Source organism: Bacillus sp. 1A (assembly GCF_052682215.1).
In genome coordinates this window covers 1,680,001-1,737,671 of record NZ_JBQYLZ010000001.1, presented here as the reverse complement: position 1 = coordinate 1,737,671, position 57,671 = coordinate 1,680,001, and the positions used below count along the sequence as shown (strand labels likewise).

Genomic DNA, 57,671 nt, shown 5'->3' with positions numbered 1-57,671 from the left:
CCCTCACTAAAGTTTACCATAAAATAACAAAACCGATTCCCACATTGAGAATCGGTTTTATATCTATAATCCTAACTTCATCTTCGCTCCATCAGGAATTTTATCCAGTGTTACTTGCACTTTATCATATAAGAACTTACCTCTCGTAAGCACATGCCAGTATGAATCTTTTGGTAATTCATCTACTTCGTCAATTGTAACTTCTTTTTCCTTACCATTTTCATCATAAGCTTTCACTTTATACTCACGACCTTTATTTCCACCTAACTCTTTACCATCGTTATCAATTATTGCATAATGGTCCTCTATATCAAGAAAGGGATTCATTTGATCTAGCTTAGCGCTCCCATTTAATAAATATGCCGCTCCTGCCACAATAACAAGTAATGACCCAAAAATAAATCTTTTCATCTATATTCCACCTTTCATTATGTTTTTCAATAAGACTTTTCTAAGTATAGAGAGCATTTCTTAATAAAAACTCGTACTGTTTCTTAACATTTTCTTAAACTAAAAGTGAAATGTTAATTAGCAAGATCAAAACAGAAAAAAGTAACTATTTACACTATAATTGACATTTTTACACCTTTAGTGTAAATTTACACTATAATAAAAAAGGAGCTGCATTATGGATAAACAAGAATTTATTGAACTCGTTAATTCAAAATTAAAACTCATCCGTGTTGAAAATGATTTATCACAAGATAAAATGTCAGAAATTATTGGTTTATCGAAGAAAACATTAGTGGAAATTGAAAAAGGAAGACGTACGCTAACATGGGCTGGCGCAGTTTGTGTCGTAACACTCTTTGAACAGAGCGATACAGTCCAAATGACATTTGGAGATGATGTGAATGAAATTATAAAAACGATCGCTTTTACACATTACAATACGAACTTCCCGAAGACTTTAGGAGGCAAAGTATGGTGGCGACAAATAAAAGAATTAAACGGTTATCAAATCCAACAAAATGTTTTATCTCAACACTATAGAATTTTAGATAAAGAAGACCGTAGAATATGTCATTCATTCGAATTGGATGAAATTGAACAAAGATTTACGGAAATGTCAAAAACGTCTCAATAAAAATAAATGTCGGAGTGTAATTCAAATGAACAAACATACAAGTATCACTATTTTAAATACGTTAATGATTAGCATGTTAATATTAAATTTATTTATTTTCACATCAAGAATGAGCTTTTTACCTTGGTATATTGAAGATGGCTGGGGATATTTAGGATTATTACTTACATCCTTTATTTTCTTAATTTGCTTCTTTCAATCTTCGAAGCTTCATAAAAACCGAAAGTTAACTACTCTACAAAAATTCATTCCACTTGCTTCTGCCGTACTTTCAATCTTTATGCTTATCATTCCATCAAGTGATTTTATGACTATATTAGCCAATCTGATCAATACAATTATATTGACCATTTATATAATTGTTTTTCAAACAAATCCTGATTTAGCTAATGAGAAACTATTACATTAAAAAGAAGGAGAGTTATTCTAAAAAATAACTCTCCTTCTTTTTAATTATAACCTGTTATACTACTCTCAATAATCATAAACCTTTATTCTATCTACTTACTCATCACTGTACTTCTTCTTTGCTTATACAAATAAACACCACTCACAACAAAAAAAACAATCCCGCCAAAATACACACCATACTCTATCGCAACTGCTACAATCCTTTCAATATGTTGTCCAAATAAAGAACCGAGTACAAAGTAAATGAATGTCCAAACAAACCCTGTCGTATAGGAATACAAAGCATATATCCTAAATGACATGTTATTCATTCCAACTAAATACGGTACGATATGTCTTACAACTGGTATGAAGTAACTTGTGACTAATGCATAGTGACCATATTTCTCTACCATTTGTTGAGATTTCAAAAGATATTTCGCCTTTTTCTTTTTCATTAGCTTATCAAGTACCTTCGTACCAAATATTTTTCCAAATATATACCCTAAAGATAGCCCTGATACAACGCCTAAATACGTTAATAAAAATGCAGGAATGACACTTAATATCCCTAGTGAAGATACAAAGCCACCACTCATTACGATCATTTCGTCTGGAATTGGCATACCGATAATACCTAACCATAAACAGAAAAATAATGCCCAATAACCGTATTGTTCAATATAAGATAATAATTCATGTAATTCCATTATGCATATGCTCTCCTTAGCTCTTTTTTACAGCTAAAGACGTACGCTGGTGGGAAATTGAGCCACACTTTTTCTAGTGTAATTTCAGGGAAGAAAAGCTGTATAAATCCTTTTTTCACAAGTGAATATTGAAATGTTATGAATTCGCCATTCTCATGTATCGCTTCCATTACATTGTTTAAAATGCCCTTTGAAACTTCTTCTGGCAAAGAAGTAAAAGGCAATCCTGATAAGACGTAATCAACACATTCTATATGGAACTCTTCCATATACTTCTTTATATTTTCGGCTGAACCATGTACAACAATGACGTTTTGCTCATCTTTAAACTTTCTCTTTAACTCTTTGCAAAACACTTCATTAATTTCAATAAGAAGAAATATTGTTTCTTTCTTCTTTCTCTTCATAATTTCTTTCGTAAAGACTCCTGTACCAGGCCCTAACTCTACGATGCATTTTGCTTTATTAAAATCAATTACATCTACCATTTTCTTTGCTAATATTTTTGAACTTGGCGCAATTGCACCAGTATGTTTCGGATGTTTTATAAATTCATGTAAGAATGTTATGAGTTGCATGTAAACCTCTCCCCATTCGTTCAATAGTTTTAACTTGTTTCTAAGTATAACTATCGTTTCTTAATAAAAATTGAGGAGATTTCTTAAGATTTTATGAAGAATGAAAAAACAGCTACCGCTTATATAGCGATAGCTGCTCATTTATTACTTCGCACTCACAATCTTATAATAAGAACGAACTGTTAGGAAGTAATATCCAATATAAATGACGCCGTATACTCCAATACTAATTAGGAGCGGGATCATAATTTCAAATGGTAATATATTTGCTAAACCTTTTAGTGCAAATAAGCTGTGCAGGATTCCGATTACTAACGGAATAGCGAAGATAAAGCTCACTTGTTTTGCGATAGCTTTCTTCATCTCTTGCTTCGTTACACCGACTTTATGAAGGACAACGTAACGATCACGGTCAGCACTTGCTTCTGTAAGCTGCTTGAAGTAAATGATTGAGCCTGTCGCTAATAGGAAGACTAATCCTAAAAATAGTCCAATGAACATCATTAAGCCTGTCGTTTCCAGCCCCATTTGGAATCCTGTATAGAAATCATTAAATGGTTTTAAAATTTCTGATTCACCAGCTGGCATAACGCTTGCTAATTTCGCTGTTAACTCTTTACTATTTCGCTCACCTTTTACATCAATATTTTTTACAATGCGCGTTTCGTTTACTTGTTTCGCTTGCTCATATGTTTGATCCGGAACGATTACAAATAGTTCATTTAAGTTTGTAACACTTCTACTATTTACACCTTTAATCTTTAACTCTTTTGATTCATTTCCGGCAGGGAATACAGCTGTATTTCCTGTGTAAAGAGGACCAAAATCAAGATTTTCAATATATAAGCTATCATATACAAAAGCTTCATTCGCACTTAAATTTACAGGTTCTACATCTAAATGTTTCGCAAGTGCATTAAAGTTTGATTGAGAAATAAGCTCGTACTGCTTCGTAACATTATAGTGCGTGTTCAGAACTTGATCCGCTCTTTCACCTTTAAATGTTCCTTTCACAGGAATCATTTCAACTTCTGCTTCATATGTCACTGGATGGTTATTCTTTTCTCCAGCAAGTATTTCATTTACTTTTTTATCTAATGCTTCATCTTTTTTCTCATAAGAATAACTATACGGTGCAGCCACTTTTGATTGCGTGAATGTATTGTAATACATCGTAACTGACGTACCAACCGCCGTTAATGTTACTGCACTTAAAATAGCAATTGTCGCAAGTGATTTCGCATTTCCTTTAATGCGATATAGTAACTGCGATGTCGTTACCATATTCATACCGTTATAAAACGCTGACTTGTTATTTCTTGCACGTTTCAATACAAATACTGTGAAGAACATGAACAATAAATAAGTTCCTGCTACTGTCGCTAATAAAATGTATAATGCAACGACCATAAAGTCTGCATACATAACTGCTTTCATGTACATTAACGCTAAGAAATAACCTGAACCGATTAAGAACACTGAAATTAATGCCATAATGACAGAGCCTTTTGGCATTGCTTCTCCTTCACGTTCTGCGCGGAAAAGTTCAATTAACTTAAAGCGATAAATTAAACGATATCCTTGAAGTGATGTATATAAAATAATCACAAAGAAAATAATTGCTGTATCAATAATGGCAGCCATCGGTACTTCAAAATGAACATTTAAGTTTAATCCCATCATACTTACTAATAACTCAAGGAATAATTTTGAAAGGACGCTACCAACCGCAATCCCGATAATTAAAGACATTAATCCCATTAACATATTTTCATAAAAGAGCATTTTACCGATTTGTCTTTTACGAATACCTAATAAGGAATAGAGTCCAACTTCTTTTTTACGTTTTCGTGTAAAGAAACCGTTTGAATATATAATGAACACTGCTACGAATATAATTAGCATGACACTGGAAACTTGGAACGCTCCACTAATTTTTTTAGAAGCTTCCGCTGCTTTTTCCATTTGTGAATTATATTGCAGTGCTTTAAATGTAAAATAAATAACAATACTAAAAATCATAGATGCAAAATATACAAAGTAGTCTTTAAAGTTCCGCTGTATGTTGCGGAGGGCAATGCTAGATAAGGTCATCAGCCATACCTCCAGAAATAGAAGACATTACGTCAACGACTTGTTGGAAGAACTGTTTGCGCGTTAATTCACCGCGGTGCAATTCTTTATATAACTCACCATCTTTAATGAAAATAACTCGTTTACAGTAACTCGCCGCAAACGCATCATGCGTTACCATTAAAATTGTAGAGTTATCATATTCATTTAACGACTTCATACTTTCAAGTAAATCTGTTGCTGATTTAGAATCAAGCGCTCCAGTTGGCTCATCCCCGAAAATCATACTTGGATTTGTAACAATCGCACGCGATGCTGCGCAGCGCTGTTTCTGTCCGCCAGATACTTGATATGGGAACTGACTTAAAATATGATCGATACCGAACTTTTTCGAGATTTCAAGAACACGACGATCAATTTCATTTGCCTTTACTTTTGATAACGCAAGAGGTAACGCAATATTCTCTTTTACCGTTAACGTATCTAATAAATTATAATCTTGGAAAATGAAACCTAAATGATCGCGGCGGAATAACGCTAACTTATCATCATTCATTTTCACGATATCTTTTCCATCAATTAAAATCTCACCGTTCGTCGCATTATCAATTGTAGAAAGAACGTTTAGTAAAGTCGTCTTACCCGAACCAGAAGGTCCCATAATTCCAACGAACTCACCTTCTTTTACTTGTAAGTTAATACCTTTTAACGCTGCAAATTTATTACCACCCGTGTCATACACTTTTTCAATATTTTTTGCTTCTAACACTGTTTTCATCTCGACATCCCTCATTTCTTCTATTCTCTATTTTCAACTATATACATTCTCTACTCTTGCCACTATCGATGTTTCTTACACAAACATGACAGTTATGTAAGGGCGGTAAGCAAAGAAATCAAAATTTAACCTAATGAATCAAAGTACTTTGTTACTATAACATTGGGATATCATGCCATCCATTCATTCTCCTTACAGGAACATTACAATTTTGTAAGGTGAAAAATGCACCCTACAAAGTTGTGCATGAAATGTCGGATGTGGCTATTTCTTTCCTGCTATTCTACTTACAGAGGAGGTCATTTAATGGATTCACTAAAAAATATGAATGCTGCAATGCAATATATTGAAGACAACCTGACAGATGAAATTAATTTTAAAGAAGTTGCACGGCTAGCACTCTGCTCTGAGTATCACTTTAAAAGAATGTTTTCATTTCTAGCTGGCATATCGCTGTCAGATTATATTCGCTGTAGACGCCTTACTCTCGCTGCTTTTGAACTAAAAGATAGCGATGCAAAAGTCATTGATGTCGCTATAAAATATGGGTACAACTCTCCAGATTCTTTTACACGTGCTTTTCAAAACTTGCACGGCATAACACCTTCAGAGGCCCGAAATAGTAGTCATTCTTTGAAAGCTTATTCACCAATGACCTTCCAACTATCCATTCAAGGAGGAAATGAAATGAACTATCGAATTGAAGCAAAAGACTCATTTCGAATTATAGGTATTACAAAACGAGTACCAATCGTTTTCAATGGTGTAAATGAAGAAATTGCTTCTATGTGGAAAAGTTTAAACCCACAGTCCATTCAAACATTAAAGATGCTTTCAAATGTGGAACCACATGGAATCATTAGTGCTTCTACTAACTTTTCTGAAGGAAGAATGGAGGAAAAAGGAGAACTCGATCACTACATTGGAGTAGCCTCAATGAAAGATTGTCCAGAGCAATTCGCACAACTTGAAGTCGCATCTTCAACGTGGGCCGTATTTGAAGCTGTCGGTCCATTTCCTGAAACATTACAAAATGTATGGGGACGCATTTATTCCGAGTGGTTCCCTTCCTCAAACTATGAACTAGCGGAAGGACCAGAAATATTGTGGAATGAACAGAAAGATATATCCTCCCCAAACTTTAAAAGTGAAATTTGGATACCTGTTTTGAAGAAATAAAAAATAAAGCTGCTTTTCCTTAAAAGGAAAAGCAGCTTTTATTTACATTTTTAGTTCTTTTTATAAGCGACGTGGGAATATCCCATCATTAGTCTCTCTGTACCAATAATTATAAATTGTCCCCATAACCTTTTTACTTTTCACACTTTTGACCTATACTGTTTATTAGCCTACATTTCAACATAATGAAAAGACTTGAAACACATGATACACTATAGCTACAATTGTTTTTTTAGGAGGAATATACATATGTATAAAATTTTAATCGTTGAAGACGATCCAAATATTTCATCATTACTACAATCTCACATTCAAAAATACGGCTATGAAGCTGTTGTTGCAGAGAATTTCGATGATATTATGGAATCGTTTAATGCAGTGAAACCACATCTTGTTTTACTTGATGTAAACTTACCGAAATTCGATGGATTCTACTGGTGCCGTCAAATTCGTCATGAATCTACTTGTCCAATTATTTTCATTTCAGCGCGTGCTGGCGAGATGGAACAAATTATGGCGATTGAAAGCGGTGCGGATGATTATATTACGAAACCGTTCCACTACGACGTTGTAATGGCAAAAATTAAAGGTCAATTACGCCGTATTTACGGTGATTATGCACCAAATATTTCAGAACGTATCGTTGAAGTGGAGGGTTTAAAACTATTCCCTGAACGCCCAGAAATTCATTTTGGAACTGAGCAAGTTCTTTTAACGAAGAAAGAGGCTATTTTAGCAGAAATGTTATTATCTAAATTCCCTCGTACAGCGAGCCGTGAAGATTTACTAGCTGCCCTATGGGACGACGAAAGCTTCGTTGAAGAAAATACATTAAACGTAAACATTACGCGTCTTCGTAAAAAGTTCAATGAGCTTGGTATTGAAAATGCTATTGAAACAGTACGTGGACTTGGGTATCGTTTTAACACAACTTGGAGTGAATAAGCATGAAGCTATTTTTACGTGATCATTTTGCATTTTTTCTACTATACGTATTAAACTTCGGTATCATCTTCGTTCTTTATGATGCAGTAGATGGATTTCAAAATAATAAATTTTACTTCGTCGTTTTAAGTTTATATTTATTCATTTGTTTCCTCGCTTATCGTTACGTTCGCAATCGTAGAATGTACCATAGATTAAGTGAGCAACCAGAGAAAATGGAAGATGCGTTTATTGAAAGAGCAACTGCTCCGATGCCCCACGGCGTAAATGAACTCGTGCGTACGCAGTATCGTCTCTTCCAAAAAGAACTACAATCGTATGAAGTAAAACAACAAGAACATCAATTATTCATTAACCACTGGGTGCATCAAATGAAGACACCTGTTTCTGTTATGCAGCTTATGGTGCTCGAAATGGAAGATGAACATTTGATTCCGAAATTCAAAAAAGAATTAGAACGATTAAATCAAGGGCTCGATATGGCTTTATATATGGCAAGGTTAAATAACTTCCATGAAGATTTCCATGTTGAGACGATTTCATTAAAAGATGCGGTAACAAAAAATATTAATGGATTAAAAGAACTCTTCATTCGAAACGGGGTCTTCCCTGTTTTAGAAGTTCATTCCGATTTAAAGGTCGCTTCTGATGCGAAATGGCTAAAATTCATTATTTATCAGTTAATGACAAATGCCGTTCGTTACTCTGGTGAGCGTGGAAAGAAAGTTTTCTTATCTGCTTACCGAAACGGAAAAGATATTATTTTAGAAGTTCGCGATGAAGGTGTTGGTATTCCGCAAGAAGATATTCGAAGAGTATTTGAACCGTTTTACACTGGGAAAAATGGTCGCGCATTCGGAGAATCTACTGGTATGGGACTTTATATTGTAAGTAAAATTTGTGATTATTTAGGTCACTCTGTCAAACTAGATTCTGAAGTTGGTAAAGGAACGACGATTAAAATCATCTTCCACAACGCTGCAAATAATCAAGCAGAACATACGGAGAAGGTGACCGAAGCATGATCGTAACATATGCAAGCAAAATGTATGAGAACTCACTCTCATACATTTTTTGCAATAAAACTACTTCTATATCTTCTATCTGGAGGTATAGTCTATGACATTTTGGCAATTTGCATTTAAAAATGTAACGCGCAACTCAAGAGCTTACTTCGCTTATTTCGTAAGCAGTTCGTTTTCAATTGCTGTGTTCTTTTCATTTGCAGTCTACTTATTTCATCCAAAACTACAAAACTTTGGCATAGTCTCTGAAATTTCAGGATTAATGATATTTTCAGAAGTAGTAATTGTATTTTTCTCTTTCTTCTTTTTACTATATTCCATTGGCACCTTTTTAAAAGTTAGAAAAAAACAATTCGGCGTTTTGACCGTTTTAGGAATATCTAGAAAACAATTACATCGTCTCGTTTTTATGGAAAATATGTTAATCGGTATTTTATCTATCTTTTTCGGTATGCAGTTTGGACTTGTCTTCTCGCAATTTTTCTTATTAGTGACAGCAAAAATTACGCACGTACCAGGCATATATTTATACTTGCCTATTAACGCGTTTATTTTAACGACCATCGTTTTCCTTAGTCTTTTTATCATTGTATCAGCATTGACACCAATGCTAATTCGCACAAAAAAAGCGGTACACCTTTTAAAAATAAATGTTGGAAAACAAAAAGAAAGAAAACCATCCATACTTATTTCTTTATTTGGAGCGATTTGTTTATTTGGAGGCTATGCTTTAGCTGGGAATCCTAAATATTTCGCATCAGTAAGCCCACAAATAGGTATTATATATATGGTTTCAAGTATTTTCGTTATCCCAACGCTTGTGACAATCGGAACATATTTCTTCTTTTCACAAATTAGTTTCTTACTTATTTACATTTTAAAAACGAGAAGAAAATTTTATATGAAACGGATTAATATGCTTTGGATTTCGGATTTAGCAAGCCGTATTCGAGCGAATATTAATATGCTTTTTATTGTAGCAATGCTATCTACTATCGCTTTCACAATGATTACGTTCCTATATGGGTTCGGGAAATTTATTAAACTAGAGGTTAATAGAACTTCTCCTTTCCCAATTTCTTATTTTTCTTATGATGCGAATCCTTTTGTTACGGAGCATTTAAATTGGCTTGAGCAACAATTACAAAAAGAGCATTTCCCTTATGAAAAAATAAAAGCTGATATATATGAAACACCACTAGAAGAAGATAAAGGTATAGCTATTTATAATGACGTATACGCAATTAAGCAAAGTGACTATAACAAACTTGCGGATTCTTTACGAATGAAACAACTATTTATGAATGATAACGAGGCATATGTTTTAACGGGGACGTCTTATATCACTATATTCAACGAATTTGAGCAAAGTTATAAAAGAGATTACATTACAATCTCTAGTACAAATACGAAATTACGAGTAAAAGGCTATGAGCATGTCAATGCAATTCCATCTGGCTTTGCATATCAAACGATAGTTTTGCCTGATATTATCGTGAGTAACTTCCCCAACACGGTAAAGCATATATCGGCGTACAATTACAAAATGCAAAACTGGGAACAGACGTATAAAATTGCTGATACTTTTATAGAAAAGGTCCAAAAAGATCGAAATAAATCCCAGTATGAAGGACCTCTTATTCGATCCTTTGAATCAGCAGGATCGTTATACAGAATAACATCTGGTAGTGCTGCATTCTTCCTAATCGGAACATTTTTAGGAGTTATTTTCTTCATCGGGGCCGGTAGCGTTCTTTACTTTAGAATGTATACCGATTTGACGAACGAACAAGAAAAGTATATAACCATTTCTAAAATCGGTGTAACAGATACAGAGATGAAACGATCTGCAACCATTCAGCTTAGTATTTTATTTTTCGTTCCGTACATTATGGCATCCATTCATACAATGTTCGCAACGAAAATGCTACAAGATGTAATTGGTTTATCTTTGTTCAAAGAAGTTTCAGCCGTTCTTATTATTTTTGGATTCGTTGAAATCGTATTTTTCTTCTTCATTCGTTCACTTTATATGCAAAAATTATCACAGTACACGAGTGGACAAATCATTTAAAACAAACTTAATGAAAAGAGTATTTCTTATACTCTTTTCATCTTCATCCTACTAGGAGGCTAGGCAAATGACATTTTGGCAGTTTGCATTTAAAAACGTCACACGGAACGCCAGAGCTTATTTCGCCTATTTTGTAAGCAGTGCGTTCTCCATCGCAATTTTTTTCTCATTTGCAGTTTATTTATTTCATCCGAAATTGCATATGACAGACGTTAATTATGCTTTGAGCATATTAATGACAATTTCAGAAGTTGTTATTGTATTCTTTTCGTTTTTCTTTTTACTATATTCAATCGGTACTTTCTTAAAAGTACGAAAAAAACAATTTGGGATTTTAACAGTACTTGGTATATCTCAAAAACAATTAAAAAGACTTGTATTTCTAGAAAACATGCTAATTGGTGTTCTTTCCATCTTTTTCGGCATTCAACTTGGACTTGTCTTTTCACAGTTCTTTCTACTAGTTACCGCCAAAATTACACATGTACCTGGTTTATATTTATATTGGCCAACGAGTGCTATTATTTTAACTATGATCATCTTTCTTGGACTCTTCATTCTCGTATCATCTTTTACACCGATGCTCATTCGTACGAGAAAAGCTGTACGTCTTTTAAAAGAAGGAACAAAACAAAAAGAAAGAAAAGCATCTGTGCTCATCTCCCTATTTGGTGCGATATGTTTAATATCTGGATACGTACTAGCAGCAAATCCGCTATATTTCATATCGCTTGGCGACGTAATTGGAATTTTGTACGCCGTCACCAGTATATTTGTCATTCCTTCACTCGTTGCAGCTGGAACATATTTTTTCTTTTCACAAATTAGTTTTTTACTCATTCGTATATTAAAAACGAGAAGAACATTTTATATGAAGCGAATTAATATGCTTTGGATTTCTGATTTAGCAGCGCGCATTCGGACAAACATTAACATGCTCTTTATTGTAGCGATGCTATCAACACTCGCTTTCACTATGATTACGTTCTTATACGGTTTTGGGAAATTTACAAAGTTTGATGCAGTAAGGGAAAACCCTTTTCCTTTTACATATTTATCACATACTGAAAATACGTTAGCGGATGAACATTTAAATTGGTTAAAACAAAAGTTTAACGAAGAACAATTTACTTATAAACAATTTAAAACGGATATATATGAAGTATCTTCGGCGGAAGAAACACCGCAGCTCTATTATGCAATTAAACAAAGTGACTATAATATACTTGCTAAAGCATTAAACTGGGAAAATCTCCACGTGAAGAATAATGAATCTTATATCCTTATTAAAGATTTAGATAATCAAGTTTTTGAAACACTTCATAATCAAAAAACGAAAAATTCGCTTACGCTGAACCAAAATTCTTTACAGTTACGCATAAAAGAATATAAAAGTTATAATCCATTCCCAAATAGCTTAATATCACAATTACTCGTATTATCTGATGAAAATGTAGAGGCATTATCATCAGCTTCAAAACAGATGAGTGTATATAGCTTTAAAGTTAACGATTGGGAAAAAGCTAATAACATCGGTTCAGCATTTGTAGAAAAGATTGATAACGACGAAATAAAAATTCAAGCAGAGCACCCACCTTTCCATGCAAGTGAAGCAAGTGATTCTCTATACACAACTAAACTAAATGTCGCTTCCTTCTTCTTAATTGGTACTTTCTTAGGTGTTATTTTCTTTATCGGTGCTGGCAGTGTTCTTTACTTCCGGATGTATACAGATTTAACAAGTGAGCAAGAAAAGTATGTGACGATTACAAAAATCGGTTTAACAGAAGCCGAGATGAAACGATCTGCTACAATTCAACTTGCGATTCTGTTCTTTGTTCCATACATTATGGCATCGATCCATACGATGTTTGCGACAAAGATGCTACAAGAAGTTTTACATCTCTCGTTCTTCGCTGAGATTACAGTCGTACTGATGATTTTTGGAACAGTTGAAGTGATATTTTTCCTTTTAATTCGTTCCTTCTATATGCAAAAATTATCACAACATATTAAGTTTTAACGGATAGAAAGGTGATTACTATGGAAGAAGTTTTACACATAAAAAACGTATCAAAAGTGTATGAAGGAAAAGTCCCTCATACTGCTTTAAAAAATATAAATTTACATGTAGATAAAGGTGAATTTGTCGCTATCATGGGACCATCTGGTAGTGGTAAATCTACATTTTTAAACGTTATCTCTACAATTGATTCACCCACTTCTGGTGATGTCGTAATTAACGGAAAAAAACCGCACACATTTCGTAGAGAGAAATTAGCTATTTTCCGCCGCCAAGAGTTAGGGTTTGTTTTTCAAAACTTTAACCTGCTAGATACACTAACAATCGGTGAAAATATCGTACTCCCTTTAACGTTAGATAATGTTCCATTAAAAGAAATGGACGAAAAGCTTGATAACATTTCAAAAAAGCTTGGCATTGATCATATTTTAGACAAACGTATTTTTGAAGTTTCTGGCGGACAAGCACAGCGTACTGCTGTAGCACGTGCTGTTATTCATCACCCGTCACTTCTACTTGCCGATGAACCGACAGGAAATTTAGATTCGAAAGCAGCAATCGATGTAATGGAGTTATTTACGAAATTAAATAAAGAAGAAGATGCAACAATTTTAATGGTTACTCACGATCCATTTGCAGCAAGTTATTGTAACCGTGTTATTTTTATTAAAGATGGAGAGCTTTACAACGAACTGCACCGCGGATTGTACCGTGAGAAGTTTTATCAAGAAATATTAGATGTTTTAGCATTACTAGGAGGAAGACGTGGATGACATTTTGGCAGTTCGCATTTAAAAATGTCTCGCGTAATTCGAAAGCATATTTCGCTTATTTTGTAAGTAGTGCGTTTTCTATCATGGTTTTCTTTTCCTTTACCGTATACGCGTATCATCCACGCTTACAAATTATGAATAAATTGCATGAACAAGATCCGCTCATGAACTTAGCCGGAATGGCACAGTTTGTTATCGTTTTGTTCTCGTTCTTCTTTCTCTTATATTCTATTGGGACATTTTTAAATGTACGTAAACAGCAATTTGGCGTTTTAACTGTTCTCGGTATATCTCAAAAACAATTAAAACGACTTTTGTTTACTGAAAATATGATAATTGGAATACTCGCTATTTTTGCCGGTATTCAAGGCGGTCTTGTTTTTTCTAACTTTTTCTTACTCGTTACTTCTAAATTAACAAACGCAAAAGGCCTCTATTTATATTGGCCTACAGAAGCAATTATCGTTACAACAATAACTTTTATTATTTTATTTCTCATCGTATCTACGTTTACACCGATGTTCATTCGTACTCGTAAGACAACTCGATTAATTAAAAATAATAAAAAGGAAAAAAACGAAAAAAAGCCGTCTATACTTATTTCATTATTTGCTGTAATTTGTTTAGGGCTATGCTATTATATCGCCGGTTATCCGCAAGGCTACGTAACTGAAAAAAATGCACAAAATGGATCTGTATTCTTAATTATGCTATCTATTTTACCGCTCGTAGTAGTCGGGACATATTTATTCTTTTCACAAACATTTCTTCTTTTCATCTATATTTTAAAGAAACGAAGAAAGTTTTATTTGAAACAAATAAATATGTTATGGATTTCAGATTTAGTTTCTCGTACCCGCAGTAATATTAATGTACTCTTTATCGTTTCTATGCTATCTGCCCTTGCATTTACAATTATTATCGGGTTATTTGCTGCTAATAATAATACGAAAGCATCCATACTAGAACGATATCCAATACCCTTTACCTATACATCAGAAGGTGTTAATTCATTTGAACAAAAGCATATTACTACGATTGAAACTGAACTTACAAATGCTAATTTTCAATATAACAAATATAAGTTTACCGTTTTAAAAGATACAGCTTCAAAAGAGTCAATTTCCATTATGAAAATGAGTGATTATAACGCAATTGCAAAGCAATTAAACCGACCAGAAATCACTCTTGATTCTACACAAGTTTATAGTATTTCTCGCTATTCACCAGCACTACTAAATCTCGTGTCTAACCCATTTGCGAAGCAGGATACGATTACACTTGGTTCTAATAAAAAAGAATTTCAAATTAAAGGTTTTATTAATAAAGGGATCGCGCCACTCTTTACATTACCTCATTTAATTGTGATGCAAGATGAAGTAATTGAAAATATGATTCCTCATATTGAAACAATTACAGTTTATAACTACTTCGTAGAAAATTGGGAAAATGCAATTATCCCAACAAAAAACATATTAAAAAGCTTAGATCACGATTCAGAAACCTTGTATGAAGCACATAAGGGTGAAGAAAATTTCAGCCTGCCATTTCATATTGATACAGCTACTGATGAACTCATTCACAGTAAGGAAAATGCAGTCGCTCGATTCTTTATTTGGGCATTTCTCGGTTTTATTTTCTTTATCGGTGCGGCTAGTGTTTTATACTTCCGTATGTATAACGACTTAACGAATGAAAAACAAAAGTACATTACAATTACAAAGCTTGGATTAACTGAATTAGAAATGTTTCGTTCTGCAACGATTCAATTAGGAATTTTATTTTTCGTTCCGTATATCGTTGCTGGTGTTCACACGCTATTTGCGGTTAAGTTTTTACAAAGCATGTTCGCTTTTTCTTTACTAAAAGAGTTATTGATTGTACTCACCTTTTTCGGGATTATCGAGATTATTTTCTTCTTCTTAATCCGTTCTCTATACATTAATAAATTATCACAGCATATAAAAATATGAATAAAATAGCCTTGTGCATTATGCACAAGGCTATTTTCAATAGTTTTTAATTAGCAGCAATATCCACCATAGCCGCCGCCATAACCGCCGTAACCACCATAACCACAACCGCCTCCGCCTCCGCCGAAGCAGCTAGCACCGATGATAATTAATAAAATAAACAAAACGATTAGAAGCGCAAAACCGCCTCCGCAACCATGGTTTCTGCGGTTACAATCATCATGTCTGTGTTCACACTTTTCGCTCATTACTCTATTCCTCCTTTAGTATCATTCATAACAAGTTCTTCTTGCTCTAAATGAGGGGATTCCATTTATAGTATGTTTTCAGGGCGAATAGGAAGCTTGACCTTATTAAAAACGGGCTTGTTTTAGGAATTGGACTTTATTAAAAAGTGAATTAGCCTTATCCAGATGTAAGCATAAAGCATTTGACATACTCTTAATTTCTTACTAACATTTAATTAAATGACCAATCAATTTTTTGATTATACATTCAAATTATATAAATTAGGAGTTGGATAGCGTGACTGATTCTTTTATTGCAGAGGCTAGACGTGAACAAATTATTCTTGCATGTATTGATACATTAGAGGAGGTTGGATATAACAACTTAAGCTTAACGAAGGTAGCAAAAAAGGCTAAAATTAGTACGGGACTTATTTCTTATCATTTTAACGATAAGCTTTACCTTATGAATCGCACATTACAATTTTTAATTGCCAAACAACATGAATTTATTAGTAATCGTGTGCTATTAGCTCAATCTGAAATAAACAAACTAGAGGCTTTTATTGAAGCACATTTGGCTTATCAAGAAACTCATTACAAAAATAATATTGCCTTAATTGAGATTGTCTTTAATGCAAGAAATGAAGAAAACATTCCTTATTACAGAATCGAAGAAGAAGAAGAAGATGCTCTTAGAACAATGTTATTAGATATTTTGAAGAACGGTCAACAAAATGAGATGTTTTCTAACTCTTTCCAAACTGACACATTAGCTTCATTTATTTTAGGAGCAATCGAAGAAAGAATGCTGAAGGCGAATTCATCTATATCTATAGAAAATTACTCAGATGAGCTCATAAAAATGGTGAAGAAACTCATTTTTTAAACATGCCCTGATCTTGAAAAAATATATATTAAGAAAGGATGAACTACACATGAAAAAGACATCTGCCATTGGATTAGGTTTTTTAGAAAAGTTACTTGCTATAGTAAGTCCAATCCTTTTAGGCATTATTGGATATTTTTCACCTAAATTAATAGAGATTATAAAAAGGATTCCTCTCTTTTCTGATTCGAAAATTATAGAACTTTCAAATTCTATTAACCCCTTCTGGCTTCCAATTATCCTCATGCTAATTGGTGTTATTGCAGGAATTTTATTTTCTTTAATTATTTATAGTGAAGCTTTAAAAATGAACATTACTTCGGAAAGCATTCATGTAAATAAGGATGATCAAAAGAAACAAATTACCAGATCAAATGTAAACGCCGTTTTTGTAGATAAGCGTCAAGTGGTTATCATTGATCAAGAAGACCGAGAATGGTTACGTGAAACATCTGACATTAACCCAAGCAAAATTAAAGATACTTTCGTAATGCACGGCTTCCCCTGGGTGGAACAAGATCCTTATAAACATGAGTATAGCTTATGGAAATTAGAGGATGAGCGATTTAATAAAAGCATAAATACTATTTTGTATGAAAGACGAAATGCCCTTCGAGAAGGAAACTCGAAAAAAAAGAAGCATTTACGCAAAGATTTGAATGAGCTGGGGGTCTTTGTCAAAGACGAAGGAGAAGATCAGTATGTCCGTTCTATTAAATAATAGGACAATAGAAAAAAAGATATAAAAAGCACCTCGCCCTGTATACTTTTAAGTAACTACGCTCAAAAAAATAGCAAAACCCACAGAGAAATTGAATTTCTCCTGTGGGTTTTATTAATTTAAATGGGCTTTTCTCCCTAAAGAAACATATTCAACACAAGCGCAAAGCCAAATGCAATAAATGATAACAATGTCTCAAGTACCGTCCACGTTTTAAACGTTTCCTTCACCGTTAATCCTAAATACTCTTTTACAAGCCAGAATCCTGCATCATTTACGTGAGAAAACATTAATGATCCCGCACCTGTTGCAATAACGAGCAATTCTAAATTCACTCCAGACATGTGCTGAATAACTGGTGAAACAATTCCTGCTGCTGTCGTTAATGCTACTGTCGCTGAACCTGTTGCAATTCGAATTAATCCAGCTACCATAAAAGCTAATATAATTGGTGATAACGATATATGTTCTGCCATTTGTGCAATCGCCGTTCCAACGCCGCTTTCAATTAATATTTGTTTAAATCCACCGCCTGCACCGATAATTAAAATAATGGAACCGACCGGTAGTAAACTTTCGTCCGTTAATTTTTTAATGACCTTTTTATTAATTCCTTGTCTTATTCCAAGTAAATAAAATGCTGCAAAACATGAAATAAGTAAAGCAATTACTGGACTTCCTATAAATACAAAAAATTCAGTCATCTTTTTCGGTAATGAAATATATGGTGCCACTACTGATAAAATCATCAATACAACTGGTAATAAAATAATAAAAAATGAAACTTTACGACTCGGTAAATCAGTTGATACTGTCGTAACTCGAACAAGCTCTGGTTCATTTTCAGGTATAACCCTTTTATGCACCCACTTTGCAAATATCGGTCCTGCAATAATGGCTGTTGGTAACGCAATAATTAATGAATATAAAAGTACCTTTCCTAAGTTCGCGTTATAAATACCGATTGCTGTCATCGCCCCTGGATGTGGTGGCACGAGCCCATGTACAATCGATAATCCAGCAATAACAGGTAACGCAATTAATAATATATTTTGCTTCGTCGTTTTTCGAATGGAAATAACAAGTGGTAATAAAATGACGATCCCCACTTCAAAAAATACTGGAATCCCTATAACAAATCCTGCAAATAACATAGCCCAAGGTAGTTTCTTTACACCGAAAAATCGAATAAAGAAGTCTGCCACTTGCATGCCGGCCCCTGAATCGGACATCATTTTTCCTAAAATTGTTCCGAGAGCTAAAATACCAACTAGATGCCCTAGTACACTACCGACACCAGTTTCATAGGCAGTCACTATTTTCGTCAAATTCAATCCAGACATGATAGCTAAAAATAAACTCGCAACTGTTAAACTAATAAATGCATGCCATTTCCACCATGATACCCCTAAAATAACAATCACGATCGCAAGTAACGTGACGATTAATAAGTATATATCCATTCTTCATTCCCCTTACTTTATAAAAAAAGAGGGCGAATACCCTCCTTTTATACGTCATAATTCACTACATAATGCTGCATTTCTGTGTTGTAGTAGCCTTCGCTATATTCAATTACTTCGCCAACTTCATCGTAAGAATAGCGCATACGTTTTAATAACGCTGTCCCCTCTTTTTCACCTAACGCTTCTGCAACAAAACTAGGCGCAAGTCCAACAGCGAATTCATCTCTGAAGTTTTCTAAATGTATACCTCGGTCTTCAACTAAATCGTAAAGCGATTGCAAGTCAAAGTCCGATAAATCTGTACTTGCCATGTGTGCTGAGAAATAGTGCGTATAATGAATGTACGGTGCATCATTTAACGTATATAAACGTTCGATACGAAAACTTTCCTTACCGAATAATCGAAATGGCACTGTTCCTTCTTCATTACGAACGATTTCTGCTTTTAGCAGTTTCTTTTGTACTTTATATCCTTCTTCCACTAACACTTCTGTAAATTTCTTACCCTTTGACAACTTTGTCGCAGAAGTATTACGGATGACTTTCGTTCCTTTACCGCTTTTCTTTTCCAAATATCCTTCTTGAGCAAGTTCTTTAATTGCATTACGCACTGTAATTTTACTCACTTTGAACTCTTCTTCTAACTGCGGTTCGGAAGGAATATTCGTATGAATCGCATATACACCATGCAATATTCGATCACGAATAATGTTTTTTATTTGTAAATATAATGGTCCTTTTTTTCTCGTTACGTTCACCGTTACACCCACTACCTTTCTACATCACCTACTGATGCCGTCATTGCCCGAAGTATATCCTTCTCTGATGACATTGGCGTATCACCGACGATTGTATGTGCAAGCATTCCAGCTGCTGACGCAAATGAAACAGCTTTCTCTGGTGCAAACTCTTCTATCTCGCCATGAATAATCCCGCTCGTATAAGCATCTCCAGCACCTATTCTATCATATACAGAAAACGTAAGTGTTTTTGCAAAAGTGAACGCACCATCTTTACATATAAACCCGCGAAGCGAGTGTGTATTATCACTATTAATAGAGCGATGTGTACCAGCAATTGTAGCAATCTGATATGTTTCAGCAACCTTTGGAATAAGATCAACAAGTTGCGCCTCTCGCTCTGTCTCTTCTGTTTTCATTCCAAGAACGAACATTGCATCTTTTTCGTTCATCATTACAATATCAGCTAGCCCTAACATTTCTTCATAATGTGGTTTCGCCTGCTCATACCCGTCTTCTCCCCAAAGAGATGGACGATAATTGCAATCAAAAACGACCGTGCCTCCGCTTTCTTTAACTGCTTTCGCTAAAGATTTCATATGATGGCGCACCGTATCATTCATCGCAAGTGTAATGCCGCAAAAATGAACGATATCAATTTCCTTGGCGATTTCTTCAAATCGGTACATCTCTTCACATGCCGTATTGAAGCTACTTTCTAATCGATTTGAATATGTAACGCGGCTTGCACGTGCACCAAATCCATTTTCTAAAAAGTACATACCGACATATTTACCGCCTCTTGAAACAAATGATGACTGAATGCCTAACTTTTGAATGTGCGATACCGCCGCATCTCCAACCGAGTTTTCCGGTAAAGTTGAAATAAGAAACCCTTCATGCCCTAGATGAGAAAGTGCAGCTGCCACGTTCACACCTGTACCAGAAAATGAGTAATTTAATGTGTTAGCTTGCGACAACAATTCATATCCTGGTACTTGCAGGCGCATCATTACTTCACCAAATGCTGCAATTTTCTTACGCATATTGATCAACTAACTTCTTCACGACTGCTAATAATTCACGAACATCTTCTGTTTTCGTATTACCAGTTTCTTTATCAATAATAGAAGAGTACACGTGCGGGATAACTTGCTCTACGTTTGCTTCAAGTGCAATACGTACAATTGTTTCGAAGTTTTCTTTATCAATTCCGCCTGTTGGCTCTAATGCGAATCCTTCTTCTGCACAAGCTTTCGCAACCGCGCGATATTCTTCTTCATGAGCTAAGCCTTTCATTGGGAAGTATTTCAATGAATTTCCGCCCATATCACGTACAAGTGCGATTGCTGTTTTAATTGGAACGATTGCTTTTTCTTCTCCAGCTGCACTAATTGGACCAGTAGAAATGTTTACGTACCCTACTTTTCCTGTTGGTGATACTAAACTATTAATCCAGCTATCTTTTCCGCCAAGATTTGCACGTGTCGCTCCAACTGAAGGGAACACTTGGTTAATATGGCTACCAGGATAATGCTTCGCAATTTCAGCTACAACTGCCGCTTGGCGATTATCCCCTGCTCCTAGTCCGATTGATACAGCGTCATCAATTTCTTTTCCGTATGCTTTCATCGCTGTAACAGCTTCTTCTACTGTTGGATAGTCTTTTGATAACACTCCAACAACTACATAACCTTCTGCTGCCTCAAAAATGTCTTTTGCATTTTCGATATTGTTCGCTAATACATTTAATGCTACGCGGCCTTTATAAAAACGTTTTTGAATGTTTGTCATTTTAGTTTCCCCCTACAATTTCTCTCATTTTTTCTTCAATTACATGTATGTCATCACCTTGAAGTGGACGTGGATCAATATCAAAGAATCCTTGTCTTACTCCGTAATCACGTGTATAAATTGCGATTTCCCCTTCGCGTAATGCTGTTACGACGTCTTTTACTGATTTATTTAACTCGTTCTCGTTAATGTGAATACGTGCTCTAAAGATTGCTCTTCCTGCTTCATCTTGAACGATCGTTACATTTACACCATTTAATTCTTTTAGCGGCATAAGTACTTGTAATAACTCTTTTTCTTGCTGGCTCTTATCTTCTTTTACTCCGTACTCATCAAGTGCTTGAAGTAAGCCGAAAGTTGTTTCTTTCCCAACTTTCATACTTCTTCCGATGCAATGTAATTGCACTTTCAGCCACTCGATATATTTTCGTTTCCCACCGACAATACCAGAAGTTGGTCCTTCAATTGCCTTTGAACCGCTATAAATGGCAAGGTCTGAATACTTCACGTACTTTTGAATATCTTCTTCAGCTGCCGCATCGACGATAAGTGGGATGTTATTTCGCTGCGCAACTTCCCATGCTTCTTCAACAGAAATCATATTTTTTTGCACGGCGTGATGTGACTTCACATAAAGAATTGCTGCTGTATTTTCACCAATCGCATCTTCAATATGCTCTGCTTTCCCTTCATTTGCGTAGCCAACTTCTACAAGTTTACCCCCGCCTAAGTAAATCATCGTTTCAACAGGCGCACCGTATTGAACGTTATGACCTTTTAACATAATCACTTCGTTTTTCGCGATGACCTCTTGATGAAGTCTTTCACTTTTACGGCGATTTCCTTTTGTAACGATACTAGCGATAGAAAGCGCAATTCCGCTCGATGCTGAATTTACAACGACCGCTGCCTCTGAATCTAGAATTCTCGCAATATGGTCTCCTGCTTTATCTACTAAATCAGCAATTTCCACATAATTTTGTCCACCATGTTTCATCGCATCCATAACTGTATTTGCCGGAGCGGATACACCTAAAATACTCATTCTACCGCTCGCATTAATCACTCTTTTTAATCCGTACTTAGCATTCAATGAATGACCCATTGATTACAACCCCTCTCGTATCAATTCTTCTTTCAGCAATGCGCTGATCTCCTTCTGAATCAATTAACGTAATCGGTTCATCTTTCACCGTAAATAAAGTTAAGTTTGCAATATCGCCTTCTTGAATACGACCAAGCTCTGGTTTTTTCAGCCACTCTGCCGCATTTTTCGTCACCGCATTTATTACTTCTTCTAGCGGATAACCTAAGTAAAGGAATTTCGAAAGAACGTGAGCCATACTATACACTGGACCGTGTATACGATTCTTCCGGTAAATGTCTGTACTAATTGTATTAAAGGCAATACCGTGACGCTTCGCCGCTTCTGCTACTTTAAAAGAAAAACTAGCATTACCGTGACCAACATCTAAATGAACACCGCGCTTCACTGCATCTAGTAACACAGGTAGCGGTTTGCCTTCTTCATCAAATAAATTATTGTCTTTCCCGTTTAAGTAATGTGTAATGACATCATCTTTTTCTAAAAGAGGTACAACTTCCTCGATGCGAGGTGGCGCTGAACCGATATGTACCATAATCGGTAATGATGTTTCACGAGATAAATCGCGGGCTACATGAAGCGGTTCAATTCCACTATCACAAACGACACTTTTACTCATTCTCGCTTTTAACCCAACGATTACATCTTTATACTTTTCTACTGCTTCTATTACTTTCTCTTTATCTATCCATTCCATATTGGATAATTCATCAATTCGTTTCAAACCGATGCGAGAAATATTTAAAAAGGCAAATAAATTCGTTTTTGCCTGCTCTCTACTTTGTACTAAATCTGCAATACGATCAGCTCCGCAGCTACCTGCATCAACAATTGTCGTTACCCCTTGCTTAACGCCAATTTCATCCACCTCATCGCCATACGGATCAAAATCTGGAAAAGCATGAACGTGTAAATCAATCCAGCCACTCGATACGTAAGTACCTGCGTAATCAAGAATCGTTCCACCCTCGCCAGCACCAGCTTTCGTCACCTGTGCGATTTTATTATTTTCAATTACAATGTCAATCTCTTCCCCGTTCACACGTTTCACATTACGTAGTACGAATCGTTCTGTCATTGTATTTCCACCCTTTTCTATAAGAAGCCATAAGAATACGCTTACATTAAAGTTTCGTTTTATATCTCTTTCACACGTTTAGCGTAACATAAAAAAAAGGAGAAGTAAATATAACGTTATAATGTTTAAAAGTAAATAAAAAAGATGCTCCTCTAAAATGATGATAGTCTCGGAAATTATATCAACGATTTTTCGAATATATCTATCATAACCTGCAATATATCAACGATTTTTCAAATATATCTACCGTAACTCAAAATATATCAACGATTCAACAAGAAATATCGATTTACCGAAAAAAACGTCAATTCCTTTCTTATATAAGAAAAGGCTGTCCCAAAACGGAACAACCTCTTTATCTATTCCTGAACCGTCACAATAACCCCATCCATATTATTCCCCGAAATTTCATACTGCTTATTCGCTGGAACATTCACTTTCCTGTTCCCGGATACTTTATAATAAGAAACCGTATATTTCTTACCTTCCACATCCGTTGTGATTTCTTTTTTCTCTTTTAAGAAGTCCAAATATTCCTCTAATGTAATTTTCTCCTTTTGCATAATGGCACTATGCGGTAATCCTACATAACGTATATGCCACGGCTCATATTGAATGCCTGTAATATGACTTTTATTTTTCGGATAACGTAATACAAAGCCGTGCTTCCATACGTTCTCTTCAATCCATCTTCCTTCAGGCGCTTTCTCCATTTTCTTTTGCGTAGATCCAACGTCGAGTGATAATCCTAAATTATGTTCACTGTATCCTGCTGGAAGTGCATAATCAGATCCCATTTCTTTATACAATTTACTTTGCTCTTGAAAATCTCGATAGCCGCTATTCATTAAGAAATGCTGCACTCCATCTTTTCCAGCTGCATCGACAACATTCAAAAACTTTTTTACAACATCCTTAGATAAACGAAGATTTCTATCAAATATGACGTAACCTCTTACTAATTCACTACTATGATTTACATTTATAATGTCAGACCTAATACTATCTTTTTTAACTGGGTAATCTTTATTAACTAATAATAGGTCCCCTTTATAAATTTCTTCTTTTGTAACTTCTATCTTTTTCGTATTCGCAGCTCTTACCGTATTATCTTTGTCTGCAATTTTAACATCGATCTCTTTTTGAAATAGTGGTGATATATAAACGCCTACGCAGATTGTGCATGCTATAAATAGAGAAATAAATACCCACTTTTTCATTTCTAGTTCCTCCTTAACGTAACTTACGTATAGAATAGAAAAAACTATTAAAATAAAAAGTGGGGTAAAGTTTAAATTTTTATTAAATTGCTTCGCTCTCTTCTTTTGGCAATCTCACTTCAAATATCGTTCTAATCACATTACTTTCAGCAGAAATCTTCCCATCATGCTGTTCAACAATATTTTTCGCGATAAACAGTCCAAGGCCTGTACTACCTTGTTGCTCTGACCTTGCTTTATCACCTGTATAAAACATATCAAAAAGATACGGTAAATCTTCTTCCGGAATGCTATCTCCGTAATTAATAATTTGTACGACTACCTCTTCACTCTCAATATATCCGTTCACATCGACAAACTTTCCATCATACCCGTAACGAATCGCGTTCGTTAAAAGATTTTCAAATACCCTCGCTAATAATTTTCCATCACCGCTAATAGGTAAATAAGAATCCATGTTCAATCTCGCTTCTAAACCCTTTTTCTCTAATAACGGATACAATTCTTCCTCTAACTGTATAAGCAATTCACTTATATCAATTGGTCTTTTGTCCAGCTGCAACATCCCATAATTCATTCTCGTAATTTCAAATAATTCATCAATTAAACTTTCCAGCCTTTCGGATTTCGTAAAAGCGATTGTGGAAAAATGTTTAATTTGTTCTTTCGTCAAATTCTCATCTTTAAGAATTAAATCTAAATAACCTAAAACAGATGTTAACGGCGTTCTTAAATCGTGAGCTAAATTAACAATGAGCTGGTCTTTACTACTTTCCGCAAAGTCTCCTCGTTCAACCGCTTCCTTTAATTTTTCACTCGCTACATTTATTTCACGTGCGATATATCCAAACTCATCATTAGATGAAACGCGCACTTCATTTGTAAAATCACCGTTTGCCAAATGATGAATTCCGTTTGAAATCTCATCAAAATATTTTAAATACGGCCTAGTAAGGAAGAAGAAAAACATAATGGATAGAGGAATGAAAATAATCAAAAAGAAATTAACGTCCCCAATTTGTCTTACCATTGAACGGAATTGGGCTAATGGATCTTCAAAACGAACGACTAATTTGTAATAGATACGTAACCCTTCATAAATGATATACGTTACACCGCCAGCAAATATCATACTTAACGCAAATAGCATAACCATCTTCAAGCGAAAGCTTCTCATCTTTTTAGCCATTGAAAGTATACCCTACTCCCCACACTGTTTTTATTAACTTATTCTTTCTTTTATCTTCCCCAAGTTTTTTCCGCAATGTACGAATATGTACCATAACTGTATTTCCGCCTTCATAATAATCATCTGCCCATACTTGTTGAAAAATATTTTCCACATTGTACACTTTCTTCGGATGGCTCGCTAATAAATATAAAATATCAAACTCTTTCGGTGTTAATTCAACTTGTTCTCCGTACACATTTACTGTTCTTCGCTCAGGATCGATAACGACTCCGCCTACCTCTAAAGCAGATTTATTCGCCGCTACTTTCGGCTGATTTAGTGTAAGAAATCGGCGTAATTGTGCATTTACACGTGCGACTAATTCAATAGGTGTAAAAGGTTTCGTCATATAATCATCTGCACCTAATACAAGACCTGTCACCTTATCAAAATCAGATGTTTTCGCACTTAAAAAAATGATTGGCATATGATGCTTCGCGCGAATTTGACGCGTCACTTCATACCCATCCATTTTCGGCATCATAATATCTAAAACCACTAAGTCGATTGGCTGCGTTTCAATAATATGAATTGCCTCTTCCCCGTCCGCTGCCTTCACAACATGGTACCCTTCTTTTTCTAAATGTATCTCAATTAAATCAGCAATTTCTGCCTCATCATCCACTATTAAAATTGAAATGCGCTTCATTTTACTCCCCCTTTCCCCCGCTATTTGCGGGCAGTAAGACTCCCACCTCAAAATTCGGGTGAATCAAAGAAGTTAGGTGGAAGATCAACTGCCCATAAAAGCCCGATTGGTGCGGGCTAATAATCAGTGGGGATGCCCCCACTGATTAAAGTTTCACTTTATACGCTCGATTGTAAACTAGTCTATCCAATTTGTACAATACGAAAAGGTTACTCGCAGGAGTAACCTTTTCGTATTGTACTGTGATAGTAAATGAAATTATATCGACGATTTTCCAAATATATCGAACACAATTTGAAATATATCAACGATTTTTTTAATATATCGACTTACCGACAATTAACGACAAAATCCTATCGCTATTTGCGGGCATCCTGATTAAATATTAAATTCACCGCTCCAAAACTATCCGCTGCTTCGTAATTTCCGCTAACCTTCCGCGGTCAACTTCATACTCAGCATCAACGCTTTGCGGTACAATCACTTTCCCGCCCTCAAGCGTCACTTCCGGCGAAATAATATCCTTCTCCCAATGTCGACTAGAAGCGGATATATCACCAGGAATCGTAAAGTTCGGCAATGAGGCGAGAGCAACATTTTGAGCTCGTGAAATCCCCATCTCTACCATACCTCCGCACCAAACAGGTATGTTATGCTCCATACAATAATCATGGATTTGAATCGACTCCGTTAATCCGCCCACTCGTCCTGGTTTAATATTAACGATGCGGCAACTGCCAAGCGTAATCGCAACGCGCGCGTCTTCTAAACTATGGATACTTTCGTCTAAACAAATCGGCGTTTCAATTTTCTTTTGCAGCTGTGCATGATCAAGAAAATCGTAATCCGCTAGCGGTTGCTCAATCATCAGCAATTGAAATTCATCTAATCGTTTCAGTTTCTCCGTATCCGCTAACGTGTACGCTGAATTTGCATCAGCCATTAACGGGATATGCGGGAACTCTTTACGAATTTCTTTCAATAATTCGTAATCATGCTCTGGCTTTATTTTTACTTTAAAACGCTCGTATCCTTCTTCCGCGTACTTCTCGATTTGTTTTAACATAACCGGAATCGTATTGATTCCAATTACAACACCGACTTCAATTTCAGTCCTAGTTCCACCAAGTAATGTCGCTAATGACTTCTTTTGACACTTTGTATATAAATCCCAAACAGCCCCTTCAATTCCGGCCTTTGCCATTCTGTTTCTCTTTATAAGCTTGAACAACCCTGGTATTTCATTCGGATGAGAAATTTCAGCTTTCAATAAATCCGGTATTAAAAAATCTTGAAGTACATGTAGCGCTGTCTTCACCGTTTCTTCCGTATACCACGGTTCAGAGAACGCAACAACTTCGCCAAATCCAATGTATCCGTCCGTATTTTCTAATTCAATGACGATACTTTCACGCTTTTCATACGTTCCGTAGCTTGCAGCAAACGGGATTACGAGTGGCATTTCCGTTATATGAAGTGTCGCTTTTTTTATTTCCACTTACATCTCCTCCACTAATTGTCTTAACTCTCGTCTTAACAATTTTTTCGAAGCATTTCGTGGTAATTCCTCTAAGAAACACGCTTTCTTCGGCACTTTATATTTCGCTAATTTCTCCTCGCAAAAATGCAGAATTTCTTCTTCTGTTACCTCTCCACTTTTTACAACAAAAGCAACGGGTACTTGTCCCCATTTATCGTCAGTCATACCGACAACACCGGCTTCCGCTACCATCGGATGAGAAAGCAACACTTCTTCAATTTGAGCCGGATATATATTTTCTCCGCCAGAAATAATTAAATCACTGCGGCGATCTAATACGTATAAAAATCCTTCTCCATCTAAATAACCGAGGTCACCAGTATGAAGCCATCCGTTTTGAATTGTTTCGCGTGTCGCATCTTCACGGTTAAAGTAACCGCCTGTTACGTTCGGTCCTTTTACTACGATCTCGCCTTCTACAAACGGCGGTACTACTACGCCATCTTTTTCAATACGAAGTTGGCACTGAAATAGTGGTTTCCCAGCTGATCCTACTTTCGTTAACATATAATCTGCGGATAACGTACAAATTTGCGACGACGTTTCTGTCATACCGTACGTTTGATACACAGGAATTTCTTTTTCTACACATGTTTCGAGTAACGGTTTCGGGGCTGGTCCTCCGCCAAGTAACATGCATCGTAAAGAAGATGGATATGTCTCTCCTCCAAGTATCTCTAATAAATCAGTTAACATTTTAGAAACGACAGAAATGATCGTAACACCTCTCGTTTGAAGTGCTTTATGAATGAAATTCGCATCATATTTCGGAACGAGTAAAATGCGCATTCCGTACATAATGTTTTTCATTAAAAGGGAAAGACCGCCAACGTGGAACATCGGCATACAAGCTAACCAGCAATCATCATCACGAAGCCCTAAATTAAGCGAAGAACCGACTGCGCTTGCCCAGTGATTACCGTATGTTAAAATAACGCCTTTCGGTTTCCCTGTCGTCCCTGACGTATAAATGATTGTCATCGCTTCTTCTAAAGAGAATTCTTCTTGTATAGAGGCTTCCGCCTTCGATCCATTCATCACTTCGGCAAATGAATATACAGGAACATCTTTAGCCTCGAAATCTTGATCCGTCACTAAACAAATAACTTCAGCATCATCCATTTGCCAAAGTAGCTCTTCTCTTGAAAGACGCGTATTTAAAAGTACAGCTACTGCACCTACGTAAGATAGGGCGTGAATAACTGTAATCATCTCCATACCATTTTTCATCAGAACAGCCACCTTTTGCCCACGCTTTATCCCAACATATGAAAGGTGTTCACAAACAGATACTACTTTTTCATGCAGCTGCATAAAAGTAACCTTTTCATCCTCTATTTCAATTGCAGTGCGATCTGGTGTTAAAAATGCACGTTGCATTAACCAATTCGGCATCGTCTCCATCATATTCATTCTCCTTTCATGAAAGAAAGAGACTTGATATGACATCAAGTCTCTTAGTTGTTTTGTTTCCGGTTTGATCTCAGCTAGCTACAGCGGCTAGAACAGTCGGTCGTTTCACGCCTTCCTACGAGGCTAAACAGTCGGCTCCGCTTTTGGTTTGATCACGGGAAACGAGGGAATTGACCGAAGTCCGGACTGCGTTTTTCTTTGAACGCGTCGCGACCTTCTTTTGCTTCGTCAGTTGTGTAGTACAATAACGTTGCATCTCCAGCTAGTTGTTGAATACCAGCTAGACCGTCTGTGTCTGCGTTGAATGCTGCTTTTAGGAAACGAAGTGCCATTGGGCTGTTTGCTAAGATTTCTTGTGCCCATTGTACTGTTTCTGCTTCAAGCTCTTCTAATGGTACTACTGTGTTTACTAAGCCCATATCAAGCGCTTCCTGTGCGCTGTATTGACGGCATAGGTACCAAATTTCGCGAGCTTTCTTGTGGCCTACCATACGAGCTAAGTAACCAGCTCCGTATCCACCGTCAAAGCTTCCTACTTTAGGACCTGTTTGTCCGAATACAGCGTTGTCTGCAGCGATTGTTAAGTCACATACGATATGAAGTACGTGTCCACCACCGATTGCATAACCTGCTACCATTGCGATAACTGGTTTAGGAATTGCGCGAATTAGACGTTGTAAGTCTAATACATTTAAACGAGGGATTTGGTCGTCACCTACATATCCACCATGACCGCGAACTTTTTGGTCGCCGCCAGAACAGAATGCACGTCCACCTTCACCTGTTAAAATGATAACGCCAACATTTGCATCATCACGAGCGTGTGCAAAAGCGTTGATTAACTCCATTACCGTTTTAGGACGGAATGCGTTATGTACTTCAGGACGGTTAATCGAAATCTTTGCGATACCATTGTATGTTGAATAAATAATATCTTCGTAATTGCCTTCTGTTACCCATTCAATAGCCATTACAACTACCTCCTTGTATATTTTTGATCTCCTCTATAAGTGTAGCTTCCTTCTTAGATGAAAAAGCATCACTGCATAGTTTTTAGAAATCCCTTTACTATTGTATCAAACTTTTCCGGTTGTTCCACATGAATTGCATGGCCAGCACCATCAATTTTGACAAATTTCGCGTCAGAGACGCATTTTTCGATGTTTTTTAATATGCGAAAGAACTTTTCATCATGCTCCCCATTCATTAAAAGAACAGGTATTTTTAAGTTTTGCAGCTCGTTCCACCATGAAGGCTGAGCCCCTGTTCCCATGCCGCGCAAGCTATTTGCAATTCCTTTTGGATTGTTAGCAAGTCTTTCTTTTCGCACTGCTTCTTGTACGTTTTGTGCTAAACGTTTTTGCGTTTCAAACAGCGGAATATTTTCCCACATCGTTACAAAACTATTGATGCCTTCTCGCTCAATTTTATCGGCAAGTCGCTCATCTTTTTCACAGCGTTCTTTTCTAGCCTCTTCACTTTCAAGCCCAGCTGTACAATTTTCTAATAAAAGAGAATGTACATACTCTGGATATAGACATGCCATCGTAATCGCCAGTCTACCGCCCATTGAATAGCCGAGTATGTGCGCTTTTTCAATATGAAGGTAATCTAGTAGTTCTTTCATTTGCAATGCTACATTTCGAATATCATAATGAGTCACATCTTCAGGACTTTCCGTTTTTCCGTGCCCCACAATGTCTACTAAAATGACTTGAAACTGCTCACTCCAAGAAGGAACGAAGGAACGCCACGTTTCCATGCTTCCCGTAAAACCATGAAGAAGTAGAAGTGGTTCCCCGCTTCCGACCACTTCATATTCATACGATACACCTTGCAGCGTTACGTTCATTTTGATTCACCTTGCAACGATGTAGTAATTACGTCCTGCGTTTTTGCCCACAATTTACGGTGCAATGTTAAGTTTTCATCACGGTTCGTACAAATTTCTACAACGTGTAAACCTTCCGTCGTCGTTCCTTTTTGTACCTCTTCTCGGAATTGCTCCCAACCATTTACACGGCTAAATGAACCGCCGTACATTTTAACAACATGCTCGTAATCAAGTCCAATTGGCGTTCCAAATAATGATTCGAAATGTTCCTTTTTCTCATACTGTGGTAAGAATGAGAAAATACCACCACCGTCATTATTTACAACGACAATTGTTATATTTAATTCATGTAATTTTGCGGCTAATAATCCGTTTAAATCGTGATAAAATGATAAATCACCAATAACTAATACGAGCGGATCGCAAATAATACTCGCTCCTAAAGCTGTCGAAATGATTCCATCAATCCCGTTTACACCACGGTTTGCCATCACTTGAATATTTTTATCCGATGTGAAGAAGAATGAATCTGTATCACGAATTGGCATACTATTACTCGCAAATAATGTTGCCCCTTCTGGTAGTACGCGGACGATATCCGTAATGACTTTCCCTTCAAATGCAGTTTCATATGTTTCCATTTCACGAAGCGTTTCCTTCGTTTTTTCGTTTATATGTTTCCACATTCCGAACCAATCATTCTTTTTCATAACTGGCATTTTTTCTATTAGTGCCCTGCAAAATGCAATATCACTTGCCTGTACAACTTCTGTCGCAACGAGAGCTGGGTCTCTCCATTGGCCAGATTCTTCAACAACGATATGAACGGCTTTCGTCTGTTTTTTAATGAACTGCGTTAATGCTTTAGAAACAGGCATACCACCAAAGCGAATCATAACTTCTGGCTTCCACGTTTCTTTTAACAATTCATTTCGTAAAAATGTATCGTAACAGTCGATTATCATCGTTTTATCGTGATGTCCGCTACGAATGTTAGAAAGTGGATCCGCTAATATTGGATATCCCGTTTTTTCAGCTAGTTCTGCCGCAAACGCTGCGATTTCTGAATGACTATCATCTCCACAAATAATAAGCCCCTTTTCCATATGTGAAAGGCGCCCTACAAGAGAATCTACATATTCACTCGGCATCATCACGTTCCCTTGCTGAACTACTCCTGTATATTCCCCGCGTCCTTTATCCCATAAACTTTCTAATGAGAAATCTGGGATAAGCGGCTCGCGAACTGGAAAATTAAGATGAACAGGTCCTTGCGGCGCTAGAAGTGCGCTTGCTATCGTGCGCTGCGTCGTCATGCGAGCATAATGATACATCGCTTCACTCGCTTCTGGAAGTGCCATCTCTGTAAATTGCTTCACAAATGTACCGTATAAATTGAATTGATTCATCGCTTGTGGTGCACCAACATCTCTTAATTCATGCGGTCTATCTGCCGTTAAGACGATAAGCGGCACTCGTGAATGAAAAGCTTCACATACAGCTGGATAGTAGTTCGCTGCTGCCGTTCCTGACGTACATAATAATGCAACAGGGCGTTTTTTTGCTTTTGCGATACCGAGTGCAAAAAATCCCGCTGATCTTTCATCTACATGTAAATATGTGTTCATTCCTTCATGTTGTTCCATTAGTAGAGCAATCGGTGTTGACCGTGAGCCTGGACTAATGACAACATCACATACATTTAGACGCGTCAGTTCATCCACGAACGCGCCTAAATAATATGATAATGCTTCTATATGATTGTTCATTTCATTAATTCCTCCAAAGCACCAAGCATCGGTCTAAACTTCAAGCTTGTTTCTTCATATTCAAGTTGCGGTACTGAATCAATTACAATCCCGCACCCGGCAAATAAGGATGCTTTCGCGCCATTTAATAATCCGCAGCGAAGTGCAACCGCAAATTCACCATTTCCTTCATCATCTATCCAGCCAATCGGTGCACCATATAACCCTCTGTCTAACAATTCAACATCACGAATCAGTTTCATCGCTTCCAAACGAGGTGTCCCGCCAAGAGCTGGTGTTGGGTGTAATTCTTCTACCATTGTTAAAAGACTCGCATCGCCTTTTGCCTCTACAGGCGTATATAAATGAATTAAGTTTTTCGTTGTTAATAAGCCCGGACTTTCCGGAATATTAACGGATTCGCAGTGCTCATTTAGTACTCCTCGAATCATGTTCACAACATAACCGTGTTCAGCTAAATTCTTTTCATCATGAAGAAGCGCATTACTATTTCGTTTACTTTCTTCTATAGATTGACCATGACCAGTTGAACCAGCAAGACACATCGACGTAAACTTCTCATCTTCTTTGCGAATTAATCTCTCTGGCGTCGCTCCTAAGAAGCATGCTCCTTTATAATCAAAAGAAAATACGTAACAATCTGGTTGCCCAATGCGAAGCGCTTCTAAAACAAGAGCAGAATCAATATGATGATTCATTTCTACTTTTAGCTCCCTCGCTAATACAACCTTCTGCACGTTCCCCTGTTTCATCTCATCTTGCACTTTCTCAATGGCCTTCATCCAGCCTTTCGAATCTACTTCTACTTTAGAAGTAACTGTTAATTTCGATCCTTCTAGTGCACATTTACTCTCCCCAAAAATTTTCTCTTCTAAAGAAACAATTTCGTTATAAAGAGTTTCTGCACAATCAGTTGCTGAAACGAATGTATTCATTGTTAACCATGCTTTTTCATTTTTTACAGTTAATAAAAATGCTGGTAGTGAAAATGTCGTATCATCAAATTCTTTCCATAAGTCGGTTTTCTCTTTTTCTTGGTCAAATGAAAATCCACCAAATAAAAGAGGACCTGTTCCAAATTCGTATCTTTCTCTTTGTACAAATGCTTTCTCTTTTACTTTATCCCACTCGTCACGAGCCGTTTGAAAGCGTTTGTGAGAAGAAGTTGCTATAGTGAAAACAGAGCCAATTCCAGCAAATATTACATGCTGAGCTGGGTCTGCAAAATAACATCTATTTTCGAATGAGATCCTTTTTCCTGCTGCATAAAACAGAAGCGGATCTATCCAGTCTATTTGTTTTACGAAGCTAACCAATATTTTTTCATCAGTTGCATGCTTAATGGCTGCACTAAGAACTTCTTGCAAGCCTATTTGTTTCGTTTGAATCACAATTGTCTCCCCCCTATGGGCGAAAAATAGTCATAATTACGCTTGATTTTAAGATACACCTCAAACGAAAGGCCTGTCAACGTTTAGCATTTCTGAGAAATTCACCTTCTCTTCCTAGAAAATAAACGTTGACACTAAATGATGCTTTTTCTACACTTAGTTGTGTACAATATGTGACCAAAGGAGGGTTCAACATGGAAATGAACGTCGAAACGAATTCCTCTCCTACGGCGCCAAAGCCAAGTAAGCAAACAGGCTGGCGCATTTGGTGGAGTTTACTACGTCCCCATACATTAACAGCAGCTTTCGTTCCTGTTTTCATCGGAACAGCCTATGCGATGCAGGTCGGAGGTATAAATCAAATACATCTCCCTCTTTTTCTTATGATGCTTCTCGCTTGTCTTCTCATTCAAGCAGCAACAAACATGTTTAATGAATACTTTGATTATAAAAGAGGACTCGATCACGAAGGATCAGTTGGTATCGGCGGCGCTATCGTTCGCGATGGCATTCAGCCAAAAACGGTGCTTAACTTAGCATTTGGATTTTTTGGGATCGCAATACTATTAGGTGTTTATATTTGTATGAATTCTAGCTGGTGGCTTGCTGCAATCGGTCTTGTTTGTATGGCCGTTGCCTACCTTTATACAGGCGGCCCACTTCCAATTGCCTATACACCATTTGGAGAGTTAACAGCCGGATTATTTATGGGTGTCATTATTATTGGGATTTCATTCTTTATTCAAACTGGAACTGTAACATCAGAAGTCATTTTATTATCTATTCCAAGCTCCATTTTAATTGGTGCCATTTTACTAGCTAATAACATTCGTGACTTAGATGGCGATAAAGAAAACGGTCGTAAAACGTTAGCAATTCTCGTTGGACGTGAAAGAGCCGTTGGTGTACTCGCTTCTATGTTCATCGTTTCTTATATTTGGACAATCGCTCTAATTATCGTGAACATCGTATCACCGTGGATGCTTATCGTATTTTTAAGTGCACCGAAAGCATTTAAAGCGACGAAAGGCTTTGTTGGTAAAAGCATTCCAATGGAAATGGTACCTGCGATGATTGCAACAGCGAAAACAAATACAATCTTCGGTCTCCTCATGGGAATCGGATTATTGCTTGGATATTTCCTCTAAAAGGAGCTGCTTATGCAGCTCTTTTTTCATATACCAATTTTAGCTCATAATTCCTCCTCTCGACGCTCATACTATGTAAAGAAACTGAATTGTAGGAAGGTGGACGACTATGTTAACTCCACAACAAATAAATCAATTTAAATCTATTTTAGAAAAACAACAGCAAGAAGTTGAACAAACAATACAAACTCATGAGAATACAGATCGTGCTTCTGAACGCGATTCTGTTGGAGAATTATCTAGCTATGACAATCATCCAGGTGATATGGCTACAGAATTGTACGAACGTGAGAAAGATTTCGGGCTCATCGAATTTTGGCATAAGCAGCTAGAAGATACGAAACATGCCCTGCAAAAAATTGAAGCAGGTACGTATGGAATTTGCGAAGTATCTGGCGAAGAAATTCCGTTTGAAAGATTAGAGGCAATGCCAACCGCTACAACATGTATTCAGCACACTACAAATAAATTAAATATGAACACGCGACCAGTTGAAGAAGAGGTGTTGGCTCCTTCTTTTCACAAGCACGACGAAGATCATTCTGTAGAATACGATGCTGAAGATGCATGGCAAGATGTCGCAAATTACGGGACATCAGAAACACCGTCCGATTTAGAAAGACAGGATTCAAAAAACTATAATGGCATGTACGTAAATAGCGAGGAAAATGTAGGCTACGTAGAGGACTTCGAAAACTTTATCGGTACAGATATGTATGGAAAAAATCCGCAAGTTTTCGCTACGGAAGAGCATGAAGAATATGAACAAATGCTTGATGACTTTGAAGAGCGTACCTTTAAGGGCGAATTATCTTCAAATGAATCTAGTTCCAAAGAATAAAAAAAAGCATTCCGAAAATCGGAATGCTTTTTATCGCTAGCTAATTAGTTTTTTGTAACGTTAGCTGCTTGTGGTCCGCGGTTTCCTTCAACGATTTCGAAAGAAACTTCTTGACCTTCTTCTAAAGTTTTGAAGCCGTCGCCTTGGATAGCTGAGAAATGTACGAATACGTCTTCTCCGCCTTCAACTTCGATGAAACCAAAACCTTTTTCGCCGTTAAACCATTTAACTTTACCTGTTTGCATGTCATGTACCTCCTAAATAAAAATGAAACTATGAATCCACATGAAAAGGTGGATATAAAGGACATGAATGTATAACAAGCTTACAGCCTTTAATACAACGTGCTTTATTTCCGTACCACATTATGTAGCTCAATAGTTCTTTCACTATATCATGCTATGTCAAAAACGTCAAATGAGAACACTTTCAATCCATCGTTTTTTATAATCCTAGTATAACCTTAAATTTTCATTCTATTTTTATTCAAAAATTAACAAATCTACAGTATTCTAATTCCTTTGATTTCTGTACAATATAATTACTACATATGATGAGGTGAAAAAATGCAAGCACATGAAATCGAGTATAAATTATATGGCGATGATATGCAGTTTGTTGAAATTGAATTAGATCCAGAAGAAAGCGTTATCGCAGAGGCTGGCGCAATGATGATGATGGAAGATCATATCGAAATGGAAACCATTTTCGGTGATGGTTCTGGTCCATCTAGTGGTCTATTCGGTAAATTAATGGGCGCTGGTAAGCGTCTTGTTACAGGTGAAAGTATGTTTATGACTGTCTTTACAAATACAGGTTATGGCAAGCGCCACGTATCATTCGCCGCTCCTTATCCAGGAAAAATCATCCCTGTTGATTTAACACAATATCAAGGGAAAGTCGTTTGTCAAAAAGACGCGTTTCTTTGTGCAGCAAAGGGCGTTTCTATCGGAATTGAGTTTACGAAAAAAATTGGAACTGGTTTCTTCGGTGGTGAAGGTTTCATCATGCAGAAACTTGAAGGTGATGGACTCGCTTTCATGCATGCAGGAGGAACTGTATATAAGCGTGAATTAAAACCTGGCGAAAGACTTCGCATCGATACAGGTTGTCTCGTTGCCATGACAAAAGACGTTAACTACGATATCGAGTTCGTTGGAAAAGTAAAAACAGCTCTATTTGGCGGCGAAGGTTTATTCTTCGCAACGTTAGAAGGTCCTGGAACGGTTTGGATTCAGTCCTTAACACTTAGCCGTTTAGCAGCACGCCTTACAAGCCCAGCAGCTCAAAACAGCGGTGAAGGCAGCGTTTTAGGCGGACTTGGACGTTTATTAGATGGAAAAGAGTAAACAGTGCCCTTATGGGGTGCTGTTTTATTTTGGCATGATTCGTCCATAAGTCGCTATAATTTTATCCACTAATTTAAATACGCGATACAAACTATTTGCCCCATCCAAAAGAATGAATCAAGTCCCTCACTGCATATATTGAACTATACCTTTTCTTAAGGAGGGCTTCCTTAATGCGTACTCCTTTATCCTTCGATAAAGATACTGCCATATTGTTAGCTTCTTGTTGTGAGTTAACGTATGAACAATATAAACAAAATGGGATTTTCGAAATACCGGATGGTTTTCAATATGTACAAGGCTTTCAAGGAAAAACCATTCAAACGACAGAATGGTTCGGATTCATACTAGAATCTGAGGATACGATTATTGTAGCTTTTCGCGGGACACAAACAGATACAGACTGGATTATCGATTCACTCGTTAACCAAAAACCATACCCATATGCTTTAAACAGCGGGAATGTCCATAACGGCTTTCTTTCCATTTATGAATCTTGCCGAGATTCTATTATGGATATGCTCGTATCACTACCAGCCCATAAAAAACTTCTTGCAACAGGTCATAGCTTAGGCGGCGCGCTCGCCACACTACATATACTCGATGCGCGTATCAACACCGCCTTCGCACAGTACGGTCTTTATACATTTGCCTCTCCCAAAGTGGGCGATATTGCATTTCGTAATTATTATAAACTACAAGTAGCTAGTAGCTTTCGCTTCGTTAATCTATTTGATGTCGTTCCTCTTCTCCCTCCGCGCAATGTCCATTTTAATGACCAAGACTGGGAATATGCACACGTTCATCACAACATGACTTTTACAAAAAATACAAAATCTATTACAAATAATCATGCCATGACAACATACAAAACATGTCTGACTTCTCATTTTTAACCAGGTAATGATTGGAAACCCTATATCCTTATACTATAATAATATATGAAGTTATTTTTGGATGAGGGGACCTTACATGCTAAAATTTATCTTTGCACTTTTTCTAATTGTAATTTTTACGTTTACAGGTTTCTTTACATTTTCATACTTTGCGACGGGAGAATATGGTGGAACAGGTATCATATATACCGCTATCCCATTTCTTTCTTAAGCAAAAATAGAAAACCGAGCTTAATGAGATTAAGCTCGGTTTTTTAAGTGATTATATTTCTCTTTTAAAAGTGAATACACTTTAGCGTCCCTATACGTATTATTCATTTTTACACTTTGTCTCCATGAATAAAAGTCCCTTCAAAAGGGACTTTCACTTAATACTGTGTAACCGCATTACCAATACTCCAAATCTCATTACTATACTGTAAAATCGTTCGATCACTCGCAAAATGACCAGACTGTGCAATATTTAAAATCGACATTTCTAGCCACTTCGTTCGGTTTTCATACGCTCTACCAACAGCTTCTTGCCTTTCCGCATATGGACCAAAATCTCGCAGAACGAAGTATTCATCATTTTGAATTACGAGAGAATCATAAATCGCTTCAAATTCAGCTCCCGAATGTGCAAAGAAACCATTCGTTAACTGATCTACTACTTTTTTAATATGCATATTGTGGTGATAATAATCACTTGCACGATATCCACCATTTTGATAGTAATGAAGAACCTCTTCCGCTGTTAGGCCAAAAATGAAACAGTTATCATCACCGACCCGGTCTTTTATTTCAACATTAGCTCCGTCTAACGTTCCGAGTGTAATCGCACCATTCATCATAAATTTCATATTCCCTGTTCCTGATGCTTCTTTACTCGCAGTTGAAATTTGCTCACTCACATCCGCAGCTGGGAATATATCTTCCGCTAAAGACACTCGATAGTTTTCTAGAAAGATAACTTTCATATATTGACTCACATACGGATCATTATTCACTTTCCTTGCGAGTTCATTGATTAATTTAATAATTTTTTTCGCATAGTAATAGCCAGGTGATGCTTTCGCTCCAAAGATAAACGTACGCGGATAAAATGTAAAACTAGCATCCTCTTTCAAACGGTTATACAAATATAAAATATGAAGAACGTTTAATAGTTGTCGTTTGTAAGCATGTAGTCTTTTTACTTGCACATCAAAAATAGAATTAGGATCAATTGTAATCCCCATTTTATTATAAATACGCTCCGCTAAAATCTCTTTACGCTCTTGTTTTACCTCTGCAAATTTCTCTTGAAAACTCGCATCGTATTGAACTGTTTGCAGCGCTTGAAGCTTAATCGGTTCTTTCTTCCACTCTGTTCCAATCGCCTCTGAAATAAGGTTCGTCAGCTGCGGATTCGCCTTCATTAACCAACGTCTATGAGCGATTCCATTCGTTTTATTATTAAACTTATCTGGATAAAACTCATAAAACAATCGCATTTCACGTTGCTTTAAAATTTCCGTATGAATTTTTGCTACACCATTTACGCTATGGCTACCGACAATTGCTAAATGAGCCATTTTCACAAGATCATGCGCAATAATCGCCATCTCTTCAATACGATGCCATTCATATGGATAACGTTCCCAAAGTTCATGACAGAAACGTTCATTAATCTCTTCAATAATCATATAAATTCTCGGTAATAACGGTTTAAAAATGTGAATTGGCCACTTCTCAAGCGCTTCTGATAACGTCGTATGATTCGTATAAGAAATCGTTTGCGATGTTATATGCCAAGCTTCTTCCCATGCTAGTTTTTCTTCATCTAATAAAATACGCATTAGTTCTGGAATCGCCAAAACTGGATGTGTATCATTAATATGAATCGCAATTTTCTCATGTAATTGACGAAGGTCACCATATCTTTCTCTGTGCATACGAACGATATTTTGCAAGCTTGCTGATACGAGGAAATATTGTTGCTTCAAACGAAGTATTTTCCCCTCATCATGCGTATCATCTGGATATAAAAACTCCGATACAGCCTCTGTTTCACGCTTATATTTCAAAATATCTTTGCAATTTTGCGGGAAAGGAACTGGTTCAGCATTCCAAAGTCTGAGTGTATTTACAGTACTCGTCTCATAACCTACTACTGGAACGTCATATGGTACTGCCATAATCACTTCTGCATTCGTATGCCTGAACTCTAAACGCCCGTCAATGTATAGCGGTTCAACATTGCCGAAATAACTTACTTCTACAGCTTGATCATGCCTTCTTACTTCCCATACGTTTTCATGAAGAAGCCACTGCTCTGGAAATTCAACTTGATAACCATCAACAATTTTTTGATCAAATAAGCCGTGTTTGTAACGAATTCCACAGCCATGACCTGGTAAGTTTAAAGATGCAAGAGAATCAAGGAAACAGGCTGCTAATCGTCCAAGTCCACCATTTCCAAGACCTGCATCTGCTTCCACCTCTTCTAACTGTTGCAAAGAAATCCCAAGCTCAGAAAGTCCTTGCTCACATACATCCCTGATGCCTAAATTTAATATGTTACTTCCAAGCAAACGCCCAAGTAAAAACTCAATGGATAAGTAATACATTTGCTTTTGCTCTCCAGACCGATAACTTTCGTTCGTTGCAATCCATTGACTATTCATATACTCACGTACCATGTACCCAAGCGTATTGTATTGATCACGAGCTGTAGAGTCTTTAAAACTTTTACCATACATCGTCTCTAACTTTTCTAGAAAAGCTGATTTGAAACTTTCAACATGAGTAAACATTTCTTCACCACCTACATGTTATTCCATGAGACTTTTATACAATTTCTTATAGGCAAGAGCTGATTTCTCCCAGCTATAATCTTCAGTCATCGCTTGTTTTACAAGCTGCTCCCATACCGGTTTATCATGATAAAATTCAATTGCACGAAGAACCGTGTGCAACATGTCATGCGCATTAAAGTTCGTGAAACTGAAACCATTTCCTTCTCCAGTTTCTTCGTCATAAGATTGTACAGTATCATTTAATCCGCCTGTCTCTCTTACAATCGGAATTGTACCGTACGCTAATGCTATAAGTTGTCCAAGTCCACACGGTTCAAATAGTGATGGCATTAAGAATAAATCACTTCCCGCATACACTTGATGGGCTAGCTCTTCATTAAATCCGATATACACTTTTACCTTCTCAGGATACTCGTATGCCATCCACTCAAAGAATTGTTCATATTCAGAATCACCTGATCCTAAAATAATACATTGCACATCTTCCTCCATTATTTCGCGGAATACAGTACGTACTAAATCAAGACCTTTTTGCTTCGTTAATCTCGTTACCATCGAAATAATTGGTGTATCTTCTTTTTCTGGCAAACCAAAATAACGCTGCAAGGCGCGTTTATTTTCATTCTTTTCCTCTAATGACTCTGCATCATACTGAGCAGTAATATACGAATCCGTTTCTGGATTATATACGCTCGTATCAATTCCATTTACGATGCCGCTAAGCTTACCATTATTTTTTCGTAACAACCCATCTAACTTCTCACCGAAAAACTCATATTGAATTTCCTCTTTGTATGTCGGGCTAACCGCTGTAATTTGATCAGAAGCGATAATTCCGCCCTTCATAAAGTTCACATTTCCATAAAACTCTAGCTGCTCACTATGAAAATATTCGTCACCAAGTTCTAACAAGTCGTACATCACTTCAGGAGGAAATACACCTTGGAACTGCAAGTTATGAATCGTATACACCGTTTTAATATGCTCATATAATGGATTATCTTGATACTTTTCACGTAGTAAGAAATTCACCATAGCTGTATGCCAATCGTGGCTATGAAGAACATCCACTTCGAAATCAAGATGCGGAATACACTCTAAAACTGCTTTCGAGAAATAAGAAAAACGCTCTCCGTCATCATAATGACCATATAGAGAATCTCTCTTAAAATAATATTCATTATCTATTAAGTAATACGTAATCCCGTCTTGCTCACCTTTTAAAATTCCGCAATATTGATTTCTCCACCCAAGCGGGACGTTAATTACTTTATGTAACGTACATCCATCCCTTAATTTTTGCGGAATAAGACTATAATTTGGAAGTATAATGCGAACGTCCACGCCTAATTTTTTTAGCTCTTTTGGGAGTGCACCTGCTACATCAGCTAATCCTCCCGATTTAACAAATGGTACACATTCTGATACTGCAAATAAAATATTCACTTGTTGTCCCACTGCACGAAAAGCTTATACGACTTCCCTTGCAGCTTCCTCCCTTCGAGTTTTCATTTGAATGAATGCTTTAATCAGTGGAGGAAAAACCCCCACTGATTCTTTTAAGAATAACTATTAATCGTACTGTTTTGAATGCTTCCTTTTTCTACAACATATGGCTCATCGGCGTTTCCTTTTAATACTACACCGTCACCAATTTTCACGTCTTTATCAATAATAACACCGTCTATTATACAGTTATCTCCAATTTTGCTCTTTTGCATAATAATGCTATTACGAACAATTGAGCCTTTTCCAATTTTAACAGAACGGGAGATAACACTATTTTCTACTTCTCCTTCAATAATACTGCCGTTTGCAATCATTGTATTTTTCACGGCTGCACCCTTCAGGTAACGAGTTGGTGGTTCATCTTTTACTTTCGTAAAGATCGGTGCTTCTTTCTTAAATAATTGCTTCCAAATAGCAGGTTGCAAAATTTCTAAGCTATGTTTATAGTAACTTTCAATTGAATCAATAATAGCTACATATCCTGTATGCTCATACGTAGCAATATGCAGTGATTTTCCGCGCTTTTCTCTCACTACATCAAATAAACTGTATTGCTCCACATCTTTATATGTCTCAAATAAATCTAACAATAATTGTTTCTTTAACACGTATGTTTGAAGCGAAACCCCTTCATGGCAAACTTCAGTAATATCAGCTGCCGTATGTATATGTCGCTCTAACACCGCTTGAAAATTTAATGCTGTTACGAGATGGCTATTCGTAATAACAACGTATTCTTCTCTAGCTCTTAAAAAATAATCAATATGTCTTCTAAAATGTGCAAAAGACCCAAATTCATCTTGGTCACATTGGCAATTTGGCGGGAATAAAAACAGTCCATCTCTTTTTCTATCTAAATCCCACTGTTTTCCTGAACCAACATGGTCCATTAGTGAACGGTTTTTATGACTTGTAAAAACCGCTACACTATGAATATTAGAATTCACCATATTTGAAAGCATGAAATCAATGAGTCGATAACGGCCCCCAAATGGTAACGCCGCTAATGAACGATGCCCTGTTACTTTCTTTAAGGAAGGAAAACTTCCCGTTGCATTAATAATTCCTAACATTTTTTCTCCCATTCATTTCATCCCCCTTTTCTATTTCCCTTCAGCAATGAGTACTACATCGTCGACATTTTTTTCTGGACGAATAATTGTTCCATCTTCAATAACCATTTCCGATCCAACAATCGCTCTTTCAATCACAACATTTTTACCAATCTTTGCTCCTGGCATAACGACAGAATCAATAACCATACTACCTTCTTCCACCGTCACCCCTTGGAATAATACAGAATGCTTCACGTCCCCTTCAATGACGCATCCTTCGTTAATAAGTGATTCTTCTACTTTTGCCTTTTCTGCAATATATTGAGGTGGCTCATTTGGATTCACAGAATAAATACGCCAATTACGATCGTTTAAATTCAGCGATGTTTCATCGCGAAGTAAATCCATATTCGCTTCCCATAAGCTTTTCACCGTTCCAACATCTTTCCAATATCCTTCAAACGGATACGCCATCAGCTTTTTCCCTTCATCTAATAAAAGCGGAAGTACATCTTTTCCGAAATCATTACTAGATTCAGGATTTCTTGCATCCATCTCTAAATACTCTTTCAAAATTGCCCAGTTAAAAATATAAATTCCCATTGATGCAAGATTACTTCTTGGAAATTGCGGTTTCTCTTCAAATTCAACAATCTCCATCTCTTCGTTCGTATTCATAATACCGAAGCGACTCGCTTCATCCCACGGCACTTCAATAACAGAAATCGAAACGTCCGCTTCTTTCTCAATATGGTAATCTAGCATTTTACTGTAATCCATTTTATAAATATGATCGCCTGATAAAATCAGAACATACTCTGGTTCATACTGACTTAAATAGTTTAAGTTTTGATAAATGGCACTGGCCGTACCTGTGTACCACTTCACACCTGAAGACTCCGCATAAGGAGGTAATACTGTGACTCCACCGCTTACTCGGTCTAAATCCCAAGCATTGCCGATTCCGATATAATTATGAAGTTCGAGTGGTTGATATTGCGTCAAAATCCCAACCGTTTCAATACCAGAATTCGCACAGTTACTTAGCGTAAAATCAATAATGCGATATTTACCACCAAATGGAACAGCTGGCTTGGCTAAATTTTTTGTTAATGCACTTAATCGACTACCTTTTCCCCCTGCTAGTAACATTGCTACGCACTTTTGCTTTTGAGCCATCTTGTTTTTTGCTCCCCTTTCTCGTCTTCACTGGTCGTAATATGGATACGCCAAATGGTGGAATTGTAATTTCTACATGTGCCGCTTGATTATGATACGGTTCTTGAATTGTCTTGAGACGTTTCTTATTCACTTGCCCCGATCCACCGTATTGCTCAGCGTCACTGTTTAAAACCTCGTTATAATACTCGAAATCTGGCAAACCTACTTTATAGTTTTCATATGTAGCTTTCGTAAAATTACATACGACAACTAACGCATCTTCTTGTTTATCCCCTTGACGGATAAACGAGAAAATACTTTGCTCATGATTATTAGCATCTATCCACTGAAATCCTTCAGGTGAATGGTCAAGCTGCCAAAGTGGTTTGGAGCGCTTATACAATGCTATGAGCTCTTTAAAGTAATCATGCATATAACGATGCATTTCAAAATCATGTAAATTCCAATCTAAATCTTCAAGGTCTTTCCACTCATCAAACTGCCCGAATTCTCCACCCATAAAGAGCAATTTCTTACCTGGGTGAGTAAAGAAATATCCATATAATAAACGAAGTTGAGCAAACTTATCCCAGTAATCTCCTGGCATTTTATTTAATAACGACTTTTTCCCATGAACGACTTCATCATGAGAAAGCGGTAATATGAAATTTTCAGAGTAAGCATATATTAAAGAGAACGTCATTTTCTCATGAATATACTTCCTGTACTCAGGCGCACACTCCATATATTTCAGCACATCATTCATCCAGCCCATATTCCATTTGTAATTGAACCCAAGCCCACCTTCATACGTTGGAGCTGTTACAAGTGGCCAAGCTGTTGAATCTTCTGCTGTCATAAGAAAATCTTCATCTTCTGCAAACACCGCTTCATTTAACTCTCGTAAAAATGAAACAGCGTGCTCATTACTTTGTTCTTGTCCTTCTTTATTCCAGTACAGCATATTCGCAACTGCATCCACCCTGAAACCGTCAATGTGGAAATACTTCATCCAAAATAACGCATTTGAAATTAAGAAATTACGTACTTCCCTCTTCCCTAAATCAAAATTAACAGTTCCCCATACTAGGTTTTCTTGTACATCTATATCTTTATATTCATAAGTCGGTGTCCCATCAAACAAATATAAACCGTGAGCATCTTTACAAAAATGCCCCGGCACCCAATCTAAAATGACACCGATTCCATATTTATGACATTCATCGACAAAATACATCAAATCATGTGGCGTGCCGAATCTACTTGTCGCTGCATAATATCCCGTCCCTTGATATCCCCAAGAACGATCATATGGATGCTCAACAAGCGGCATAATTTCAATATGTGTAAATTGATGTTCCACCACATACGGAATGAGCTCCTCGGCCATTTCTCTATAAGAATACAGAGCGCCATCTTCTTTCTTTTTCCAAGAACCGAAATGTAATTCATAAACTGTCATCGCTTCTTTATAAATCGATTTTTTCTTTCTCTTACGAATCCAGTTTTTATCATTCCATTCATATCCCTCTATATCAAAAACTACAGATGCCGTATTTGGTCTTACTTCTGCATATACTGCGTAAGGATCTGCTTTTAAAATAACGTCACCATCCATCGTTTCAATCGCATACTTATACATCTCATTCTCTTCAATATGCGGTACAAACAAGGACCAAATCCCCTCTTCTGTCACTTGTAGCATCTTATGTTGCTCATAATCCCATTCATTAAAATCTCCAACAACACTCATTGCTTTCGCATGAGGAGCCCATACTGTGAATCGTACACCTCGCATCCCATCTTCCGTCACAATATGTGCCCCAAAGATGTTATAACTGTCATAGTACTTTTCTGTATGAAACTCATCTCGTTTCACTTTTTCACAATTTATTACATCCAATATGTTCACCTCACTAAGATGACAGAATTTTTTATACTTTACCAATTCTGTGAAAAACTGAAATATCCTTGTTATTTTTAAAAAAACATTCGTTTTTTTCTTTAATTTCGCTTAAAATATTCAAATTTACTGTGTAAAATATCGAATTTTGACGAATATTCATTGTAAACGCTTTATTACCTACTAGTCTTTCATCCTATTATTTATTTCTCAACCTTTATTTCATTAGAGTTATCCTATTTTACCCGCTATTTATCACTTAAAATCGTAACAAAATAATCTGTCATAAAAAAATGTTTCTCAACATTTTTTGTCACAATTTTATTGAAATGGAAAATTCATAAGCATATACTTGTTCTCAATAAAGAACATTAAACCTTCGCAACTATAATTCATACTGAAACACTATGTTTACTCTATCCATACTCCAGGCGAAAGTTTGATAAAAAATTAAATTAGGGGGCTTTCTTATGTCATTAAAACAAAAAGTTGGAATGGGAGTTGTCACAGCTTCACTTGGCTTATCCCTTACATTTGGCGGTGTATTCGCCTATTTCAGTGATTCTGAAACATCTAGTAACTCATTTCAAGCTGGTACACTAGATCTTTCTATTAACCCAAGCGTAATTGTTAATGTGAAAGATTTAAAACCAGGTGATTTGATTGAAAGAAATTTCAAGCTTGAAAACAAAGGAACATTAGATATTGCAAAAGTAGCACTTGAAACATCCTATGAGGTAACAGATGCAAAGCAAAATAATGATGGTGAAGATTTAGGTGATCACATCATCGTCAAATTTTTAGTGAATGATGGAAAGCCATCTAATCCAAACGATGATCATGAAATTTTGTGGGAAACAAAACTATCAGAATTAAAAACTATGAAACCTGAGGATGTAGCTACTTCTCTAGAACGTCATAACTTAATAGACGGTATTAAGTCTGGTGACACAGATTATTTACACGTTCTCTTCTCCTTTGAAGATAATGACCAAGATCAAAATAAATTCCAGGGTGATTCCCTGCAGCTAAACTGGACATTCCATGCAGAACAAACACCAGGCGTGGAGAAATAATTTTTAAAATATAAATTATCGGAGGCCTATACATGAAAAAGAAAAATCGTTTTGTTACCGGAATTGTAACGGCTGGTGTTCTATTTTCAACTGCCCTTCCGTTCAATGTACTTGCTGAAAACCCTATTAACCAAATTGACTCTTCCAACGCCCAGTCTTTACTATCAAAACTTTCTAAAGAACAGCGCCAGGCATTACAAACGTTAGATGCCAATCCTGGTTTTACTATTTCGCCAGATATTAATACGAGTAGTTCTGAACCAGTAAATATCATTGTAGAATTTCAAACTGCTCCAGTAAAGATTAATGAATTAAAACAAAAAGAAAAAGGGTTACAAGCTGCTCCTGAAAATATAAAGGCACGTATTGATCAAGAACATGAGGAATTCCAAAAAGGACTCAAACGTCTTTATCAATTTAGCCCATCAGTAAAATCAGGGAATTTCCAGTCTGTACAAATTAAACGTTCTTATAAACACGCTATAAATGGCGTTGCGCTGACATTACCTGCAAATACAGTGGAAGAATTGTTACGAATTGGCGTTGTAAAACGTATTTGGAAAGATTACGAAGTGAAATTAAATTTACCAAAACAAGCGGAGCAAAAAGCACCTCAAAAACTAACAGATAGCATTCCGCAAATTGGGGTAGATAAGTTACATAGCGAGGGCATTACTGGAAAAGGAATTAAAGTTGGTGTATTAGATACAGGTATTGATTACAATCACCCTGACTTAAAAGACGTGTATAAAGGCTATCGCGCAAAACCGGGTGAAGATTCTAGTAAGGTAGACCCAAACTCCGTAAAAGGTTGGGACTTTATTAATAACGATGCAGATCCGATGGAAACAACTTATACAGAGTGGCAACAATCTGGCGCTCCTGAATTTGATGATCGTGGTTCTTCCTTCTATACTGCGCATGGTACTCACGTAGCAGGTATCGTTTCTGCCCAAAAGAAAAACAAATCAGATTCCGCAGTAAAAGGTGTTGCACCTGACATTGAACTGTATAACTATCGTGTACTCGGTCCTTATGGAAGCGGCGATAGTTCTGGTATTATTGCTGCAATCGATAAATCTATTTCTGACGGTATGAACGTCATTAACTTATCGTTAGGTGATGATAGCAACAATCCGCTTGATCCAACATCTATCGCTGTCAATAACGCGATGCTTTCGGGCGTTGTTACAGTCGTTGCTGCCGGGAACTCTGGCCCAAATCCATCAACACTCGGATCACCTGGTGCTTCTCCATTTGCTATTACAGTTGGAGCAAGTGATAGCTCTATTTCCTTGCCGAAACTATCAGGTCATGCTGGGCAATTACAATTCCCTAACCTAATTTTATTCGGCAAAAACTTCACTGATAAAATAGAGGATTTCAAAGGACAATCTCTCCCTATTGAATCTGTAGGAATCGGTACTCCTGACGAGTTTAGTAAAAAAGATGTAAAAGGAAAAATCGCTCTCGTTGCACGTGGTACAATCTCGTTTGATGAAAAAATCGCAAATGCGAAACAAGCTGGTGCAAAAGCAGTTATTATTTATAACAATGTGGATGGAGAAATTCCTTACTATATTGGCGAAAGTACAAAATACATTCCAGCATTCCGCCTAACGAAAGAAGATGGCGAAAAACTAAAAGCTCAAATTGAACAAGGTAAAACATCCTTAACTTTCGATGAAATCAATTACATTCAAACAGAAGGCGATCATCTTGCAGACTTTAGCTCACGCGGCCCTGTTACATCAAATGATGATATTAAACCTGATATTACAGCGCCTGGTGTTGCGGTACTTTCAACAGTACCTGAATATATTAACGACCCGCAAGAAGGTGAAAACTACGATGTTTCCTATGAACGTATGCAAGGAACATCCATGGCATCTCCTCATATCGCTGGCGTTGCTGCTCTTATTTTGCAAGAACACCCAGAATACTCTCCATTCGATGTAAAAGCGTCTCTTATGAACACAGCTGACGATTTAAAAGAAAAGTATTCCGTATATGAAGTTGGAGCTGGACGAGTAGATGCTTATAACTCTGTTCACACAGAAACCAGTTTTAAAGTGTTAGATACGACAAAAACAATTGTCAATGATGAAGTGATTGAAGTACCAGAAGAAACTGGATCCATTGCATTCGGTAAATACTATCAAAAAGACGGGGAATCAATTGAACAAAAACGAAAAATTAAAATTGAAAACCGCAATAAACAAGAGAAGAAAGAATTTAAAACAGAAATTTCTTATACACCAGCTTCTTCTGCTATTAACGACGCTACCGCAAACGGTGTAAAAATTTCTACTTCTGAAACAATTACGATTGATGCTGGTAAATCTGATGAAATTGAAGCAAAAATTAATATTCCTGCTGGTGCAAAGCAAGGTCGATATGAAGGATATATTCATATTACAAACACGAAAAATAAAGAAGAAACGTATCAAATTCCGTTCTCTATTCGTGTGTCAGAGCCTGGTATTGAAAATGCACTATTATCAAGAAAATCAATCTCAACTGATACATCTACATTCAATCCCTACCGTGAATCATATGTTCACGGGGCGTTCCAATTAAATAGCGAACTTGAAACGTTAGATCTTATCGTGAAAGATTCGAAAACAAATAAAGCTCTCGGTTTCCTTGGAACGTTAAACACGAGTGGACTACAAACGGATGTGTACTACTACTTAGATTCATTCTTTAACGGAAAAGTGTATCCTTTCACAAATGATCCAGCAAAACCAATTGGTGATGAGAAAATCGACTTACCTGAAGGAGATTACACAATTGAATTTGTTGGCTACGATAAAGCCGGGAAGGCACGTGTGAAAGGCGATTACGTCGTAATTGATAATACACCACCAGAAGTGAAATTAACTGGATTACAGCCTGGTATTTATGAATTAAATGAAGAAAACTATACAGTAGAAGACGGTAAAAAAGCACTATGGATTAAAGGAAATGTATATGATTCTAACGTTGACTACTTAAGAGGAAAAGGATTAAACATTACGCAAGAAGCGAACGGCGTTATGTACTATGACTATTCTCCATACTTGCACAAGTTTTTACCTATTACTGAAAATGGTGACTTTAAAGTTGGTATTACACCTGATTCCTTTAAAACTGAAGGTCCAATGAACACAGGCGTATATATTTTCGATTATGCAACTGCAGGTCCTGACTATCCAAGCGGTGTAAATAACTATTGGTTTATTCCGCAAGGTGCTCAATATGCGAAAGCTAGTTATGATAAAAAAGAATTATATAAAGATGATGAGTTCACTGTGACACTAAACGCCAAACATGTGAAACAATTTGTATCTGGAGAATTTAACGTAAAATTCCTAGAGAAGAACTTCAAATTTGCAAATGCGAAATTGAATCCTGCTTTTGAAAAACTCCTTTCTGAAAAAGGGGTAACCGCAAAAGTGAATGAACCGAAACTAGAAGAAGGTTCTGTTACAGTAGGCGGAGCTATCGATGATAAAAACTTCGCCGGATTAGATGGTGACTTCCCGTTCATTGATATAACTTTCAAGGTAGAAAATGATGAGTTTTATGAAGCAAATGCTCAATTAGATTTACCAGTGTTCGTTTACTGGAAACAAGGTGAATCAGAGCCAAACAGAATGCGTGTACTTCAAGATCAAACATTCTCAGTTATGTCTTTAAACTCAAAAGTAGAAGGAAATATTAAACCTGGTGCATTCTTAAATGAACGTGGATATTTAGATGAGAAATTCGATTATACAAAGCTTGGTGTAAAAGTATATGCAACGGATTCTTACCGTCATAAGTTTGAAGGCTCACTTGATAAATACGGTTACTTCAAATTGAATGGACTTCCTGTTAATACACGTGATTATAACTTATACGTGGAGGTTCCAGGACATTTAACAAGCCGACTAACTACAAAACTAGGTACTGAAAAAGATGGTAAGCTGCTTGGTCAATATTATTATGCACGACCTGACGAAAATCTTGCTGGCGATGTAAATGCTGATAAAGTAATTGATATAAAAGATGCTGAAATTATCGCTAGCAACTATGGTAAAAAAGGACTATCTGTGAAAGACGGCGACCTTAACAAAGATGGCATTGTCGATGAAAAAGATATTCGTTTCGTTGAAAAGAACTTCTTGAAAAAAGGTCCAGATGCATCTAAATCACAAATACCTGTTGAAAAATCAAAAAGCGGTACACTGGCAGATATTTTAAAGAAATTAGGATTAACACCTAAAAAATAATAATAAAGAGCACTCTATATAAAGTAGAGTGCTCTTTTCTATAAACGACCCTTATCCAGCAAAAGGGGTATATTGGGGATATACAAGGGAAACCGGAAAAGGAATTTATAGTGAACTACTCGCCACTTAGCAAAGCTTGAAGTGGTAGCTTCTCAGTTCCACGACGAAAGTAACCTTTCGTCTCCCTGAGCGTTACTTCGGGGCGTTCCACCCCTAGATGTCCAACGATTGGACGCTCTCTTTATACGGTTGATATTTTACGCAGGAACCGAATGGCTTGGTTTTCGCACGCTATTTTCTTCCTGCAACCTTCTATATCAAGTTATCAAAGAACTTCATATAGCTAGTTTATCAAAAGTTTTTGGCTATGCCAAACCGAAATTCATCTCCCACCTATCACTGGGCTATCGCCCTTCATGCGCCTCTGGAAAGAGAATTCTTTCGGTAAATCCTTTAAATTATATAAAAACTCAGAGGTAGGAAGCAGTTTCCCGCCTCTGAATTATTTAGCAATTATTATAGTACTGGTGCCATTGTTTCTTTTAATACTTTTACAGAATGAGCGAATTTCGCTTTTTCATCTTCATTTAGCTCAAGTTCTACGATTTCACGTACACCTTCGCGGTTAATAACAGCTGGAACACCTACGAAAGCATCTTTCTCACCGTATTGTCCTTCAAGGTATGCAGATACAGTTAATACACTGTTCTCGTTGCTTAAGATTGCTTTAGTTACACGAAGTAGTGACATACCGATTCCGTAGTAAGTTGCACCTTTACGCTCGATGATATGGTAAGCTGCATCACGTACGTTTTCGAAGATTTTGTCTAAGTCTTCTTGTTTGTACTGTTCATTGTTAGCTAAGATTGTTTCTAGTTTTTGTACACCGATAGTAGCGTGGCTCCATACTGGAAGTTCAGTGTCACCGTGTTCACCAACGATGTAAGCATGAACGTTACGTGGATCTACATCTAAGTAGTCACCTAACATGTAACGGAAACGAGCAGAGTCTAAAGTAGTACCAGAACCGATTACGCGCTCTTTTGGTAAACCAGATTCTTTCCAAGTTACGTAAGTTAAAATATCAACTGGGTTAGTTGCGATTAAGAAGATTCCATCGAATCCGCTATCCATAATACCGCGAACGATTTGTTTAAAGATTTTTGTGTTTTTCTCAACTAAATCTAAACGAGTTTCACCTGGCTTTTGTGGTAATCCAGCAGTGATAACAACTAGATCTGCATCTTTACAATCTGCATAGCTACCGCTCCAAACTTTTGTTGGTGATGGAGAGAATGGTACCGCATGGCTTAAGTCCATTGCTTCCCCTTCTGCTTTTGCTTCATTAACATCTACTAATACGAATTCTTCAGCTACACCTTGGTTGATCATTGAGTAAGCGTAACTACAACCTACAGCTCCTGTTCCTACTAATACTACACGATTGATACCTTTTTTCATGGTAATTTCCCCTCTCTATTGTTCACATATATTTTTTTATGATTGTTTAAGTAATTAATTAAAATACTAATTTAATGTTGTTTAACTTCTTTACATTCATATTGTAGCACGTATTATTGTGAATTACTTCACAAATTATGACCTATTTGTGAACTTTTTCACATAGAGTGTAAAGTTGATGGAATAGGTGTGGAATCCATTTCAATGGAGGCGTTTTCTTTAGATTGTGAAAGGGATTTTCTTACGTTTTTGTCGGTAAGTGAAATTATATCGGCGATTATTTTCATATATCAACGATTTTTAGAATATATCTACCGTAACTCAAAATATATCAACGATTCGACAAGGAATATCGACTTACCGACAAAACTCGACAATAATGACAACATAAAAAAAGCTGTCTCCAGTAGATCACCCCTATTGAGAGACAGCTTCTTCTATATATTATTTATTTTCCACAGTAGCTCCCGGATGTATTTTCATCGGTTTCTCCAAGTGTAGGAGGCTACAGCCATACAGCTGGGGTAAAAGTTCAACTTGAGTATCATTTGTTAGATAGATAGTTCCTTCATATTCATACAGGTCCAAATAAACAACATGATTGTATTTACGGCTCTCTATGTACCCCACTGCAACAGCGAATACTTCATATTTCTTCTATTGCATAAAAAAGCAGACTATCAAAAGTCCACTTTTACACAACAAAAAAGAGATAGCAGATTATGCTATCTCTTTTAGTATGACCCGTACGGGATTCGAACCCGTGTTACCGCCGTGAAAGGGCGGTGTCTTAACCACTTGACCAACGGGCCAATTCTGGCAGAGAAGAAGGGATTCGAACCCTCGCACCGCGTTCGCGATCTACTCCCTTAGCAGGGGAGCCCCTTGAGCCACTTGGGTACTTCTCTATAATATGGCTCCGCAGGTAGGACTCGAACCTACGACCGATCGGTTAACAGCCGATAGCTCTACCACTGAGCTACTGCGGAATAATTATGGTGGGCCTAAATGGACTCGAACCATCGACCTCACGCTTATCAGGCGTGCGCTCTAACCAGCTGAGCTATAGGCCCATAATTGAAAAGCGGGTGAAGAGAATCGAACTCTCGACCAGAGCTTGGAAGGCTCTTGTTTTACCACTAAACTACACCCGCATTAAATTGTAAATGGTGAGCCATGAAGGATTCGAACCTTCGACCCTCTGATTAAAAGTCAGATGCTCTACCAACTGAGCTAATGGCTCATTTTGAAAGTGGTGCCGACTAGAGGACTTGAACCCCCAACCTACTGATTACAAGTCAGTTGCTCTACCAGTTGAGCTAAGTCGGCTTGCGACTTCAAAATGGTGGCTCGGGACGGAATCGAACCGCCGACACGAGGATTTTCAGTCCTCTGCTCTACCGACTGAGCTACCGAGCCTTTATGTAAAAAAATGGCGGTCCCGACCGGGGTCGAACCGGCGATCTCCTGCGTGACAGGCAGGCATGTTAACCACTACACCACGGGACCATTTGGTTGCGGGGACAGGATTTGAACCTGCGACCTTCGGGTTATGAGCCCGACGAGCTACCGTGCTGCTCCACCCCGCGATGATAAAATATTAATTTAGAAAAAATGGAGGAGGTAGAGGGATTCGAACCCCCGCGCGACTCTCGCCGCCTGTCGGTTTTCAAGACCGATCCCTTCAGCCGAACTTGGGTATACCTCCGAGATATAAAGCTTTAGTGGTGGACCTTGTAGGACTCGAACCTACGACCGGACGGTTATGAGCCGTCTGCTCTAACCAGCTGAGCTAAAGGTCCTTTATGGTAGCGGCGGAGGGGATCGAACCCCCGACCTCACGGGTATGAACCGTACGCTCTAGCCAGCTGAGCTACACCGCCATAAAAGATATTAAAATAAGTGGAGCCTAGCGGGATCGAACCGCTGACCTCCTGCGTGCAAGGCAGGCGCTCTCCCAGCTGAGCTAAGGCCCCATGTTTTTGGAAAATCGGGAAGACAGGATTTGAACCTGCGACCCCCTGGTCCCAAACCAGGTGCTCTACCAAGCTGAGCCACTTCCCGTTAATAAAAGCGCGCCCGAGAGGAGTCGAACCCCTAACCTCTTGATCCGTAGTCAAACGCTCTATCCAATTGAGCTACGGGCGCATATGGTGCCGAGGGCGGGGGTCGAACCCGCACGGTGGTCACCCACCGCAGGATTTTAAGTCCTGTGCGTCTGCCTGTTCCGCCACCCCGGCATGTCATATTGAAAATTGGAGCGGAAGACGGGATTCGAACCCGCGACCCCAACCTTGGCAAGGTTGTATTCTACCACTGAACTACTTCCGCAAGACATGTATGAGTTATTTTATTAAAAGTGCGGGTGAAGGGAGTCGAACCCCCACGCCAAAGGCGCTAGATCCTAAGTCTAGTGCGTCTGCCAATTCCGCCACACCCGCATATTAATTATTCAAAGAAAAAATGGGGCGACTGATGGGAATCGAACCCACGAATGCCGGAGCCACAATCCGGTGCGTTAACCACTTCGCCACAACCGCCATGATTTTCTGGTGCCGACTAGAGGACTTGAACCCCCAACCTACTGATTACAAGTCAGTTGCTCTACCAATTGAGCTAAGTCGGCTAAATGGTGGAGGATGACGGGATCGAACCGCCGACCCCCTGCTTGTAAGGCAGGTGCTCTCCCAGCTGAGCTAATCCTCCATTTGCCTGGCAACGTCCTACTCTCACAGGGACAAGGTCCCAACTACCATCGGCGCTAGAGAGCTTAACTTCCGTGTTCGGTATGGGAACGGGTGTGACCTCTCTGCCATTATTACCAGACTGTATTCATTTAAGACAAGAATCATTGTAACTTATTTGACTTTTAAAGTCAACAAGTTTTTTATATTCTTTCAAAACTAGATAACATTGCTTCATATTATATGGTTAAGTCCTCGATCTATTAGTATTCGTCAGCTCCACATGTCACCATGCTTCCACCTCGAACCTATCAACCTGATCATCTTTCAGGGATCTTACTAGCTTACGCTATGGGAAATCTCATCTTGAGGGGGGCTTCATGCTTAGATGCTTTCAGCACTTATCCCTTCCGCACATAGCTACCCAGCTATGCCCTTGGCAGAACAACTGGTACACCAGCGGTGCGTCCATCCCGGTCCTCTCGTACTAAGGACAGCTCCTCTCAAATTTCCTACGCCCACGACGGATAGGGACCGAACTGTCTCACGACGTTCTGAACCCAGCTCGCGTACCGCTTTAATGGGCGAACAGCCCAACCCTTGGGACCGACTACAGCCCCAGGATGCGATGAGCCGACATCGAGGTGCCAAACCTCCCCGTCGATGTGGACTCTTGGGGGAGATAAGCCTGTTATCCCCGGGGTAGCTTTTATCCGTTGAGCGATGGCCCTTCCATGCGGAACCACCGGATCACTAAGCCCGACTTTCGTCCCTGCTCGACTTGTAGGTCTCGCAGTCAAGCTCCCTTATGCCTTTGCACTCTACGAATGATTTCCAACCATTCTGAGGGAACCTTTGGGCGCCTCCGTTACACTTT

The 57,671-nt window shown here is 37.4% G+C and carries 46 protein-coding genes, 22 tRNA genes, 2 rRNA genes and 1 pseudogene (1 of these 71 running past the window's edge); 19 read left to right on the top strand and 52 right to left on the bottom strand.

Annotation, left to right across the window (positions count from 1 at the left end; genetic code table 11):
- Window positions 1-63 precede the first annotated feature (63 nt).
- The gene (locus tag ACUN0F_RS08735) at window positions 64-411 is read right to left on the bottom strand and encodes a YxeA family protein (protein ID WP_445539379.1); all 348 of its coding nucleotides are present in this window, start codon (window positions 409-411) and stop codon (window positions 64-66) included.
- 217 nt (window positions 412-628) lie between these two features.
- Here ACUN0F_RS08735 and ACUN0F_RS08730 point away from each other — a divergent pair, with 217 nt between their 5' ends.
- Window positions 629-1,087: a helix-turn-helix transcriptional regulator gene (locus ACUN0F_RS08730; protein ID WP_046956102.1), complete on the top strand. Its 459-nt coding sequence runs from the start codon at window positions 629-631 to the stop codon at window positions 1,085-1,087.
- A gap of 25 nt (window positions 1,088-1,112) precedes the next feature.
- Complete coding sequence (locus ACUN0F_RS08725; RefSeq protein ID WP_445539378.1) at window positions 1,113-1,496, top strand: hypothetical protein; 384 nt, start codon at window positions 1,113-1,115, stop codon at window positions 1,494-1,496.
- A gap of 91 nt (window positions 1,497-1,587) precedes the next feature.
- Here the strand turns inward: ACUN0F_RS08725 and ACUN0F_RS08720 are convergent, their stop codons facing one another.
- From ACUN0F_RS08720 to ACUN0F_RS08705, 4 genes are all read right to left on the bottom strand, one after another.
- Window positions 1,588-2,187: a DedA family protein gene (locus tag ACUN0F_RS08720; RefSeq protein WP_445539377.1), complete on the bottom strand. Its 600-nt coding sequence runs from the start codon at window positions 2,185-2,187 to the stop codon at window positions 1,588-1,590.
- Entirely contained in the window at window positions 2,187-2,765 is a 579-nt protein-coding gene (locus ACUN0F_RS08715; RefSeq protein ID WP_001176055.1) for a class I SAM-dependent methyltransferase, read from the bottom strand. The genes ACUN0F_RS08720 and ACUN0F_RS08715 overlap by 1 nt, the downstream gene beginning before the upstream one ends.
- Before the next feature lie 144 nt (window positions 2,766-2,909).
- On the bottom strand, window positions 2,910-4,859 hold the full coding sequence (locus tag ACUN0F_RS08710) for an ABC transporter permease (RefSeq protein WP_000176142.1): 1,950 nt from the start codon (window positions 4,857-4,859) through the stop codon (window positions 2,910-2,912).
- Window positions 4,846-5,616: an ABC transporter ATP-binding protein gene (locus ACUN0F_RS08705; protein WP_000859653.1), complete on the bottom strand. Its 771-nt coding sequence runs from the start codon at window positions 5,614-5,616 to the stop codon at window positions 4,846-4,848. Before ACUN0F_RS08705 ends, ACUN0F_RS08710 begins: the two co-directional genes overlap by 14 nt.
- 306 nt (window positions 5,617-5,922) lie before the next feature.
- Between ACUN0F_RS08705 and ACUN0F_RS08700 the strand changes: the two genes are divergently transcribed.
- From ACUN0F_RS08700 to ACUN0F_RS08670, 7 genes are all read left to right on the top strand, one after another.
- Window positions 5,923-6,795: an AraC family transcriptional regulator gene (locus tag ACUN0F_RS08700; RefSeq protein WP_445539376.1), complete on the top strand. Its 873-nt coding sequence runs from the start codon at window positions 5,923-5,925 to the stop codon at window positions 6,793-6,795.
- A gap of 249 nt (window positions 6,796-7,044) precedes the next feature.
- A complete protein-coding gene (locus ACUN0F_RS08695) occupies window positions 7,045-7,740 on the top strand; it encodes a response regulator transcription factor (RefSeq protein ID WP_000276740.1) in 696 nt (231 codons plus the stop codon).
- A gap of 2 nt (window positions 7,741-7,742) precedes the next feature.
- Window positions 7,743-8,765, top strand: a complete 1,023-nt coding sequence (locus ACUN0F_RS08690) for a sensor histidine kinase (RefSeq protein ID WP_000765337.1) — start codon at window positions 7,743-7,745, stop codon at window positions 8,763-8,765.
- 94 nt (window positions 8,766-8,859) lie between these two features.
- Complete coding sequence (locus ACUN0F_RS08685) at window positions 8,860-10,839, top strand: FtsX-like permease family protein (protein WP_445539375.1); 1,980 nt, start codon at window positions 8,860-8,862, stop codon at window positions 10,837-10,839.
- Window positions 10,840-10,906: 67 nt separating this feature from the next.
- Complete coding sequence (locus tag ACUN0F_RS08680; RefSeq protein ID WP_445539374.1) at window positions 10,907-12,862, top strand: FtsX-like permease family protein; 1,956 nt, start codon at window positions 10,907-10,909, stop codon at window positions 12,860-12,862.
- Window positions 12,863-12,882: 20 nt separating this feature from the next.
- A complete protein-coding gene (locus tag ACUN0F_RS08675) occupies window positions 12,883-13,635 on the top strand; it encodes an ABC transporter ATP-binding protein (protein ID WP_000393250.1) in 753 nt (250 codons plus the stop codon).
- Window positions 13,632-15,608, top strand: a complete 1,977-nt coding sequence (locus tag ACUN0F_RS08670) for an FtsX-like permease family protein (protein WP_097856758.1) — start codon at window positions 13,632-13,634, stop codon at window positions 15,606-15,608. The genes ACUN0F_RS08675 and ACUN0F_RS08670 overlap by 4 nt, the downstream gene beginning before the upstream one ends.
- A gap of 50 nt (window positions 15,609-15,658) precedes the next feature.
- On the opposite strand, the gene ACUN0F_RS08665 is transcribed toward ACUN0F_RS08670, so the two are convergent.
- A complete protein-coding gene (locus ACUN0F_RS08665; RefSeq protein WP_001290407.1) occupies window positions 15,659-15,856 on the bottom strand; it encodes a YjcZ family sporulation protein in 198 nt (65 codons plus the stop codon).
- 277 nt (window positions 15,857-16,133) lie between these two features.
- Here ACUN0F_RS08665 and ACUN0F_RS08660 point away from each other — a divergent pair, with 277 nt between their 5' ends.
- Window positions 16,134-16,724: a TetR/AcrR family transcriptional regulator gene (locus ACUN0F_RS08660; RefSeq protein ID WP_264462718.1), complete on the top strand. Its 591-nt coding sequence runs from the start codon at window positions 16,134-16,136 to the stop codon at window positions 16,722-16,724.
- 49 nt (window positions 16,725-16,773) lie between these two features.
- On the top strand, window positions 16,774-17,445 hold the full coding sequence (locus tag ACUN0F_RS08655) for a YqeB family protein (RefSeq protein WP_445539373.1): 672 nt from the start codon (window positions 16,774-16,776) through the stop codon (window positions 17,443-17,445).
- A 137-nt stretch (window positions 17,446-17,582) separates the two neighbouring features.
- Here the strand turns inward: ACUN0F_RS08655 and gntP are convergent, their stop codons facing one another.
- The 15 genes from gntP to ACUN0F_RS08580 form a co-directional block, all read right to left on the bottom strand.
- On the bottom strand, window positions 17,583-18,908 hold the full coding sequence (gntP, locus tag ACUN0F_RS08650) for a gluconate permease GntP (RefSeq protein WP_264462717.1): 1,326 nt from the start codon (window positions 18,906-18,908) through the stop codon (window positions 17,583-17,585).
- Window positions 18,909-18,955: 47 nt separating this feature from the next.
- On the bottom strand, window positions 18,956-19,681 hold the full coding sequence (locus ACUN0F_RS08645; RefSeq protein ID WP_445539372.1) for a GntR family transcriptional regulator: 726 nt from the start codon (window positions 19,679-19,681) through the stop codon (window positions 18,956-18,958).
- Window positions 19,681-20,697 (bottom strand): sugar kinase, encoded by a 1,017-nt coding sequence (locus tag ACUN0F_RS08640; RefSeq protein ID WP_445539371.1) that lies wholly within the window; start codon window positions 20,695-20,697, stop codon window positions 19,681-19,683. Before ACUN0F_RS08640 ends, ACUN0F_RS08645 begins: the two co-directional genes overlap by 1 nt.
- On the bottom strand, window positions 20,690-21,445 hold the full coding sequence (gene dagF / locus ACUN0F_RS08635; protein ID WP_000181913.1) for a 2-dehydro-3-deoxy-phosphogluconate aldolase: 756 nt from the start codon (window positions 21,443-21,445) through the stop codon (window positions 20,690-20,692). Before dagF ends, ACUN0F_RS08640 begins: the two co-directional genes overlap by 8 nt.
- Before the next feature lies 1 nt (window position 21,446).
- On the bottom strand, window positions 21,447-22,550 hold the full coding sequence (locus ACUN0F_RS08630) for a DgaE family pyridoxal phosphate-dependent ammonia lyase (RefSeq protein ID WP_445539370.1): 1,104 nt from the start codon (window positions 22,548-22,550) through the stop codon (window positions 21,447-21,449).
- Window positions 22,528-23,628 carry an amidohydrolase/deacetylase family metallohydrolase gene (locus ACUN0F_RS08625; protein WP_445539369.1) on the bottom strand — a complete coding sequence of 367 codons (1,101 nt, stop codon included), beginning with the start codon at window positions 23,626-23,628 and terminating at the stop codon, window positions 22,528-22,530. The genes ACUN0F_RS08630 and ACUN0F_RS08625 overlap by 23 nt, the downstream gene beginning before the upstream one ends.
- A 359-nt stretch (window positions 23,629-23,987) precedes the next feature.
- A complete protein-coding gene (locus tag ACUN0F_RS08620; protein WP_445539368.1) occupies window positions 23,988-24,848 on the bottom strand; it encodes a M15 family metallopeptidase in 861 nt (286 codons plus the stop codon).
- A gap of 82 nt (window positions 24,849-24,930) precedes the next feature.
- Window positions 24,931-26,037 (bottom strand): ATP-binding protein, encoded by a 1,107-nt coding sequence (locus ACUN0F_RS08615; protein WP_445539367.1) that lies wholly within the window; start codon window positions 26,035-26,037, stop codon window positions 24,931-24,933.
- Entirely contained in the window at window positions 26,030-26,728 is a 699-nt protein-coding gene (locus ACUN0F_RS08610; protein ID WP_046956085.1) for a response regulator transcription factor, read from the bottom strand. Before ACUN0F_RS08610 ends, ACUN0F_RS08615 begins: the two co-directional genes overlap by 8 nt.
- Window positions 26,729-27,119: 391 nt before the next feature.
- A complete protein-coding gene (menC, locus tag ACUN0F_RS08605) occupies window positions 27,120-28,226 on the bottom strand; it encodes an o-succinylbenzoate synthase (protein WP_445539366.1) in 1,107 nt (368 codons plus the stop codon).
- Complete coding sequence (locus ACUN0F_RS08600) at window positions 28,227-29,672, bottom strand: o-succinylbenzoate--CoA ligase (RefSeq protein WP_445540811.1); 1,446 nt, start codon at window positions 29,670-29,672, stop codon at window positions 28,227-28,229. It lies immediately after the preceding gene.
- 161 nt (window positions 29,673-29,833) lie between these two features.
- On the bottom strand, window positions 29,834-30,652 hold the full coding sequence (gene menB / locus ACUN0F_RS08595) for a 1,4-dihydroxy-2-naphthoyl-CoA synthase (protein WP_445539365.1): 819 nt from the start codon (window positions 30,650-30,652) through the stop codon (window positions 29,834-29,836).
- Between the two features lie 68 nt (window positions 30,653-30,720).
- Complete coding sequence (gene menH / locus ACUN0F_RS08590; protein WP_061673092.1) at window positions 30,721-31,533, bottom strand: 2-succinyl-6-hydroxy-2,4-cyclohexadiene-1-carboxylate synthase; 813 nt, start codon at window positions 31,531-31,533, stop codon at window positions 30,721-30,723.
- On the bottom strand, window positions 31,530-33,284 hold the full coding sequence (gene menD, locus ACUN0F_RS08585) for a 2-succinyl-5-enolpyruvyl-6-hydroxy-3-cyclohexene-1-carboxylic-acid synthase (protein ID WP_445539364.1): 1,755 nt from the start codon (window positions 33,282-33,284) through the stop codon (window positions 31,530-31,532). Before menD ends, menH begins: the two co-directional genes overlap by 4 nt.
- Entirely contained in the window at window positions 33,281-34,675 is a 1,395-nt protein-coding gene (locus tag ACUN0F_RS08580; RefSeq protein WP_445539363.1) for an isochorismate synthase, read from the bottom strand. The genes menD and ACUN0F_RS08580 overlap by 4 nt, the downstream gene beginning before the upstream one ends.
- A 194-nt stretch (window positions 34,676-34,869) precedes the next feature.
- Here ACUN0F_RS08580 and ACUN0F_RS08575 point away from each other — a divergent pair, with 194 nt between their 5' ends.
- Both ACUN0F_RS08575 and ACUN0F_RS08570 read left to right on the top strand, forming a co-directional pair.
- Complete coding sequence (locus ACUN0F_RS08575; protein WP_088082644.1) at window positions 34,870-35,823, top strand: 1,4-dihydroxy-2-naphthoate polyprenyltransferase; 954 nt, start codon at window positions 34,870-34,872, stop codon at window positions 35,821-35,823.
- Window positions 35,824-35,932: 109 nt separating this feature from the next.
- Window positions 35,933-36,664: a yteA family sporulation protein gene (locus ACUN0F_RS08570; protein ID WP_000957360.1), complete on the top strand. Its 732-nt coding sequence runs from the start codon at window positions 35,933-35,935 to the stop codon at window positions 36,662-36,664.
- Window positions 36,665-36,708: 44 nt separating this feature from the next.
- Here ACUN0F_RS08570 and cspD read toward each other — a convergent pair whose 3' ends face one another.
- Window positions 36,709-36,909, bottom strand: coding sequence for a cold-shock protein CspD (cspD, locus tag ACUN0F_RS08565; RefSeq protein WP_001193052.1), 201 nt, complete (start codon window positions 36,907-36,909; stop codon window positions 36,709-36,711).
- Window positions 36,910-37,230: 321 nt separating this feature from the next.
- On the opposite strand from cspD, the gene ACUN0F_RS08560 reads away from it, so the two are divergent.
- From ACUN0F_RS08560 to ACUN0F_RS08550, 3 genes are all read left to right on the top strand, one after another.
- Complete coding sequence (locus ACUN0F_RS08560; protein WP_445539362.1) at window positions 37,231-38,013, top strand: TIGR00266 family protein; 783 nt, start codon at window positions 37,231-37,233, stop codon at window positions 38,011-38,013.
- A 173-nt stretch (window positions 38,014-38,186) separates the two neighbouring features.
- A complete protein-coding gene (locus ACUN0F_RS08555) occupies window positions 38,187-38,909 on the top strand; it encodes a lipase family protein (RefSeq protein WP_001260119.1) in 723 nt (240 codons plus the stop codon).
- A gap of 76 nt (window positions 38,910-38,985) precedes the next feature.
- A complete protein-coding gene (locus ACUN0F_RS08550) occupies window positions 38,986-39,120 on the top strand; it encodes a hypothetical protein (protein WP_000911073.1) in 135 nt (44 codons plus the stop codon).
- 157 nt (window positions 39,121-39,277) lie between these two features.
- On the opposite strand, the gene glgP is transcribed toward ACUN0F_RS08550, so the two are convergent.
- The 5 genes from glgP to glgB form a co-directional block, all read right to left on the bottom strand.
- Complete coding sequence (gene glgP / locus ACUN0F_RS08545) at window positions 39,278-41,686, bottom strand: glycogen phosphorylase (RefSeq protein ID WP_088093607.1); 2,409 nt, start codon at window positions 41,684-41,686, stop codon at window positions 39,278-39,280.
- Between the two features lie 18 nt (window positions 41,687-41,704).
- Window positions 41,705-43,135, bottom strand: a complete 1,431-nt coding sequence (gene glgA, locus ACUN0F_RS08540; protein ID WP_002203738.1) for a glycogen synthase GlgA — start codon at window positions 43,133-43,135, stop codon at window positions 41,705-41,707.
- Window positions 43,136-43,248: 113 nt separating this feature from the next.
- On the bottom strand, window positions 43,249-44,283 hold the full coding sequence (gene glgD / locus ACUN0F_RS08535; RefSeq protein WP_000504142.1) for a glucose-1-phosphate adenylyltransferase subunit GlgD: 1,035 nt from the start codon (window positions 44,281-44,283) through the stop codon (window positions 43,249-43,251).
- An 18-nt stretch (window positions 44,284-44,301) separates the two neighbouring features.
- On the bottom strand, window positions 44,302-45,432 hold the full coding sequence (gene glgC / locus ACUN0F_RS08530; RefSeq protein WP_000057613.1) for a glucose-1-phosphate adenylyltransferase: 1,131 nt from the start codon (window positions 45,430-45,432) through the stop codon (window positions 44,302-44,304).
- On the bottom strand, window positions 45,380-47,317 hold the full coding sequence (glgB, locus tag ACUN0F_RS08525; RefSeq protein ID WP_445539361.1) for a 1,4-alpha-glucan branching protein GlgB: 1,938 nt from the start codon (window positions 47,315-47,317) through the stop codon (window positions 45,380-45,382). Before glgB ends, glgC begins: the two co-directional genes overlap by 53 nt.
- 470 nt (window positions 47,318-47,787) lie before the next feature.
- On the opposite strand from glgB, the gene ACUN0F_RS08520 reads away from it, so the two are divergent.
- Entirely contained in the window at window positions 47,788-48,393 is a 606-nt protein-coding gene (locus ACUN0F_RS08520) for a CalY family protein (RefSeq protein ID WP_088123627.1), read from the top strand.
- A gap of 32 nt (window positions 48,394-48,425) precedes the next feature.
- A complete protein-coding gene (locus tag ACUN0F_RS08515; RefSeq protein WP_445539360.1) occupies window positions 48,426-52,649 on the top strand; it encodes a S8 family serine peptidase in 4,224 nt (1,407 codons plus the stop codon).
- Window positions 52,650-53,165: 516 nt separating this feature from the next.
- Here ACUN0F_RS08515 and ACUN0F_RS08510 read toward each other — a convergent pair.
- Window positions 53,166-54,110 (bottom strand): L-lactate dehydrogenase, encoded by a 945-nt coding sequence (locus ACUN0F_RS08510; RefSeq protein WP_000715344.1) that lies wholly within the window; start codon window positions 54,108-54,110, stop codon window positions 53,166-53,168.
- Between the two features lie 464 nt (window positions 54,111-54,574).
- Here ACUN0F_RS08510 and ACUN0F_RS08505 point away from each other — a divergent pair.
- Window positions 54,575-54,739 (top strand): annotated as a pseudogene (locus tag ACUN0F_RS08505) (IS4 family transposase); the annotation flags it as partial.
- A gap of 111 nt (window positions 54,740-54,850) precedes the next feature.
- On the opposite strand, the gene ACUN0F_RS08500 reads toward ACUN0F_RS08505, so the two are convergent.
- From ACUN0F_RS08500 to ACUN0F_RS08385, 24 genes are all read right to left on the bottom strand, one after another.
- Window positions 54,851-54,922: transfer RNA gene (locus ACUN0F_RS08500), tRNA-Glu, on the bottom strand.
- A 5-nt stretch (window positions 54,923-54,927) separates the two neighbouring features.
- A tRNA-Ser gene (locus ACUN0F_RS08495) sits at window positions 54,928-55,018 on the bottom strand.
- Between the two features lie 6 nt (window positions 55,019-55,024).
- A tRNA-Asn gene (locus ACUN0F_RS08490) sits at window positions 55,025-55,099 on the bottom strand.
- A 7-nt stretch (window positions 55,100-55,106) separates the two neighbouring features.
- A tRNA-Ile gene (locus tag ACUN0F_RS08485) sits at window positions 55,107-55,183 on the bottom strand.
- 10 nt (window positions 55,184-55,193) lie between these two features.
- Window positions 55,194-55,264: transfer RNA gene (locus ACUN0F_RS08480), tRNA-Gly, on the bottom strand.
- A 13-nt stretch (window positions 55,265-55,277) separates the two neighbouring features.
- A tRNA-Lys gene (locus tag ACUN0F_RS08475) sits at window positions 55,278-55,353 on the bottom strand.
- A gap of 10 nt (window positions 55,354-55,363) precedes the next feature.
- A tRNA-Thr gene (locus ACUN0F_RS08470) sits at window positions 55,364-55,439 on the bottom strand.
- Between the two features lie 14 nt (window positions 55,440-55,453).
- Window positions 55,454-55,529: transfer RNA gene (locus ACUN0F_RS08465), tRNA-Phe, on the bottom strand.
- Window positions 55,530-55,543: 14 nt separating this feature from the next.
- Window positions 55,544-55,619, bottom strand: a tRNA-Asp gene (locus ACUN0F_RS08460).
- Between the two features lie 3 nt (window positions 55,620-55,622).
- Window positions 55,623-55,699 (bottom strand) — tRNA-Met (locus ACUN0F_RS08455).
- Window positions 55,700-55,725: 26 nt separating this feature from the next.
- Window positions 55,726-55,818 (bottom strand) — tRNA-Ser (locus ACUN0F_RS08450).
- A gap of 17 nt (window positions 55,819-55,835) precedes the next feature.
- Window positions 55,836-55,912, bottom strand: a tRNA-Ile gene (locus ACUN0F_RS08445).
- A 4-nt stretch (window positions 55,913-55,916) separates the two neighbouring features.
- Window positions 55,917-55,993: transfer RNA gene (locus ACUN0F_RS08440), tRNA-Met, on the bottom strand.
- A 20-nt stretch (window positions 55,994-56,013) separates the two neighbouring features.
- Window positions 56,014-56,086: transfer RNA gene (locus ACUN0F_RS08435), tRNA-Ala, on the bottom strand.
- A gap of 14 nt (window positions 56,087-56,100) precedes the next feature.
- A tRNA-Pro gene (locus ACUN0F_RS08430) sits at window positions 56,101-56,174 on the bottom strand.
- A 10-nt stretch (window positions 56,175-56,184) separates the two neighbouring features.
- A tRNA-Arg gene (locus ACUN0F_RS08425) sits at window positions 56,185-56,258 on the bottom strand.
- Between the two features lie 3 nt (window positions 56,259-56,261).
- Window positions 56,262-56,350: transfer RNA gene (locus ACUN0F_RS08420), tRNA-Leu, on the bottom strand.
- A 16-nt stretch (window positions 56,351-56,366) separates the two neighbouring features.
- Window positions 56,367-56,441 (bottom strand) — tRNA-Gly (locus tag ACUN0F_RS08415).
- A 29-nt stretch (window positions 56,442-56,470) separates the two neighbouring features.
- Window positions 56,471-56,551, bottom strand: a tRNA-Leu gene (locus tag ACUN0F_RS08410).
- A gap of 23 nt (window positions 56,552-56,574) precedes the next feature.
- Window positions 56,575-56,650, bottom strand: a tRNA-His gene (locus ACUN0F_RS08405).
- Window positions 56,651-56,660: 10 nt separating this feature from the next.
- Window positions 56,661-56,736: transfer RNA gene (locus ACUN0F_RS08400), tRNA-Thr, on the bottom strand.
- A gap of 4 nt (window positions 56,737-56,740) precedes the next feature.
- Window positions 56,741-56,816, bottom strand: a tRNA-Val gene (locus tag ACUN0F_RS08395).
- Between the two features lie 4 nt (window positions 56,817-56,820).
- Window positions 56,821-56,936: ribosomal RNA gene (gene rrf / locus ACUN0F_RS08390) — 5S ribosomal RNA — on the bottom strand.
- Window positions 56,937-57,037: 101 nt separating this feature from the next.
- Window positions 57,038-57,671: ribosomal RNA gene (locus ACUN0F_RS08385) — 23S ribosomal RNA — on the bottom strand; it runs 2,288 nt beyond the window's last position.

Bases quoted from the DNA above. Each gene is read 5' to 3' on its own strand.
- ACUN0F_RS08735 (WP_445539379.1), bottom strand. From the start codon at position 411: ATGAAAAGATTTATTTTTGGGTCATTACTTGTTATTGTGGCAGGAGCG.
- ACUN0F_RS08730 (WP_046956102.1), top strand. From the start codon at position 629: ATGGATAAACAAGAATTTATTGAACTCGTTAATTCAAAATTAAAACTC.
- ACUN0F_RS08725 (WP_445539378.1), top strand. From the start codon at position 1,113: ATGAACAAACATACAAGTATCACTATTTTAAATACGTTAATGATTAGC.
- ACUN0F_RS08720 (WP_445539377.1), bottom strand. From the start codon at position 2,187: ATGGAATTACATGAATTATTATCTTATATTGAACAATACGGTTATTGG.
- ACUN0F_RS08715 (WP_001176055.1), bottom strand. From the start codon at position 2,765: ATGCAACTCATAACATTCTTACATGAATTTATAAAACATCCGAAACAT.
- ACUN0F_RS08710 (WP_000176142.1), bottom strand. From the start codon at position 4,859: ATGACCTTATCTAGCATTGCCCTCCGCAACATACAGCGGAACTTTAAA.
- ACUN0F_RS08705 (WP_000859653.1), bottom strand. From the start codon at position 5,616: ATGAAAACAGTGTTAGAAGCAAAAAATATTGAAAAAGTGTATGACACG.
- ACUN0F_RS08700 (WP_445539376.1), top strand. From the start codon at position 5,923: ATGGATTCACTAAAAAATATGAATGCTGCAATGCAATATATTGAAGAC.
- ACUN0F_RS08695 (WP_000276740.1), top strand. From the start codon at position 7,045: ATGTATAAAATTTTAATCGTTGAAGACGATCCAAATATTTCATCATTA.
- ACUN0F_RS08690 (WP_000765337.1), top strand. From the start codon at position 7,743: ATGAAGCTATTTTTACGTGATCATTTTGCATTTTTTCTACTATACGTA.
- ACUN0F_RS08685 (WP_445539375.1), top strand. From the start codon at position 8,860: ATGACATTTTGGCAATTTGCATTTAAAAATGTAACGCGCAACTCAAGA.
- ACUN0F_RS08680 (WP_445539374.1), top strand. From the start codon at position 10,907: ATGACATTTTGGCAGTTTGCATTTAAAAACGTCACACGGAACGCCAGA.
- ACUN0F_RS08675 (WP_000393250.1), top strand. From the start codon at position 12,883: ATGGAAGAAGTTTTACACATAAAAAACGTATCAAAAGTGTATGAAGGA.
- ACUN0F_RS08670 (WP_097856758.1), top strand. From the start codon at position 13,632: ATGACATTTTGGCAGTTCGCATTTAAAAATGTCTCGCGTAATTCGAAA.
- ACUN0F_RS08665 (WP_001290407.1), bottom strand. From the start codon at position 15,856: ATGAGCGAAAAGTGTGAACACAGACATGATGATTGTAACCGCAGAAAC.
- ACUN0F_RS08655 (WP_445539373.1), top strand. From the start codon at position 16,774: ATGAAAAAGACATCTGCCATTGGATTAGGTTTTTTAGAAAAGTTACTT.
- gntP (WP_264462717.1), bottom strand. From the start codon at position 18,908: ATGGATATATACTTATTAATCGTCACGTTACTTGCGATCGTGATTGTT.
- ACUN0F_RS08640 (WP_445539371.1), bottom strand. From the start codon at position 20,697: ATGCGTAAGAAAATTGCAGCATTTGGTGAAGTAATGATGCGCCTGCAA.
- dagF (WP_000181913.1), bottom strand. From the start codon at position 21,445: ATGACAAACATTCAAAAACGTTTTTATAAAGGCCGCGTAGCATTAAAT.
- ACUN0F_RS08630 (WP_445539370.1), bottom strand. From the start codon at position 22,550: ATGGGTCATTCATTGAATGCTAAGTACGGATTAAAAAGAGTGATTAAT.
- ACUN0F_RS08625 (WP_445539369.1), bottom strand. From the start codon at position 23,628: ATGACAGAACGATTCGTACTACGTAATGTGAAACGTGTGAACGGGGAA.
- ACUN0F_RS08620 (WP_445539368.1), bottom strand. From the start codon at position 24,848: ATGAAAAAGTGGGTATTTATTTCTCTATTTATAGCATGCACAATCTGC.
- ACUN0F_RS08615 (WP_445539367.1), bottom strand. From the start codon at position 26,037: ATGGCTAAAAAGATGAGAAGCTTTCGCTTGAAGATGGTTATGCTATTT.
- ACUN0F_RS08610 (WP_046956085.1), bottom strand. From the start codon at position 26,728: ATGAAGCGCATTTCAATTTTAATAGTGGATGATGAGGCAGAAATTGCT.
- ACUN0F_RS08600 (WP_445540811.1), bottom strand. From the start codon at position 29,672: ATGGAGACGATGCCGAATTGGTTAATGCAACGTGCATTTTTAACACCA.
- menB (WP_445539365.1), bottom strand. From the start codon at position 30,652: ATGGCTATTGAATGGGTAACAGAAGGCAATTACGAAGATATTATTTAT.
- menH (WP_061673092.1), bottom strand. From the start codon at position 31,533: ATGAACGTAACGCTGCAAGGTGTATCGTATGAATATGAAGTGGTCGGA.
- menD (WP_445539364.1), bottom strand. From the start codon at position 33,284: ATGAACAATCATATAGAAGCATTATCATATTATTTAGGCGCGTTCGTG.
- ACUN0F_RS08575 (WP_088082644.1), top strand. From the start codon at position 34,870: ATGGAAATGAACGTCGAAACGAATTCCTCTCCTACGGCGCCAAAGCCA.
- ACUN0F_RS08570 (WP_000957360.1), top strand. From the start codon at position 35,933: ATGTTAACTCCACAACAAATAAATCAATTTAAATCTATTTTAGAAAAA.
- cspD (WP_001193052.1), bottom strand. From the start codon at position 36,909: ATGCAAACAGGTAAAGTTAAATGGTTTAACGGCGAAAAAGGTTTTGGT.
- ACUN0F_RS08560 (WP_445539362.1), top strand. From the start codon at position 37,231: ATGCAAGCACATGAAATCGAGTATAAATTATATGGCGATGATATGCAG.
- ACUN0F_RS08555 (WP_001260119.1), top strand. From the start codon at position 38,187: ATGCGTACTCCTTTATCCTTCGATAAAGATACTGCCATATTGTTAGCT.
- ACUN0F_RS08550 (WP_000911073.1), top strand. From the start codon at position 38,986: ATGCTAAAATTTATCTTTGCACTTTTTCTAATTGTAATTTTTACGTTT.
- glgP (WP_088093607.1), bottom strand. From the start codon at position 41,686: ATGTTTACTCATGTTGAAAGTTTCAAATCAGCTTTTCTAGAAAAGTTA.
- glgD (WP_000504142.1), bottom strand. From the start codon at position 44,283: ATGGGAGAAAAAATGTTAGGAATTATTAATGCAACGGGAAGTTTTCCT.
- glgC (WP_000057613.1), bottom strand. From the start codon at position 45,432: ATGGCTCAAAAGCAAAAGTGCGTAGCAATGTTACTAGCAGGGGGAAAA.
- ACUN0F_RS08520 (WP_088123627.1), top strand. From the start codon at position 47,788: ATGTCATTAAAACAAAAAGTTGGAATGGGAGTTGTCACAGCTTCACTT.
- ACUN0F_RS08515 (WP_445539360.1), top strand. From the start codon at position 48,426: ATGAAAAAGAAAAATCGTTTTGTTACCGGAATTGTAACGGCTGGTGTT.
- ACUN0F_RS08510 (WP_000715344.1), bottom strand. From the start codon at position 54,110: ATGAAAAAAGGTATCAATCGTGTAGTATTAGTAGGAACAGGAGCTGTA.